61 protein-coding genes (2 of these 61 running past the window's edge) are annotated in these 57,671 nt (G+C 33.0%); 57 read left to right on the top strand and 4 right to left on the bottom strand.

The window, feature by feature from the left end:
• The 24 genes from rplV to carA form a co-directional block, all read left to right on the top strand.
• Window positions 1-70, top strand: the 3' portion of a protein-coding gene (rplV, locus tag FNW38_RS01370; protein ID WP_035668120.1) for a 50S ribosomal protein L22. Its footprint begins 344 nt before the window's first position; only the last 70 of its 414 coding nucleotides appear in the window; its start codon lies off the left edge, out of view; its stop codon occupies window positions 68-70.
• 5 nt (window positions 71-75) lie between these two features.
• Window positions 76-837 carry a 30S ribosomal protein S3 gene (gene rpsC / locus FNW38_RS01365; RefSeq protein WP_039110223.1) on the top strand — a complete coding sequence of 254 codons (762 nt, stop codon included), beginning with the start codon at window positions 76-78 and terminating at the stop codon, window positions 835-837.
• A gap of 19 nt (window positions 838-856) precedes the next feature.
• The gene (gene rplP / locus FNW38_RS01360; protein ID WP_007803637.1) at window positions 857-1,282 is read left to right on the top strand and encodes a 50S ribosomal protein L16; all 426 of its coding nucleotides are present in this window, start codon (window positions 857-859) and stop codon (window positions 1,280-1,282) included.
• A gap of 13 nt (window positions 1,283-1,295) precedes the next feature.
• Window positions 1,296-1,487, top strand: coding sequence for a 50S ribosomal protein L29 (rpmC, locus tag FNW38_RS01355; protein ID WP_035668115.1), 192 nt, complete (start codon window positions 1,296-1,298; stop codon window positions 1,485-1,487).
• A gap of 17 nt (window positions 1,488-1,504) precedes the next feature.
• Complete coding sequence (gene rpsQ / locus FNW38_RS01350) at window positions 1,505-1,765, top strand: 30S ribosomal protein S17 (RefSeq protein ID WP_039110222.1); 261 nt, start codon at window positions 1,505-1,507, stop codon at window positions 1,763-1,765.
• A gap of 2 nt (window positions 1,766-1,767) precedes the next feature.
• Complete coding sequence (gene rplN, locus FNW38_RS01345; RefSeq protein WP_026717863.1) at window positions 1,768-2,136, top strand: 50S ribosomal protein L14; 369 nt, start codon at window positions 1,768-1,770, stop codon at window positions 2,134-2,136.
• Between the two features lie 12 nt (window positions 2,137-2,148).
• The gene (gene rplX / locus FNW38_RS01340) at window positions 2,149-2,463 is read left to right on the top strand and encodes a 50S ribosomal protein L24 (protein ID WP_035668111.1); all 315 of its coding nucleotides are present in this window, start codon (window positions 2,149-2,151) and stop codon (window positions 2,461-2,463) included.
• Window positions 2,464-2,465: 2 nt separating this feature from the next.
• Window positions 2,466-3,017, top strand: coding sequence for a 50S ribosomal protein L5 (rplE, locus tag FNW38_RS01335; RefSeq protein WP_091173704.1), 552 nt, complete (start codon window positions 2,466-2,468; stop codon window positions 3,015-3,017).
• A 3-nt stretch (window positions 3,018-3,020) separates the two neighbouring features.
• A complete protein-coding gene (gene rpsN, locus FNW38_RS01330; protein WP_007136553.1) occupies window positions 3,021-3,290 on the top strand; it encodes a 30S ribosomal protein S14 in 270 nt (89 codons plus the stop codon).
• Window positions 3,291-3,413: 123 nt separating this feature from the next.
• Window positions 3,414-3,812 carry a 30S ribosomal protein S8 gene (rpsH, locus tag FNW38_RS01325; RefSeq protein WP_039110221.1) on the top strand — a complete coding sequence of 133 codons (399 nt, stop codon included), beginning with the start codon at window positions 3,414-3,416 and terminating at the stop codon, window positions 3,810-3,812.
• 18 nt (window positions 3,813-3,830) lie between these two features.
• A complete protein-coding gene (gene rplF, locus FNW38_RS01320) occupies window positions 3,831-4,373 on the top strand; it encodes a 50S ribosomal protein L6 (protein ID WP_144064344.1) in 543 nt (180 codons plus the stop codon).
• A gap of 11 nt (window positions 4,374-4,384) precedes the next feature.
• Window positions 4,385-4,735 (top strand): 50S ribosomal protein L18, encoded by a 351-nt coding sequence (rplR, locus tag FNW38_RS01315; RefSeq protein ID WP_113636694.1) that lies wholly within the window; start codon window positions 4,385-4,387, stop codon window positions 4,733-4,735.
• Window positions 4,736-4,741: 6 nt separating this feature from the next.
• Window positions 4,742-5,269, top strand: coding sequence for a 30S ribosomal protein S5 (gene rpsE, locus FNW38_RS01310; RefSeq protein ID WP_035668102.1), 528 nt, complete (start codon window positions 4,742-4,744; stop codon window positions 5,267-5,269).
• Window positions 5,270-5,281: 12 nt separating this feature from the next.
• The gene (rpmD, locus tag FNW38_RS01305) at window positions 5,282-5,464 is read left to right on the top strand and encodes a 50S ribosomal protein L30 (protein WP_035668100.1); all 183 of its coding nucleotides are present in this window, start codon (window positions 5,282-5,284) and stop codon (window positions 5,462-5,464) included.
• A gap of 11 nt (window positions 5,465-5,475) precedes the next feature.
• Window positions 5,476-5,928 carry a 50S ribosomal protein L15 gene (gene rplO / locus FNW38_RS01300; protein WP_143387619.1) on the top strand — a complete coding sequence of 151 codons (453 nt, stop codon included), beginning with the start codon at window positions 5,476-5,478 and terminating at the stop codon, window positions 5,926-5,928.
• A 13-nt stretch (window positions 5,929-5,941) separates the two neighbouring features.
• Window positions 5,942-7,288, top strand: a complete 1,347-nt coding sequence (gene secY / locus FNW38_RS01295) for a preprotein translocase subunit SecY (protein ID WP_143387618.1) — start codon at window positions 5,942-5,944, stop codon at window positions 7,286-7,288.
• Window positions 7,289-7,291: 3 nt separating this feature from the next.
• The gene (gene infA / locus FNW38_RS01290; RefSeq protein WP_007136545.1) at window positions 7,292-7,507 is read left to right on the top strand and encodes a translation initiation factor IF-1; all 216 of its coding nucleotides are present in this window, start codon (window positions 7,292-7,294) and stop codon (window positions 7,505-7,507) included.
• A gap of 12 nt (window positions 7,508-7,519) precedes the next feature.
• Window positions 7,520-7,636: a type B 50S ribosomal protein L36 gene (ykgO, locus tag FNW38_RS01285; RefSeq protein WP_008992256.1), complete on the top strand. Its 117-nt coding sequence runs from the start codon at window positions 7,520-7,522 to the stop codon at window positions 7,634-7,636.
• Between the two features lie 2 nt (window positions 7,637-7,638).
• The gene (gene rpsM, locus FNW38_RS01280; protein WP_143387617.1) at window positions 7,639-8,013 is read left to right on the top strand and encodes a 30S ribosomal protein S13; all 375 of its coding nucleotides are present in this window, start codon (window positions 7,639-7,641) and stop codon (window positions 8,011-8,013) included.
• Window positions 8,014-8,021: 8 nt separating this feature from the next.
• Window positions 8,022-8,405, top strand: a complete 384-nt coding sequence (rpsK, locus tag FNW38_RS01275) for a 30S ribosomal protein S11 (protein ID WP_024981527.1) — start codon at window positions 8,022-8,024, stop codon at window positions 8,403-8,405.
• Between the two features lie 92 nt (window positions 8,406-8,497).
• Window positions 8,498-9,103, top strand: a complete 606-nt coding sequence (gene rpsD / locus FNW38_RS01270; protein WP_143387616.1) for a 30S ribosomal protein S4 — start codon at window positions 8,498-8,500, stop codon at window positions 9,101-9,103.
• A gap of 21 nt (window positions 9,104-9,124) precedes the next feature.
• Complete coding sequence (locus FNW38_RS01265; protein WP_039110214.1) at window positions 9,125-10,117, top strand: DNA-directed RNA polymerase subunit alpha; 993 nt, start codon at window positions 9,125-9,127, stop codon at window positions 10,115-10,117.
• Between the two features lie 36 nt (window positions 10,118-10,153).
• On the top strand, window positions 10,154-10,666 hold the full coding sequence (gene rplQ / locus FNW38_RS01260) for a 50S ribosomal protein L17 (RefSeq protein ID WP_143387615.1): 513 nt from the start codon (window positions 10,154-10,156) through the stop codon (window positions 10,664-10,666).
• A gap of 462 nt (window positions 10,667-11,128) precedes the next feature.
• The gene (gene carA, locus FNW38_RS01255; protein ID WP_144064345.1) at window positions 11,129-12,229 is read left to right on the top strand and encodes a glutamine-hydrolyzing carbamoyl-phosphate synthase small subunit; all 1,101 of its coding nucleotides are present in this window, start codon (window positions 11,129-11,131) and stop codon (window positions 12,227-12,229) included.
• A gap of 99 nt (window positions 12,230-12,328) precedes the next feature.
• On the opposite strand, the gene FNW38_RS01250 is transcribed toward carA, so the two are convergent.
• Window positions 12,329-13,666: an erythromycin esterase family protein gene (locus FNW38_RS01250; protein WP_144064346.1), complete on the bottom strand. Its 1,338-nt coding sequence runs from the start codon at window positions 13,664-13,666 to the stop codon at window positions 12,329-12,331.
• A 400-nt stretch (window positions 13,667-14,066) separates the two neighbouring features.
• On the opposite strand from FNW38_RS01250, the gene eno reads away from it, so the two are divergent.
• The 4 genes from eno to ctlX all read left to right on the top strand — a co-directional run bounded on the left by eno (window position 14,067) and on the right by ctlX (window position 18,767).
• Window positions 14,067-15,359, top strand: a complete 1,293-nt coding sequence (eno, locus tag FNW38_RS01245; protein ID WP_143387612.1) for a phosphopyruvate hydratase — start codon at window positions 14,067-14,069, stop codon at window positions 15,357-15,359.
• 156 nt (window positions 15,360-15,515) lie between these two features.
• Window positions 15,516-16,799 carry a citrate synthase gene (locus FNW38_RS01240; RefSeq protein ID WP_143387611.1) on the top strand — a complete coding sequence of 428 codons (1,284 nt, stop codon included), beginning with the start codon at window positions 15,516-15,518 and terminating at the stop codon, window positions 16,797-16,799.
• A 65-nt stretch (window positions 16,800-16,864) separates the two neighbouring features.
• Window positions 16,865-17,779, top strand: coding sequence for a dimethylarginine dimethylaminohydrolase family protein (locus FNW38_RS01235; protein ID WP_144064347.1), 915 nt, complete (start codon window positions 16,865-16,867; stop codon window positions 17,777-17,779).
• Between the two features lie 52 nt (window positions 17,780-17,831).
• The gene (gene ctlX, locus FNW38_RS01230; RefSeq protein WP_144064348.1) at window positions 17,832-18,767 is read left to right on the top strand and encodes a citrulline utilization hydrolase CtlX; all 936 of its coding nucleotides are present in this window, start codon (window positions 17,832-17,834) and stop codon (window positions 18,765-18,767) included.
• 54 nt (window positions 18,768-18,821) lie between these two features.
• On the opposite strand, the gene FNW38_RS01225 is transcribed toward ctlX, so the two are convergent.
• Window positions 18,822-19,451, bottom strand: coding sequence for a MarC family NAAT transporter (locus FNW38_RS01225; protein WP_143387712.1), 630 nt, complete (start codon window positions 19,449-19,451; stop codon window positions 18,822-18,824).
• 159 nt (window positions 19,452-19,610) lie between these two features.
• Here FNW38_RS01225 and FNW38_RS01220 point away from each other — a divergent pair, with 159 nt between their 5' ends.
• Complete coding sequence (locus tag FNW38_RS01220) at window positions 19,611-19,976, top strand: CoA-binding protein (RefSeq protein WP_143387710.1); 366 nt, start codon at window positions 19,611-19,613, stop codon at window positions 19,974-19,976.
• Between the two features lie 366 nt (window positions 19,977-20,342).
• Here the strand turns inward: FNW38_RS01220 and FNW38_RS01215 are convergent, their stop codons facing one another.
• Complete coding sequence (locus tag FNW38_RS01215) at window positions 20,343-21,851, bottom strand: sodium:solute symporter (protein WP_144064349.1); 1,509 nt, start codon at window positions 21,849-21,851, stop codon at window positions 20,343-20,345.
• Window positions 21,852-21,972: 121 nt separating this feature from the next.
• Here FNW38_RS01215 and recR point away from each other — a divergent pair, with 121 nt between their 5' ends.
• The 6 genes from recR to FNW38_RS01185 all read left to right on the top strand — a co-directional run bounded on the left by recR (window position 21,973) and on the right by FNW38_RS01185 (window position 29,302).
• On the top strand, window positions 21,973-22,593 hold the full coding sequence (recR, locus tag FNW38_RS01210; RefSeq protein ID WP_143387607.1) for a recombination mediator RecR: 621 nt from the start codon (window positions 21,973-21,975) through the stop codon (window positions 22,591-22,593).
• A 71-nt stretch (window positions 22,594-22,664) separates the two neighbouring features.
• A complete protein-coding gene (locus FNW38_RS01205) occupies window positions 22,665-23,456 on the top strand; it encodes a polysaccharide biosynthesis/export family protein (protein ID WP_144064350.1) in 792 nt (263 codons plus the stop codon).
• Window positions 23,457-23,471: 15 nt separating this feature from the next.
• The gene (locus tag FNW38_RS01200; RefSeq protein WP_144064351.1) at window positions 23,472-25,940 is read left to right on the top strand and encodes a polysaccharide biosynthesis tyrosine autokinase; all 2,469 of its coding nucleotides are present in this window, start codon (window positions 23,472-23,474) and stop codon (window positions 25,938-25,940) included.
• A gap of 25 nt (window positions 25,941-25,965) precedes the next feature.
• Window positions 25,966-26,949 (top strand): SDR family oxidoreductase, encoded by a 984-nt coding sequence (locus tag FNW38_RS01195; protein ID WP_185963061.1) that lies wholly within the window; start codon window positions 25,966-25,968, stop codon window positions 26,947-26,949.
• A 65-nt stretch (window positions 26,950-27,014) separates the two neighbouring features.
• On the top strand, window positions 27,015-28,406 hold the full coding sequence (locus FNW38_RS01190; protein WP_144064352.1) for a UDP-glucose 6-dehydrogenase: 1,392 nt from the start codon (window positions 27,015-27,017) through the stop codon (window positions 28,404-28,406).
• A gap of 431 nt (window positions 28,407-28,837) precedes the next feature.
• Window positions 28,838-29,302, top strand: a complete 465-nt coding sequence (locus FNW38_RS01185; protein WP_143387603.1) for a UpxY family transcription antiterminator — start codon at window positions 28,838-28,840, stop codon at window positions 29,300-29,302.
• Between the two features lie 406 nt (window positions 29,303-29,708).
• Here FNW38_RS01185 and FNW38_RS01180 read toward each other — a convergent pair whose 3' ends face one another.
• Window positions 29,709-30,110, bottom strand: coding sequence for an endonuclease domain-containing protein (locus tag FNW38_RS01180; protein WP_143387602.1), 402 nt, complete (start codon window positions 30,108-30,110; stop codon window positions 29,709-29,711).
• A gap of 1,254 nt (window positions 30,111-31,364) precedes the next feature.
• Here FNW38_RS01180 and FNW38_RS01175 point away from each other — a divergent pair.
• From FNW38_RS01175 to FNW38_RS01065, 22 genes are all read left to right on the top strand, one after another.
• Entirely contained in the window at window positions 31,365-32,648 is a 1,284-nt protein-coding gene (locus FNW38_RS01175; RefSeq protein ID WP_185963060.1) for a nucleotide sugar dehydrogenase, read from the top strand.
• 40 nt (window positions 32,649-32,688) lie between these two features.
• Complete coding sequence (locus FNW38_RS01170) at window positions 32,689-33,123, top strand: adenylyltransferase/cytidyltransferase family protein (RefSeq protein ID WP_144064353.1); 435 nt, start codon at window positions 32,689-32,691, stop codon at window positions 33,121-33,123.
• A 233-nt stretch (window positions 33,124-33,356) separates the two neighbouring features.
• Window positions 33,357-34,364: a mannose-1-phosphate guanylyltransferase gene (locus tag FNW38_RS01165; protein ID WP_144064354.1), complete on the top strand. Its 1,008-nt coding sequence runs from the start codon at window positions 33,357-33,359 to the stop codon at window positions 34,362-34,364.
• Between the two features lie 237 nt (window positions 34,365-34,601).
• A complete protein-coding gene (locus FNW38_RS01160; RefSeq protein WP_144064355.1) occupies window positions 34,602-37,013 on the top strand; it encodes an SLBB domain-containing protein in 2,412 nt (803 codons plus the stop codon).
• Window positions 37,014-37,125: 112 nt separating this feature from the next.
• Window positions 37,126-38,187, top strand: a complete 1,062-nt coding sequence (locus tag FNW38_RS01155; RefSeq protein WP_144064356.1) for a Wzz/FepE/Etk N-terminal domain-containing protein — start codon at window positions 37,126-37,128, stop codon at window positions 38,185-38,187.
• A 549-nt stretch (window positions 38,188-38,736) separates the two neighbouring features.
• Window positions 38,737-39,711, top strand: a complete 975-nt coding sequence (locus tag FNW38_RS01145; RefSeq protein WP_144064357.1) for a UDP-glucuronic acid decarboxylase family protein — start codon at window positions 38,737-38,739, stop codon at window positions 39,709-39,711.
• A 6-nt stretch (window positions 39,712-39,717) separates the two neighbouring features.
• Window positions 39,718-40,995: a flippase gene (locus FNW38_RS01140; protein WP_144064358.1), complete on the top strand. Its 1,278-nt coding sequence runs from the start codon at window positions 39,718-39,720 to the stop codon at window positions 40,993-40,995.
• A gap of 2 nt (window positions 40,996-40,997) precedes the next feature.
• Window positions 40,998-41,948, top strand: a complete 951-nt coding sequence (locus FNW38_RS01135) for a nucleotide-diphospho-sugar transferase (RefSeq protein ID WP_144064359.1) — start codon at window positions 40,998-41,000, stop codon at window positions 41,946-41,948.
• 258 nt (window positions 41,949-42,206) lie between these two features.
• Window positions 42,207-43,310: a glycosyltransferase family 4 protein gene (locus FNW38_RS01130; protein ID WP_144064360.1), complete on the top strand. Its 1,104-nt coding sequence runs from the start codon at window positions 42,207-42,209 to the stop codon at window positions 43,308-43,310.
• A gap of 58 nt (window positions 43,311-43,368) precedes the next feature.
• Complete coding sequence (locus tag FNW38_RS01125) at window positions 43,369-44,349, top strand: GDP-mannose 4,6-dehydratase (RefSeq protein WP_144064361.1); 981 nt, start codon at window positions 43,369-43,371, stop codon at window positions 44,347-44,349.
• 54 nt (window positions 44,350-44,403) lie between these two features.
• Window positions 44,404-45,138 (top strand): glycosyltransferase family 2 protein, encoded by a 735-nt coding sequence (locus FNW38_RS01120; RefSeq protein ID WP_144064362.1) that lies wholly within the window; start codon window positions 44,404-44,406, stop codon window positions 45,136-45,138.
• Complete coding sequence (locus FNW38_RS01115) at window positions 45,135-46,472, top strand: O-antigen polymerase (protein ID WP_144064363.1); 1,338 nt, start codon at window positions 45,135-45,137, stop codon at window positions 46,470-46,472. Before FNW38_RS01120 ends, FNW38_RS01115 begins: the two co-directional genes overlap by 4 nt.
• Window positions 46,456-47,364, top strand: a complete 909-nt coding sequence (locus FNW38_RS01110) for a glycosyltransferase family 2 protein (protein WP_144064364.1) — start codon at window positions 46,456-46,458, stop codon at window positions 47,362-47,364. Before FNW38_RS01115 ends, FNW38_RS01110 begins: the two co-directional genes overlap by 17 nt.
• Before the next feature lie 347 nt (window positions 47,365-47,711).
• Window positions 47,712-48,833: a glycosyltransferase family 4 protein gene (locus FNW38_RS01105; RefSeq protein ID WP_144064365.1), complete on the top strand. Its 1,122-nt coding sequence runs from the start codon at window positions 47,712-47,714 to the stop codon at window positions 48,831-48,833.
• Between the two features lie 57 nt (window positions 48,834-48,890).
• Complete coding sequence (locus FNW38_RS01100) at window positions 48,891-49,730, top strand: glycosyltransferase (RefSeq protein ID WP_144064366.1); 840 nt, start codon at window positions 48,891-48,893, stop codon at window positions 49,728-49,730.
• A gap of 15 nt (window positions 49,731-49,745) precedes the next feature.
• On the top strand, window positions 49,746-50,645 hold the full coding sequence (locus FNW38_RS01095) for an NAD-dependent epimerase/dehydratase family protein (protein WP_144064367.1): 900 nt from the start codon (window positions 49,746-49,748) through the stop codon (window positions 50,643-50,645).
• A gap of 532 nt (window positions 50,646-51,177) precedes the next feature.
• Window positions 51,178-53,178 carry a uridine kinase gene (locus FNW38_RS01090; RefSeq protein WP_144064368.1) on the top strand — a complete coding sequence of 667 codons (2,001 nt, stop codon included), beginning with the start codon at window positions 51,178-51,180 and terminating at the stop codon, window positions 53,176-53,178.
• Window positions 53,175-53,855, top strand: a complete 681-nt coding sequence (locus tag FNW38_RS01085) for an HAD family hydrolase (protein ID WP_144064369.1) — start codon at window positions 53,175-53,177, stop codon at window positions 53,853-53,855. The genes FNW38_RS01090 and FNW38_RS01085 overlap by 4 nt, the downstream gene beginning before the upstream one ends.
• Window positions 53,852-54,922, top strand: a complete 1,071-nt coding sequence (locus FNW38_RS01080) for a class II aldolase/adducin family protein (RefSeq protein WP_144064370.1) — start codon at window positions 53,852-53,854, stop codon at window positions 54,920-54,922. The genes FNW38_RS01085 and FNW38_RS01080 overlap by 4 nt, the downstream gene beginning before the upstream one ends.
• A 3-nt stretch (window positions 54,923-54,925) precedes the next feature.
• The gene (locus FNW38_RS01075) at window positions 54,926-56,572 is read left to right on the top strand and encodes an NTP transferase domain-containing protein (protein ID WP_235890122.1); all 1,647 of its coding nucleotides are present in this window, start codon (window positions 54,926-54,928) and stop codon (window positions 56,570-56,572) included.
• Window positions 56,569-56,937 (top strand): GtrA family protein, encoded by a 369-nt coding sequence (locus FNW38_RS01070; protein ID WP_144064371.1) that lies wholly within the window; start codon window positions 56,569-56,571, stop codon window positions 56,935-56,937. The genes FNW38_RS01075 and FNW38_RS01070 overlap by 4 nt, the downstream gene beginning before the upstream one ends.
• Window positions 56,934-57,671 carry the 5' portion of an acyltransferase family protein gene (locus FNW38_RS01065; RefSeq protein WP_144064372.1) on the top strand. The gene runs 249 nt beyond the window's last position, so the window shows 738 of its 987 coding nt (coding positions 1-738); its start codon is at window positions 56,934-56,936; its stop codon lies off the right edge, out of view. The genes FNW38_RS01070 and FNW38_RS01065 overlap by 4 nt, the downstream gene beginning before the upstream one ends.

Here is a 57,671-nt window from a genome sequence, read left to right as displayed (position 1 = left end):
AATTAGAAAACGTTCTAACCACGTAACAATCGTGCTTGGAGCTATCAATAACACACAAAGCAATTCTTAAGCAGCATGGGACAAAAGACAAATCCAATTGGAAATAGACTTGGTATCATCAGAGGATGGGACTCGAACTGGTATGGTGGAAATGATTACGGTGATAAACTTGCCGAAGATCACAAAATCAGAAAGTATATCCATGCTCGTTTATCAAAAGCTAGTGTATCGAAAGTAATCATCGAGAGAACTTTGAAACTTGTAACCGTTACTATCACTACTGCCAGACCTGGTATCATTATCGGAAAAGGTGGACAAGAGGTAGACAAGTTGAAAGAAGAACTTAAGAAAATTACTGACAAAGAGGTTCAAATTAACATCTTTGAAATCAAAAGACCTGAGCTTGACGCTTATCTAGTTGCGACTAGCATCTGTCGTCAAATCGAAAGCAGAATTTCTTACAGACGTGCTATTAAAATGGCAATCGCAGCCTCTATGCGTATGAACGCTGAAGGAATTAAAGTTCTGATTTCTGGTCGTTTGAATGGTGCTGAAATGGCACGTTCAGAAGGTTTCAAAGAAGGTAGAATTCCTCTATCAACTTTCAGAGCTGACATTGATTATGCTTTGGCTGAAGCTCATACTACTTATGGTAGAATGGGAATCAAAGTATGGATCATGAAAGGTGAAGTTTATGGAAAGAGAGATCTTTCCCCGCTTGCAGGAATGGATAAAAAACAATCCGGAACTGGTGGTGGTAAAGGTGGCGATTCTCCTAGAGGAGATAGAAAGCCTTTTAATAAAGGTGGAAAACCAGACGCTCGTAAAAGAAAGTAAATTTTTAAACTAAAGAAAAATGTTACAGCCTAAAAGAACAAAATACCGTAAGGTACAAAAGGGTAAAATGAAAGGAAATTCTCAAAGAGGACATGAACTTTCTAATGGAATGTTTGGTATTAAATCTGTACATGAAGATGGAATGTTCTTAACTTCTCGTCAAATTGAAGCTGCGCGTATTGCTGCAACTCGTTTTATGAAGAGAGAAGGACAATTATGGATCAAAATATTTCCAGACAAACCAATTACTAAGAAACCTCTTGAGGTACGTATGGGTAAAGGTAAAGGTGCAGTTGAGTATTGGGCTGCCGTTGTTAAACCCGGAAGAATTATGTTTGAAGTTGGAGGAGTACCTTTGTCAGTTGCAAAAGAGGCGTTACGTCTTGCAGCTCAAAAGCTTCCAGTAAAAACTAAATTCGTTGTTGCTAGAGATTTCGAAGCATAATTAATTATATATTATGAAACAATCAGAAATAAAAGATCTTTCTGCAGCGGAGTTGCAAGAAAAACTTAGCCAGACTAAGAAGGCATATGCCGACCTAAAAATGGCTCACGCTATTTCTCCAATTGAGAACCCACTTCAAATTAGAAGTGTAAGAAGAACAGTTGCAAGATTAGCTACAGAACTTACTAAAAGAGAGTTACAATAACTGTATTCTGCTGAAAGATGGAAGAAAAAAGAAATTTAAGAAAAGAAAGAGTTGGTGTTGTTACTTCAGACAAAATGGATAAATCTATTGTTGTTGCTGAAGTGCGTAAAGTTAAACACCCGTTATACGGTAAGTTCGTGTTGAAAACTAAAAAGTATCACGCACACGACGAAAAGAACGACTGCAACATTGGAGATACTGTAAGGATTAGCGAAACGCGTCCTATGAGTAAAACAAAATGTTGGAGGTTAGTTGAAATCCTAGAAAGAGCTAAATAATTATGGTACAACAAGAATCAAGACTAAAAGTAGCAGATAACACTGGAGCAAAGGAAGTTTTAACTATCCGTGTTTTAGGAGGTACCAAAAGAAGGTATGCCTCTGTTGGTGACAAGATTGTAGTTTCTATCAAAGATACTGCTCCTAACGGAAGCGTTAAAAAAGGAGCTGTTTCAACTGCAGTTGTTGTACGTACCAAAAAAGAAGTAAGAAGAGCCGATGGTTCATACATTAGATTTGATGACAACGCATGTGTGTTATTGAATGCTGCTGGTGAAATGAGAGGAACTCGTGTTTTTGGTCCGGTAGCAAGAGAACTTCGTGAAAAACAATTCATGAAAATTGTATCATTAGCACCAGAAGTGCTTTAATTCGTTTTTAAGATGATAAAGCTAAAAATAAAATCAGGTGACATCGTAAGAGTAATTGCTGGAGACCATAAAGGTGCTGAAGGTAAAGTTTTACGTGTGTACCGTGAGAAAAACAAAGCGATTGTTGAAGGTGTAAACATGGTTTCAAAACATACGAAACCTAGTGCAAAAAGCCCTCAAGGTGGTATCGTAAAGAAAGAAGCTTCTATACAAATATCTAATATTTCTTTAATTGATCCTAAAACTAAGGAAACAACTAGAGTTGGTATTAGAGTAGAAGGAGATAAGAAAGTAAGATTTTCAAAAAAATCTAATCAAGTACTATAGTAATGGCGTATATACCTAGACTAAAAGAAGAATATAAGAGCAGAGTAATTGCTGCTCTTAAAGAGGAATTCGGATACGTAAACGTAATGCAAGTTCCAAAATTGGAAAAAATCGTTTTAAGTAAAGGAGTTGGTGCAGCTGTATCTGATAAAAAACTAATCGACTATGCGGTTGATGAGTTGACAAAGATCACTGGACAGAAAGCAGTATCTACAATTTCAAAGAAAGACGTTGCGTCATTCAAATTGAGAAAAGGGATGCCGATTGGAGCAAAAGTTACTTTGCGTGGAGAAAGAATGTATGAGTTTTTAGATAGACTTATTACTTCAGCTTTGCCACGTGTAAGAGATTTCAGTGGTATTAAAGCTACTGGATTTGACGGAAGAGGAAATTACAACCTTGGAGTTTTGGAACAAATCATTTTCCCAGAAATTGATATTGATAAAGTAAACAAAATTTCAGGAATGGATATCTCTTTTGTAACTAGTGCAAAAACAGATAAAGAAGCAAAGTCTCTATTGACAGAATTAGGATTACCTTTTAAAAAGAATTAAGACATGGCTAAAGAATCAATGAAAGCCCGCGAGGTTAAGAGAGAAAAAACAGTAGCTAAGTATGCTGAGAAAAGAAAAGCTTTGTTAGAAGCTGGAGATTTCGTAGGTTTGCAAAAGTTACCAAAAAATGCTTCGCCAGTTCGTTTGCACAATCGTTGTAAATTAACAGGTAGACCAAGAGGGTATATGCGTCAATTCGGTCTTTCACGTGTTACATTTCGTGAAATGGCTAATAATGGATTGATACCTGGTGTTAAAAAGGCATCTTGGTAAGACGTAATTTATTGCGTCCTGATACAGACTTAACATAAGTTTCGTCTGTATCATAAACATTTATAAATTGGTTTCAGGTTCGGCAAATAGTTTGCTGAAAACCAAAACCGCAAATTAATACACATGTATACAGATCCTATTGCAGATTATTTGACAAGAGTTCGTAACGCTGTGGCTGCAAACCACAAAGTTGTTGAAATTCCTGCATCTAATCTAAAAAAAGAAATAACTAAGATCTTATTTGATCAAGGTTATATCTTGAGTTACAAATTTGAAGACAACGCTGTTCAGGGTTCAATCAAAATCGCTTTGAAGTATGATAAAGATACTAAAGAGTCAGTAATTAAAGATATCCAAAGAATTAGTAAACCAGGTTTACGTAAGTATTCAGGTTCTTCATCTATTCCAAGAATCCTTAACGGATTAGGAATTGCTATTGTTTCTACATCAAAAGGTTTGATGACAGGAAAGAAAGCCAGACAGTTAAATGTTGGTGGTGAAGTAATTTGTTACGTTTACTAATCATTAAAATAGTAGAAGATGTCAAGAATAGGTAAAAATCCGGTTGTAATCCCTGCTGGTGTAACTGTTGAAGTTGCAAATGGTATTATTACAGTAAAAGGAAAAAATGGTCAACTAACTCAGGAGTTTTCGGACGTTACTGTTACAGTTGAAGACGGTCAGGTTCAAGTAGACAGATCGTCTGATCACAAAGACCAAAGAGCAAAACACGGTTTATATAGATCTTTAATCAATAACATGATTATTGGTGTAAATGAAGGTTTTACTAAATCATTAGAATTGGTAGGAGTTGGTTATAGAGCTTCAAATCAAGGACAAAAATTAGATTTAGCTCTTGGATATTCTCACAATATAGTTTTAGAAATTGCTCCAGAAGTAGCTTTGGAGACGATATCTGAAAAAGGTAAAAACCCTATCGTGAAATTAACATCATTTGACAAACAACTTTTAGGACAGGTAGCTGCGAAAATCAGAGGTTTTCGTAAGCCTGAGCCGTATAAAGGAAAAGGTGTTAAATTTGTAGGTGAAGTATTAAGAAGAAAAGCAGGTAAATCAGCTTAAAAAATAAGATTATGTCATTAACAAAACCTGAAAGAAGACAACGAATTAGATTCAGAATTAGAAAAACAATTAGTGGTACTGCTACTAATCCAAGACTATCTGTATTTAGAAGTAACAAAGAAATTTACGCTCAACTTATTGATGACGTAAACGGAGTTACTATATTGGCGGCTTCTTCAAGAGAAAAAGAAATAGGTAACGGTACGAACATTGAAGTGGCTACAGCAGTTGGAAAACTAGTTGCTGAAAAAGCTTTAAAAGCTGGGATAGACGTGGTAACTTTCGATAGAGGAGGTTATTTATATCACGGTCGTATTAAATCATTAGCGGAAGGCGCAAGAGCGGCTGGACTTAAATTCTAATATAGTATGTCTAATAGTAAATACAAGAATGTAGAGTTAGTAAAACCAAGTGGTCTTGAATTAAAAGATCGTTTGGTAAGTGTGAATCGTGTTACTAAGGTTACAAAGGGTGGTAGAGCTTTTGGTTTTTCTGCTATTGTAGTTGTAGGTGATGAAAATGGAGTGGTTGGACACGGATTAGGAAAATCTAAAGACGTTTCTGAAGCAATTGCGAAAGCAGTAGAAGATGCTAAGAAAAATTTAGTAAAAATTCCTTTGAATGGTCAATCGGTTCCTCACGAACAAAAAGGTAAATTTGGTGGTGCACGTGTTTTCTTAATTCCTGCGTCTCATGGTACAGGAGTTATTGCTGGTGGAGCTGTTCGTTCAGTTCTTGAATCAGTAGGAATTCATGATGTATTATCTAAATCACAAGGATCATCAAATCCTCACAACGTAGTTAAGGCAACTTTTGATGCTTTATTGCAAATGAGAAGTGCTTATACTGTTGCGAAACAAAGAGGCGTTTCTTTAGAAAAAGTTTTTAAAGGTTAATTCAAGGAAATTATGGCTAAATTATTAGTAAAACAAGTTAGAAGCAAAATCAACTGTCCTCTTACTCAAAAGAGAGGATTAGAAGCTTTAGGTCTACGTAAAATGGGACAAGTTGTAGAGCATGATTCAAACCCTACAATCCTTGGGATGATAAATAAAGTTAAACACTTAGTTTCTGTTGAAGAAACTAAATAACAAATACTGTTATGAATTTAAGTAACTTACAACCTGCTGAAGGTTCTACACACAATCAAAATAAAAGATTAGGTAGAGGAGAAGGTTCTGGAAAAGGTGGTACTTCTGCAAGAGGTCACAAAGGAGCAAAATCTCGTTCTGGTTATTCTAAAAAGATTGGTTTTGAAGGTGGTCAAATGCCACTTCAAAGACGTGTGCCTAAGTTTGGTTTTACAAACATCAATCGTAAAGAATACGAAGGTGTAAACCTTGATACGCTTCAATTGTTGGTAGACAATGGTGTGGTAACTGATGCTGTTGATATGACAGTATACGTTGCTAACCGTTTGGCTACTAAAAACGAAATCGTTAAGATTTTAGGAAGAGGAGAGTTGACAGCAAAATTAAAGGTAACCGCTCACAAATTTACTGCTACTGCAAAAGCTGCTATTGAAGCTGCTGGTGGAGAAGCTGTAACAATATAATTTTTCTATTAAGATGAAGAAATTTATTGAATCATTAAGTAATGTTTGGAAAATTGAGGAACTGAAAAATAGAATTCTAATCACTTTAGGGTTGCTTTTAGTATATCGTTTTGGAGCTCAAGTAACTCTTCCTGGTATTGATGCAACACAATTAGGGAATTTAGCCGGCCAGACTAAGGATGGAATCGGTTCTATTCTTGACATGTTTACCGGAGGTGCATTTTCTCAAGCTTCAGTTTTTGCTTTGGGTATTATGCCTTACATTTCTGCATCAATCGTTGTTCAGTTAATGGGAATTGCAATACCTTATTTGCAGAAACTTCAAAGTGATGGAGAAAGTGGTAGAAAAAAGATTAATCAAATTACTCGTTGGTTAACAATAGGTATTACTTTAGTTCAAGGACCAACTTATATCTATAATCTTTATAGAACATTACCTAGTAATGCGTTTTTATTGGGATTTAATTCTTTTGAATTCTTATTTTCTTCAGTAATTATTTTGGTTACAGGTACAATTTTTGCCATGTGGTTAGGAGAAAAAATCACTGACAAAGGAATCGGAAACGGTATTTCATTGTTGATTATGGTTGGTATTTTAGCTCGATTTCCACAAGCTTTTATTCAAGAATTTACTACCCGTGTGACTAATAATAATGGTGGGCCGATGTTATTGGTTATCGAAGTTATTATCTGGTTATTGGTTATTATAGCTTGTGTATTATTAGTAATGGCAGTCCGCAAAATACCTGTTCAGTATGCTCGTCGTACATCTTCAGGTGATTATGAACAAGATGTTATGGGTGGTAATAGACAATGGATTCCATTAAAGCTTAACGCTTCAGGGGTTATGCCTATTATATTTGCTCAGGCAATTATGTTTATACCTGCTGCTGTGGCAGGGTTGTCAAAATCAGATGCATCACAATCAATTGTTGGCGCTTTTAGTAATATGTTCGGTTTTTGGTATAATTTAGTTTTCGCAACTTTAATAATTGTGTTTACTTTCTTTTATACCGCCATTACCGTTCCTACAAACAAAATGTCTGATGATTTAAAAAGAAGCGGTGGTTTTATTCCTGGTGTTAGACCTGGAGTTGAAACTTCTGATTATCTTGACAAAGTGATGTCTTTGATAACTTTCCCAGGATCTTTATTTCTTGCTTTAATCGCTGTGTTCCCAGCAATTGTTGTAAGCGTTATGGATGTTCAACAATCTTGGGCAATGTTTTTTGGAGGTACCTCATTAATTATTATGGTTGGAGTTGCCATAGACACGATGCAGCAAATCAATTCATATTTGTTAAACAGACATTATGATGGTTTAATGAAGACTGGTAAAAATAGAAAAGCAGTAGCTTAATTTATGGCAAAACAATCAGCAATAGAACAAGACGGTTCGATCATTGAAGCATTATCAAATGCAATGTTTCGTGTAGAGTTAGAAAATGGACATATTGTAATCGCACATATATCTGGAAAAATGCGTATGCATTACATCAAATTATTACCTGGTGATAAAGTGAAACTAGAAATGAGCCCTTACGATTTGTCAAAAGCAAGAATTACTTATAGATATTAAAGGATATTCAAAATGAAAGTTAGAGCTTCAGTAAAAAAGAGAAGTCCCGAGTGCAAAATTGTGCGAAGAAAAGGGAGATTGTACGTAATAAACAAAAAGAATCCTAGATTTAAACAAAGACAAGGATAGTTATGGCAAGAATAGCAGGGGTAGATATCCCAAAAAATAAGAGAGGTGTTATAGCACTTACCTATATCTTCGGATTAGGAAGAAGTAGAGCTATTGAGATTTTAGAAAAAGCTCAAGTTAGCCAAGATAAAAAAGTTCAAGACTGGAATGATGATGAGATCGGAGCAATTCGTGAAGCAGTATCAACTTTCAAAATTGAAGGAGAATTGCGTTCTGAAGTTTCTTTAAACATCAAACGTTTAATGGATATTGGATGTTATAGAGGTATCCGTCATAGATCTGGTCTTCCATTAAGAGGACAAAGAACTAAAAACAACTCTAGAACAAGAAAAGGTAAGAGAAAAACTGTTGCCAACAAGAAAAAAGCAACTAAATAATAAGTAATATGGCTAAAGCAACTGCAAAAAAACGTAAAGTTATCGTTGAATCAACGGGAGAAGCTCATATTTCTGCTACTTTTAACAATATCATCATTTCTTTGACAAACAAAAAAGGTGAAGTTATTTCTTGGTCTTCAGCTGGTAAAATGGGTTTTAGAGGTTCTAAAAAGAACACTCCATACGCAGCCCAAATGGCAGCAGAAGATTGTAGTAAAGTAGCTCTTGAAGCTGGACTTAAAAAAGTAAAGGTTTATGTTAAAGGACCAGGAAACGGACGTGAGTCTGCGATCCGTTCTTTGCATAACGGTGGAATTGAAGTGACTGAGATTATCGATGTTACTCCAATGCCTCACAATGGATGTCGTCCTCCTAAAAGACGTAGAGTTTAATACTCAAAATATTATATAGTATAACATAGGTAGAATATAGATTATCGGAGGATACGACCTGAATTCATAATCTCTACCTTAAATTTTTTAAAATGGCAAGATATACTGGTCCAAAAACCAAAATCGCTCGTAAATTTGGCGAAGCAATTTTCGGAGACGATAAAGCTTTCGAAAAAAGAAATTACCCACCTGGACAACACGGGATGGCTAAAAAAAGAGGAAAAAAATCTGAATATGCTGTCCAGTTAATGGAAAAGCAAAAAGCTAAATATTCTTACGGAATATTAGAAAAACAATTCAGAAATTTATTCGAAAAAGCATCAGCTACTAAAGGAGTTACTGGTGAAGTATTATTACAATTGTGTGAAGCAAGATTAGATAACGTTGTTTTTAGAATGGGTATTGCTCCTTCTAGAAGAGGTGCGCGTCAAATCGTTTCTCACAGACATGTAACCGTAAACGGTGAAGTGGTTAATATTCCTTCTTACCACCTTAAACCTGGTGATAAAGTTGCTGTTCGTGAAAAATCTAAATCTTTAGAAGCTATCGAACGTTCTTTATCTAATTCAAGTCATGTTTATGAATGGATTACTTGGAATAATGATATCAAAGAAGGTACTTTCGTTTCTGTACCAGCTAGACTTCAAATTCCAGAAAACATTAAAGAACAATTAATCGTAGAGTTGTACAACAAATAATAATTGACTTAGTCGAAATTTATGGCAATATTTAATTTTCAGAAGCCCGATAAAGTTATCATGATCGATTCAACCGATTTTGAAGGTAAATTTGAATTTAGACCTTTAGAACCAGGATACGGATTGACCGTTGGTAATGCACTTAGAAGAGTTTTGCTTTCAGCATTAGAAGGTTATGCAATTACATCTGTTCGCATTGAAGGTGTAGATCATGAGTTTTCTACTATTTCAGGAGTTGTTGAAGACGTTACCGAAATTATTCTTAATCTTAAACAAGTACGTTTCAAACGTCAAATTGAAGATATAGATAATGAATCAGTTACTATTTCTGTTTCAGGTAAAGATCAATTAACAGCTGGTGATTTTCAAAAATTTATTTCAGGTTTCCAAGTTTTGAATCCAGAACTGGTTATTTGTAATTTAGACAGTAAGATCAAACTTAATTTCGATTTAACAATCGAAAAAGGTAGAGGATATGTTCCTGCTGAAGAGAACAAAAAACAGAATGCTGCAATTGGAACTATTTTTACAGATTCAATTTTTACTCCGGTAAAAAATGTAAAATATGCGATTGAAAACTTCCGTGTAGAGCAAAAAACAGATTATGAAAAATTAGTTTTTGAAATAAAAACTGATGGTTCTATCAATCCAAAAGATGCCCTTACTGAAGCTGCAAAAGTTTTAATTCACCATTTCATGTTATTCTCTGACGAAAGAATTACACTCGAGGCTGACGAAATTGCACAAACAGAATCGTATGATGAAGAGTCATTACATATGAGACAATTGCTTAAAACTAAGCTTGTTGATATGGATCTTTCTGTAAGAGCATTAAATTGTTTGAAAGCGGCTGAAGTTGATACACTTGGTGACTTAGTATCGTTCAATAAAAATGACCTAATGAAATTCCGTAATTTTGGTAAAAAATCTTTAACTGAACTTGATGAGCTTGTTGCAGTTAAAAATTTAAACTTCGGTATGGATTTAGCAAAATACAAACTAGATAAAGAATAATCTAATCCGCCTTGGCGGATTACATTTCATAAAGCAATGAGACACGGAAAAAAATTCAATCACTTAAGCAGACAGACTGCACATAGAAAATCTATGTTAGCTAATATGGCTTGTTCTCTTATTGAGCACAAACGTATTAACACTACTGTTGCTAAAGCAAAAGCGCTTAAACAATTCGTTGAGCCTTTAATAACAAAATCTAAAGCTGATACAACTCACAATCGTCGTATCGTTTTTGGATACTTACGTAGCAAATATGCGGTAACTGACTTGTTCAGAGACGTAGCTGCTAAAGTAGGAGACCGTCCAGGTGGATACACTCGTATCATTAAAGTTGGAAATCGTTTAGGAGATAATGCTGATATGGCAATGATCGAATTAGTAGATTTCAATGAACTTTACAATGGTGGTAAAAAAGAAGTTAAAAAAGCAAAAAGCCGTCGTGGTGGTAAAGCTAAGAAAGATGAAGCTACTGAAGCTCCAGCTGCTGACTCGAGCGCTAGCGAACAGGCGAAGCAAACTGAAACAACTACAGAGACTGCTGAATAGTTATGAAAATAATCATTCAATAAAATCAAGGATAAGCTAGTACTAGTTTATCCTTTTTTTTTGATTTTTTTTAATTTGAGGAGCACAACATTATACATTTAAAGGAACTTTTCACCTGCTTTTCGCTATATCTTTTCATGCCATTCTTCCTTCGTCAGAAGGACAAGAAAAGGATACCGCTTCAAACGAAGTTCACTGAACTCCTATGAAAAATAGAGGCTAAGTGAAGTAATCAGGGCTACTTAGAACGATTGTTTTTCATAAGAAGTCTTTCGAAAATAGAATCCAGGATTTAGACTCCTATTTCTTTTGATATTTGTAGGAGGATTGTTTTAAAATATAAATTTTAAAAAGATTGCATCCATTACTTTAAAGAATTAAATTTGCACAATATTTAACTACACATGAAACGAGTTTATTCGAGTTACATGAGACCATTAAAAAAATAATAGAAATCAACGAATGAAATATACAACACGACAAAAAGCAATTCTTCTATTAAGTGACGGAACTATATTCCATGGTAAATCTATTGGAATCAGTGGAACCACTTTTGGGGAAGTTTGTTTTAACACAGGAATGACAGGGTATCAGGAAATATTCACGGATCCATCTTATTTTGGACAGTTAATGGTAGCCACCAATGCTCATATTGGAAATTATGGGGTAAATGAGAAAGAAATTGAATCGGATAGCATTAAAATTTCAGGTTTGGTTTGTAAAAACTTTAGCTTCAATTACTCTCGCGAAGATGCTTCAGAAAGTTTGGAAGACTATTTTATTAAACAAAATCTTATCTGCATTTCAGATGTAGATACGCGTGCTTTGGTGAGCTATATACGTGACAACGGTGCTATGAATGCTGTAATTTGTACAGATGAAACACCAATTGAAGAACTGAAAGCTTTACTGGAAAAAGTGCCGGATATGAAAGGACTAGAGTTAGCTTCTAAGGTTTCTACTGCTGAACCTTACTTTTTTGGTGATGAGAATGCAACGTATAAGATTTCCGCTCTTGACTTAGGAATTAAAATGAATATTCTTCGTAACCTTGCCAAAAGAGATTGCTATATCAAAGTGTTTCCTTTTGATTCTTCTTACCAAGATTTAGCGGCATTTAATCCAGATGGGTATTTTTTATCTAATGGACCTGGTGATCCTGAGCCTCTTTCCGGTGCTATTCAAGTAGCAAAAGAAATTCTTGAAAACAACAATCCATTATTCGGAATCTGTCTTGGACACCAAGTAATTGGTTTGGCTAACGGAATTTCGACTTATAAAATGTTTAACGGTCACAGAGGAATAAACCATCCTGTAAAAAACATCATTACTGGAAAAGGAGAAATCACTTCTCAAAATCACGGTTTTGCTGTAAATAAAGAAGAGTTGGAAAATCATCCTGATTTAGAAATTACACATCTTCATCTTAATGATGGTACTGTTGCAGGAATGCGAATGAAAAACAAAAATTGTTTCTCAGTGCAATACCATCCTGAGGCAAGTCCGGGACCACATGATGCTTCCTATTTATTTGATCAGTTTATAGAAAATATAAAAAGTTAAGAATGCTGCTAGATATCATCTAATATGGCACGAAAATTTAAAATAGTAGGGTTTGACTTTTAATTAAGTCAAGCCCTTTTTTTATAAAGCAATACAAACTTACATACCAAAAGGATAAGTTTCAGGGATTTGGTTCCCATCCGGTTGGATGTGTATGGGATGTAATGCGTTTGTTTCGTCAAGAAATATGAAAGCATCATATCTTTTTGGTAGTAGTGTAGGAACGTAATTTCCGAATCTTTCATGCTCTGGATTATAAACTACCCCAATGGCCCGATGTCCTATATAGGTAGAAAGACATTTTTCGTCCTTTATTTTATTCATTAATACTAATTTATTTTTTCCGTTACCTGCAAGATGAAAAGCATGTTCCCAACTTCCCACGACTGCTTCCGGAACTTTTATTTTTCGCATGGAATCGCCCCATTCTCTTCCGGCAACCACACTTCCTTTGTATGAACCAAATCCTACCGCAACTACTCCATCACTCAAATGTTGCTCTCTTACTAACTGCCCCACATTTACCATACCCTCGGACGCCATTTCTGTAGCACGTGCGTCGCCAATGTGCGTATTGTGTTCCCAGACTATTATTTTCGCTTCCTTTCCGTGGAATTTCATAAGCCGCTCTATAGTGGAAACCATGTGCTCGTCCCGAATATTCCAGGAGGCTGAACCTCTTTTTATCATGGCGCGATAATATTTTTCAGCATTTCTGGCAATGAATGCATTTTGTTCGGTACTCAAAACATTTTCTGGATCATGATTGTAGTTGGGAATATTTTTTATTATTTCCGTCAGCATGTGCAGGATTTCTTTTTCACATAGTTCCGGTACGTATGAAGAGGCTCTGGCGTACGTTTGGCCTTCGTCTTTGCCGTAAGGCTCGAAGCATTTCATGGCTGTTTTTGCAACTGCCAGTGCTTTGGGATCATTTTTTTCTAAATATTGAATAATGGAATTCATTGATTCTCTGAAGCTGTATACATCTAAACCATAAAATCCTATTCTCTTATCAGGGGATAAATCTTCGTTATAAACCTTCAGCCAATCGATGAATGCTGCAGTTTCCCAATTAGCCCACATCCACGTTGGCCATCTTTTAAATTCATTCATGACACTAAAGATGTCTTTTCCGGAATTTAAATATCCTTTTGCATACCGATTCAAACGGTAGCAATCTGGCCAGTCGCCTTCGACTCCTACAAAAGAGAAGCCTTTTTCCTTTATCAGTCGTTGTGTAATTTTAGCTCTCCAAGTATAATATTCATGTGTTCCATGTGAGGCTTCGCCCAAAAGGACATATTTTGCGTCTCCGATATAATCGATTAATGGATCTAAATCTGCTGTATTTTCCAATGGAGAAGACGTTTTGTTCAATAATGCTACAATTTCACTAGAATTATTTAAATTGTTACGGTTTTTTAAAGGGTCCATCGCGTTTTTATTTTTTTTTATTTATAGCTTGAATAGTAAAAATTTTCAATTAAGAAAGATACGAAATAAAGGGTGTTTTTATGATTAAAAAAATGAATATAAAGTTACTTTATATTATTGATAATGAGGTTGTTTTTGATTGATTTGTTAGTCTTAATTAATTGGTTTTAGTTTAAAATTAGCAGGATTAAGTTTAGGATAAAATGCTGCCAATTGGTTTGTTTTGATGGTAAGGGAATCGTAAAAAATAACAAATAATGTAAAAATAAATTCTTAAAATAGCTTAAATGTTTTGTTTGTGAAAAAATTATAACGTTTTCGTTAATAACATTCATTATTTTCATTAAATGATTACAAAAGATAGAATATATTTGTATTTTAAAATTTAAATTTTAGTATTATGAGTATAATTATCAAAATTCACGCAAGACAAATTTTCGATTCAAGAGGAAATCCTACAATTGAAGTAGATGTAATTACAGACAATGGTGTTTTAGGAAGAGCGGCTGTACCATCTGGTGCTTCAACTGGAGAACATGAAGCAGTTGAATTACGTGATGGAGGAAAAGCATTTCTTGGAAAAGGAGTTTTGAATGCTGTGAAAAATGTTAATACCATTATTTCTGAAGAACTTGTTGGAGTTTCAGTTTTCGAACAAAATCTTATTGATCAAATGATGATTGATTTAGATGGTACTCCAAATAAATCTAACTTAGGAGCAAATGCAATATTAGGCGTTTCTCTAGCGGTTGCAAAAGCTGCTGCGAATGAACTAGGTTTACCTTTATATAGATACATAGGTGGTGTTTCTGCGAATACATTGCCAGTTCCAATGATGAATATCATCAATGGAGGTTCTCATTCTGATGCGCCTATCGCATTTCAGGAATTTATGATTTTCCCTGTGAAAGCAACATCATTTTCACATGCAATGCAAATGGGAACGGAAATTTTTCATAGTTTGAAAAAAGTGTTACACGACAGAGGGCTTTCAACTGCAGTGGGTGATGAAGGTGGTTTTGCACCAAATCTTCCTGGAGGAACTGAAGATGCTTTGGATACGATCAAAAAAGCGGTTGAAACTGCAGGATATACTTTTGGAGATGAAATCATGATTGCTTTAGACTGTGCTTCTGCAGAGTTTTATGTAAATGGAAAATACGACTATACTAAATTTGAAGGCGAAACGGGTAAGATCAGATCTTCTGCAGAGCAAGTAGATTATTTAGCAGAATTAGTGGCTAAATATCCAATCATTTCTATCGAAGATGGAATGGATGAGAATGACTGGGACGGATGGAAATTGCTTACGGAAAAAATTGGCGATAAAGTACAATTAGTTGGAGATGATTTATTCGTTACCAATGTGACGCGTTTGGCTACAGGTATTGAAAAAGGAATCGCTAATTCAATCCTTGTAAAAGTAAACCAAATTGGAACGTTGACAGAAACTATTGCAGCGGTTAACATGGCTAAGAATGCAGGGTATACTTCAGTGATGTCACACCGTTCAGGAGAGACAGAAGATAACACCATTGCAGATTTAGCAGTAGCTTTGAATTGTGGTCAAATTAAAACAGGTTCGGCTTCTCGTTCAGATCGTATGGCTAAATACAACCAATTATTAAGAATTGAGGAAGAACTAGGAAATACAGCTTATTTTCCAGGTAAAAACGCTTTCAAAATAAAATAATTTCATAATAATTTTTAAAAAAAAGCCATTCACGTAAAGTGAGTGGCTTTTTTTGTGAGTTTTAACAATTTCATTGTGTTATTCATTTTTTAATTAATTTGAAATTCCCTAGATTTGGTAAATTATTATTTTAAAAGTTTTATTTCCAATTATATTATGTCAAAAACAGCAACATTAGAAATAGATGGCGAAAAATTTGAACTTCCTATCATTGTAGGAACTGAAAATGAAGTTGCTATCGATATTAACAAATTACGTGATTTGTCGGGTGCAATTACTATTGATCCGGGCTACAAAAATTCAGGTTCTTGTAAAAGCGAAATTACTTTCCTTGATGGAGAACTTGGGATTTTGCGTTATAGAGGGTATTCAATAGAAGATTTAGCTGAAAAGGCAGATTTTTTAGAAGTTTCTTATCTTTTAATTTTTGGAGAATTGCCAACTAAAGTTCAGTTAGAGCAATTTGAAAATGATATTAGAAAATATACTTTGGTCAACGAGGAAATGAAAAACATCATTGACGGTTTTCCAAAAACAGCTCATCCAATGGGTGTTTTAGCTGCTTTGACAAGTGCTTTGACAGCATTTAATCCAAAGTCGGTGAATGTTGAAAATGATAAAGAGATGTATGAAGCAGTTTGCAAAACCATGGGTAAATTCTTGGTAATTGCAACTTGGACGTACAGAAAAAGTATGGGTTATCCTTTAAATTATTATGATAATACAAAGGGATATGTAGAGAATTTCATGCGTTTAATGTTTGAATTGCCAACGGAGCCTTATAAAGCAAGTCCTGTTGTAATTGATGCATTAGATAGATTGTTTATTCTTCATGCGGATCATGAGCAAAATTGTTCCACTTCGACAGTTAGAATGGTGGGTTCTTCTCATGCTGGATTATTTGCTTCAATATCTGCAGGAGTTTCTGCACTTTGGGGGCCTTTACATGGCGGTGCTAATCAAGCAGTACTTGAAATGCTGGAAGAAATCCACAAAAATGGTGGTGACGCTGAGAAATATATAGCTAAAGCAAAAGATAAAAATGATCCTTTCCGATTGATGGGATTTGGTCACAGAGTTTATAAAAATTTCGATCCAAGAGCGAAAATCATTAAAAAAGCGGCTAACGAAGTTTTGGCAACTTTAGGAGTGGAAGATCCAATTCTTGCTATCGCTAAGAAACTGGAAGAATCAGCTTTAGAAGATGAATATTTCAAATCAAGAAACTTATATCCAAATGTAGATTTCTATTCTGGAATTATTTACAGAGCATTAGGAATTCCTACAGATATGTTTACCGTAATGTTCGCCATTGGTCGTTTGCCTGGCTGGATTGCACAGTGGAAAGAAATGCGAGAAAATAAAGAACCTATCGGAAGACCAAGACAGATCTATACTGGTAGTCCTTTGAGAGACTTTGTCTCCTCTGACAAAAGATAAATTTCAATTCAAAAAGCTTCACTAATCTGTGAAGCTTTTTTTATATTTGCCAAAAGTGAAAATACATGCTAGCGTTACATATAAAGAATGAAACTTCAAGATTAAGGGTCGTAGTTTTAGGTTCGGCAATCAATAATGGGCCAACACCAAAGGCTGATGAAGCGTATGATCCAAAATCCTTAGAGCATATTTTAGCGGGTACTTATCCCAAAGAAGCGGATATGGTTGCTGAGATGGACGCCTTTAATAAAGTGCTGAAGAGATACAATGTGACTGTTTTTCGTCCGGAAATGATTGCCAATTACAATCAGATATTTACAAGGGACATTGGTTTTGTTATAGATGATATTTTTATTAAATCCAATATATTGCCCGACAGAGAACGGGAGTTAGATGCGATACAATATATTATTGATCAAGTTGATCCCAAAAAAGTCGTTCGCCCTCCAGAAGAAGTGCATATTGAAGGCGGAGACGTGATTTTGTGGAATGACTACATATTTCTTGGAACTTACAAAGGGAGCGATTACAAAGATTATATTACGGCAAGAACGAATGTGCAAGGAGTTCAATACATCAAAGATTTATTTCCAAATAAAATTGTTAAAGAATTCGATTTAGTGAAATCAAAAATTGAAGCCCGTGACAATGCTTTGCATTTGGATTGTTGTTTTCAGCCTGTTGGTAATGATAAAGGAATTATTTACAAAAGTGGATTCCGCGAAGAAGCAGATTACATGTTTCTTGTGAATCTTTTTGGAAAAGAAAACTTGTTTCACATTACAAGAAACGAAATGTATCATATGAATTCTAATGTTTTTTCCATAGATACGAATGTTGTTGTTTCCGAAAAAAACTTTACCAGATTAAACAATTGGTTGCGAGCCAATGATTTTGTAGTGGAAGAAATACCCTATGCGGAAATTGCAAAACAAGAAGGATTATTGCGATGTTCTACCTTACCTTTAATTAGAGATTAAATTTACTTTAGAGACGCACTGCTATGCGTCTCTACAAAAAAATAAATAAAAAATGAAACAGACAACAAATTCCATATTGATGATTCGCCCGGTGGCGTTTCGAATGAACGAACAAACGGCAGTAAACAATTATTACCAAAAAGTATTAGACGGGCTTTTGCCGGCAACCGTAAATGCCAAAGCGCAACAAGAATTTGATGCTTTTGTTGAAAAATTAAGAGCAGTTGGTGTTGACGTTACAGTTGTTGACGACACTTCAAATCCAGATACACCGGATAGCATTTTTCCAAACAATTGGGTTTCTTTTCACGAAAACGGGGATGTAGCATTGTATCCTATGTTTGCCGAAAACCGTCGTCAGGAACGTCGTGAAGATATTTTGGATATTCTGGAAGACAACCGTTTTGTAATCAATAATATAATGGATTACACATCGGCTGAGGAAGATGGTTTTTTCTTGGAAGGAACAGGAAGTTTAGTTCTGGACAGAGCCAATGCGAAAGCGTATTGTGCTTTATCTCCCAGAGCTGATGAAGAATTGTTTATCGAATTCTGTGAAGATTTTGATTATGCACCCGTAATTTTTGAAGCTTTTCAAACAGTCGATTCGGAGCGAAAACTGATTTATCACACGAATGTAATGATGTGCGTGGGAGAAACTTTTGCGGTGATTTGTGCGGATTGCATCGATGATAAAAAAGAACGCAAAATGGTTTTGGAGAATCTAAAAGAAAACGGAAAAGAAATCATTTTGATTACCGAAGCCCAAATGAACAATTTTGCAGGAAATATGCTTGAAGTTCGTGGTGCCAATGATAAAAGATATTTGGTTATGAGTGCAGCTGCACATCAAAGTCTAACGCCAAAACAGATTGAACAACTGGAAAAACACGCTGAAATTTTAAGCTCCAGTTTGGATACTATCGAGGCTTGTGGCGGTGGAAGTGCCAGATGTATGATGGCAGAAATTTTCTTGCCTAAAAATTAATTTTTTAACTCTGACAAGGTTCTCAGCCTTGTCAGAGTTAAAAAAATGTTGTATTTATATTAAATTGCCTTTAATAATATTGATAATAGCACTAACAATATATTGAATTCCAATTGCAATTACGATAAAACCAACGATTCTCGATATTGCAACTATTCCGGATGCTCCAAGTATTTTTGCTAAATAATGGGCGCTTCTAAGAATAATAAAAATAGCAATAGCGATAGCAAGAATGGCCAGTGAAGATATGATAATATCGCTGGTTGCGTTGTGTTCCTGATAAAATGCGATAAGTAAAGAAATGGACCCGGGACCCGCAAGCATAGGAATCGCGAGAGGTGTCAAGGCAATATCATTTCTTTTTTGGGCATCGGTTTCCACTTTTTTATTAATGCCTCTTTTTTTATTGAACTTCCCTGAAAGCAATGAAAATCCGGAACTCACAATGATTATTCCCCCTGCAATTCGAAGTGCGTCAATGCTGATGCCAAAAAATATCAAAACATATTGTCCTATAAAAAAGGAGATTATCAGTATCGCAAAAACATTTATCGCAGTCCATAAAGAAATTCTGGAACGCTCCAGTTTAGTGTCGTCTTGCGTGAGACCAACAAATATAGGAACCGTTCCAATAGGGTTTAATACTGAAAAAAGGGCAACAAACAGGTAAATAAAAAGATCCATGTTATTCTGATTTAATGCTGCAAAAATACTCTTTTTTTTTGCGCTATGAAAGGTGCAAATGTTAGGATATTGTTTTGATTGCTTTTGTAACTAAACCTAATAATTGCTAAACTCATGAACCTTTTTGATTACTTTTGCAAAATATAATTACATAAAATGATAAAAAATAAAAAAACGCTGGTTCTTGGAGCTTCAACAAAACCGAGCAGATATTCTTTTTTAGCAATTGAAAAATTGGTTAATAAAGGGCATTCGGTTCTTGCCATAGGTCAAAATGCAGGTGAAGTGGCAGGAATAAAAATCCAAACTAAAGCTATTCCATTAAAAAATATCGATACAGTTACTCTTTATTTAAATCCTTTACGTCAGCGTGATTACTACAATTATATCGTTGAGGCACAACCAAAACGTGTTATTTTTAATCCGGGTACTGAGAATCCGGAGTTCTTTCAATTGTTGAAATTAAATGATATCAAAGTCGAGATAGGGTGTACGCTGGTTATGTTGGCAACCAATCAATATTAGTTTTTCGAGTTACTTACTTAAAGACTAATATTAAGTCTAATGAACTCAAACTTTATTGTTGTTTTTAACGACTGTAAATACTTTAGAGCATATTAACAAAATGAAATATTTGCATTTTAAAGAAAAACACACCCCTAACCCCTCTCAAGAGGGGAATTCGCCTCTGCTAACATTTAACCTTTAGTTGTTTGTTAAGTAAATAAGTCGATTAGTTTTTTTTGGAGCTATTTACTTCGTCAGTTCGCTTCGCTCGTGTCAGCTGTTCGCTATATCTTTCCCGTCCTGAACTTGTTTCAGGATCCTGAAACAAGTTCAGGACGGGAAAGGATGCCACTGCCTCCCGAAACTTCGGGATGGGCTAAAAATCTAAAACCGCGTTGTTGAAGTGGCGTTCTTGCTAATCAATAGCAATCCAAGAAAAGTAATCAGTCCGTTTACGATAATCAGTTCGTTATCGAATACATATCCAAAAAACAATGCTTTTGAATTTTCGCTAATAAGGAAAGTTACAGCAGGAGATAAGAAACAAATTATAGGAACAAATTTGTCTTTAACAGTCTTTGACTTTAAAAACAATCCAAAACAATACAACCCTAAAAGCGGACCATACGTATAGGAAGCAACCCTAAAAATCATTCCTACTACGGAGCTGTCATTGATCGCATTAAAGAAAACAATTACTAGAAACATCAAAAACGAAAAGGCAATGTGAACAAAATGTCTGGTTCGTACTACATTTGGTTTGTTTACATTTTCTGCTTTATCCATTCCTAAAAAATCAACACAAAACGAAGTCGTAAGTGCCGTTAAGGCGGAATCTGTTGTGGCAAAGGTAGCCGCTGTCAATCCCAACAAGAAAATAACCGAAGGGATTAATGCCAAATGATGAAAAGCAATTTCTGGGAAAAGTAAATCGGTTCTGGGTTTTCCGGTAACTAAATCGGTTGGCACTTCAATTCCGTTTTTATTGGCATAAATATAAAGTAAAGCACCCACGCTAAGGAAAAAGATATTGATAAGTACAAATATTCCAGTGAAAGTAAACATGTTTTTTTGGGCTTCGCCAATGTTCTTACAACTCAGGTTTTTCTGCATTAAATCCTGATCCAGACCTACCATGGCAATGGTTACAAAAATTCCTCCAAGAATCTGTTTCACAAAATGAAATTTACTCGATACAAAATCGTCAAAGAAGAATACTTTAGAATAATTGCTGTTTTTTACTTCCTCAAAAGCTTCAAAAATATTCAGATTTAAACTGCTGCAAATAAAGAAAATCGTTAAAAAGACAGAAGAAACTAAGAAAAAGGTTTGTAAAGTATCTGTAATAATAATGGTTTTTAATCCACCTCGATACGTGTAAGCAAATATTAAAGCCAGCGAAATCAAAACCGTAAAAGCAAACGGGATTCCATAAAAATCAAAAACATAACGCTGCAAAACGATCACAACCAGATACAATCTAAAGGAAGAACCAATCGTTCTGCTGATTAGAAAAATAGTCGCTGCTGTTTTGTAGGAATAAATTCCCAACCGCTGTTCGATATAACCATAAATCGAAGTCAAATTCATTCGATAATACAATGGCAACAGCACTTTTGCAATAATGACAAAACCAATAGCATTTCCTAAGACAAACTGGAAATACTTAAATTGTTCGCCGCTTGGTGCGCCCACTTCTCCCGGAACCGAAATAAAAGTCACTCCGGAAAGTGCCGTTCCAATCATCCCAAAGGCTACCAAATACCATCTTGAGTTTTTATTGGCTTTAAAAAACGCATCATTTCCACTGTCTTTTTTGCTTACAGCATGAGAGATGTAAAATAAAATTCCAAAATAAAAGATTATAAGTAGTAGAATGGTGCTGGGAGTCATTTTTCGAGTTTAAAGTGTCTAAAATACGATTTTTTGTTTAATCGTTTTATTTGATTAACTGTTTTATTCGTTTAACCATTTAACCGAATAAACAAATAAACAAATTACTACATTTGCATTTATGGAATTTTCTTCGAAATTAATAGAAAAAGCAGTTAACGAAATGTCTCAGTTGCCGGGAATTGGTAAACGAACGGCGCTGCGATTGGTGTTGCATTTATTGAAACAGCCCAAAGAACAAACGGGTTTTTTATCACAGGCTTTGGTCGCTATGCGGGAAGATATTAAGTATTGTAATAGTTGTCATAATATTTCGGATAGTGTGCTGTGTGAAATTTGTGCCAACAAAAGCAGAAATCACCAAATCATTTGTATCGTAGAAGATATTCGCGACGTAATGGCTATTGAAAATACAGGTCAATTTAGAGGAATTTATCATGTTTTGGGAGGTAAAATTTCGCCTATTGACGGCGTTGGACCCAGTCAGTTAAATATTACTACATTGGTCGAAAAAGTAAAATCAGGAAGCGTAAACGAAATCATTTTTGCTTTAAGCTCCACCATGGAAGGCGACACCACTAATTTTTATATCTACAAACAAATCGCCGATTGCGAAATAATTATATCGACAATTGCGAGAGGAATTTCGGTGGGTGATGAACTGGAATATGCTGATGAAGTTACCTTGGGAAGAAGTATATTGCAAAGAGTTCCTTTTGAAAAGTCTTTTAAAAATAATTAATCCATTTAATGAATAGCGATGCTTTTTAAATCGTAAATGAAAAGCTATATTTGTCTTTAAAAATATTGAAAATGAGCAAATCTGTACTCTATTTGTTGCTAATTATTAGTGTGATGGTTTCTTCTTGTATTCCAACCCAGGATTTAATTTATCTTCAGAAAAAGAATAACTCACAAGAAGGAACTTCTATTTCTGCAGTGGAATCAAAGCCTTACAGATTGCAAACTAATGATGTTTTGAGTATCACCATAAAAGCAATAGATCCAAAATTAGCAGCTATTTTTAGTCCTACAAATGAAGGTGTTTCTGGGGGTAAATCAGAGTCAGGATTGTATTTTGATGGTTTTACGGTTGATGATCATGGGAATGTCAGAGTTCCGGTTTTGGGAGAGTTAAATGTTATTGGTTACACCCTGGATGAAATAAGAGTCAGAATTGAGAAGCAATTATTAGCGGAATATTTCAATACCGAAGCTAATATTTTTGTGACCGTAAAATTAGCGGGTTTCCGATATACTATCAATGGAGAAGTGGGGAGTACAGGAACTAAAACTTTATTTCAAGAACATGTAACTATCATGGAAGCTGTTGCAAATTCGGGAGATATTACTATAACCGGAAACAGAAAAGCGGTTACTGTCATGAGAAAAACGCCAACTGGAGTTCAAATGCAGGATTTAGACCTTACAGACATAAATGTGATGCAATCGCCTTATTATTATTTGCAACCAAATGATTATATCTATGTAAAACCACTCAAACAAAAAACTTGGGGAACCGGAAAAACAGGAATAGAATCGCTGGGAACCATTATTACACTGTTATCATTGGCAACAACTACCTATTTACTATTAAAAAACTAAAACAGAATTCAAAAAATGTTAGATATAAAAGATTTTTCGATTTTTGAAAACCAAGTAAGTTTTGACTTTAAAGGATTTTTAATAAAAATCGGAAGTTATTGGAAATGGTTTTTGCTGAGCTTATTAATCACTTTCACGATTGCCTATCAAGTAAATATTCGTAAAGCAAAAATTTACGGTATGGAAACGCTTATTTCTGTAAAGGAAGAAAGTAATCCTCTTTTTACCTCTAATACCAGTTTGGTTTTTAATTGGGGTGGAACTTCAGATCAGGTTCAAACCATTTCAACTACGTTGCAATCCAGATCTCATAATGAGTTGGTTGTTGATAAGCTGCAATATTATATTAACTATTTAGTTCAGGGAAAATACACTCTTGAAGATGCCTATGGTGCTGTTCCTTTCTATGTAACTATTGATAAATCAAAAGGTCAATTAGCAGGAAACCTGATTAGGATTAAATTTTTGAGTGAAAATGTATATGAAATCAGAATTCCTTTTGAAAATCAAAAGGCGCCATTAATAACGTATTCTAATAATTCATACAGTAACACCGCTGTTGAAACGGGTGATTTTGTAAAAAGATATACCGTAGGAGAGCAAGTAGCATTGCCTTTTTTAAATTGGAAATTACAAATAAAAGACAATCCTGGTTTTTATAAAGGGAATGAATATTTTGTACGGTTTAATGATTTTGACGGGACAGTATCTTCATACAAAGGGATAAATGTTAAATCAGATGATAAAGGGGGTTCTATAATTACCTTGGGAATGCAAGGAACCAATAAGGCGAGAATGGTTGAATATTTAAATTCGACTGTTAAAATGCTTATAAAAAGACAATTGGACAGCAAGAATCAATTTGCAACTAATACCATTGCGTTTATAGACAGCACATTGGTTACAATGGAATCCCAACTAAAGGAAACAGGAAATGAACTGAAATCATTTAGAAAAGATAAAAACATCTATGATATAGAAGAGGGAGGAGCTAAGTTTTCGGATAAGATTCTGGAGTTTGATGTCAAGAAAGACGAAGTTACGCGTAAACTGGCCTATTATAATTCATTAAAAGCATACTTAAAGAATAGTGTTGACTATTCTAAACTTCCAGCGCCATCAGTGGCGGGAATTGAAGATCCGAATATTGTTGTAAGTGTTTCGAAACTGATTGCCTTGTCTACTCAAAGATCTGAAATGGCTTATGCGGTAAAAAGTGACAAGATATTCAAGGATTTTGACAATCAAATGGAAGCTGTTAAAAAAGTGCTGTTAGAAAACATAGCAACGGCCAAAGCCTCTTTGCAGTATGATTTAGCAATGGTTAGCAGTAAAATTAATGAAACGGAAAGCACTATAAAACAACTTCCGGAAGACCAGCAAGAGTTAATAAAAATTAAAAGAAAATATGATTTAAGCGACAATATTTATAGCACATTTCTTCAAAAAAGAAGTGAAGCCGATATTGTTAAAGCAGCAAATTTGTCAGATATTCATTTTATCGACCCGGCAAAGGATGTTGGTGGTGGGCTTATTGGACCAAAAACATCCGTAAATTATGTGTTGGCATTGTTTCTGGGGATATTGTTTCCGTTACTTTTTGTATTTGCCATTTTCTTTGTCAATAATTCGATTCAAAATACGGAGGATATCAGTAAGCTGACACAAATCCCTTTGATAGGGGTTGTGGGGATGAGTAAAGAGAATACTAATTTAGCTGTATATGACAAACCTAAATCTGCGTTGTCTGAATCCTTTAGAGCCATTCGCTCTTCACTTCAGTTTTTATATAAACAGCAAAATGTGGGCGGAGCCAAGACACTAATGATAACGTCATCGGTGAGTGGTGAAGGGAAAACATTTTGTTCTGTAAATATTGCAACAGTATTTGCGTTAAGCGAGAAAAAGACAGTAGTAATTGGTCTTGATTTAAGAAAACCTAAGCTGTTCACTGAATTTAATTTGTCCAATGAAGTTGGAGTTGTAAATTATCTGATTAAGCATAAAACAGTTGATGAAATCATAAATCACACTCACATTCCTTTTCTGGATGTTATTCTCTCCGGGCCAGTTCCGCCAAATCCGGCTGAGATGATTATGAGCGAGGGAATGAAAGAGTTAATTGATGAATTAAAGAAGAAATACGATTACATTATCTTAGATACACCACCAGTTGGTTTGGTATCCGATGCATTGGAATTAGCCCAGTATTGTGATGTTACTTTATATATTGTGAGACAGAATTTTACTAAAAAAGAAATGATTACGCTGCTGAACAATAGAGTGAAGCGCGGAGAATTAAATAACACCAGTATTATTTTGAACGGGTTTGAGAATAAAGCTAAATACGGTGCAGGTTACGGGTACGGATATGGTTATGGTTACGGATACGGAACCTATTCCAGTGGGTATCATGAAGAGGATAGACCCAAAAATATTTTTGAAAAAGTAATGGATAAATTTCGCAAAAAACAAGCGAAGTAATTGATTGTTCTAAATTAAAAAAAAGATGATAGAGGAAATAAAAAGTACTATATTAATTACTGGAGGTGCAGGATTCATAGGTTCGAATCTTTGTGAATATTTTTTGTCCAAAGGACATGAAGTGGTTTGCTTGGATAATTTTGCAACAGGATATAGACATAATTTAAAAGACATTGTCAATAATCCGAATTTTCGTGTAATCGAAGGAGACATTCGTAATGCCACTGATTGTCAAAATGCGGTAAAGGGAGTAGATTATGTGCTGCATCAGGCAGCATTAGGTTCCGTACCACGTTCTATAATAGATCCGGTTACTACCAATGATGTCAATGTTTCCGGTTTTTTAAATATGCTCGTGGCTTCTCGTGATGCCAAAGTAAAACGATTCATTTATGCAGCCAGTTCCTCGACTTATGGGGATTCCGTTGGCTTGCCAAAAGTAGAAGAAGTTATTGGGAAACCGCTCTCTCCTTATGCCATAACAAAGTATGTAAACGAATTGTATGCAGAAAATTTTAGCAGAACCTATGGTCTGGAAACCATCGGGCTGCGCTATTTTAATGTTTTTGGACGAAAGCAGGATCCCAATGGGGCCTATGCGGCAGTTATTCCAAAATTTGTAATGCAGTTAATGCAATTGGAAAGTCCAAAAATAAATGGTGACGGAAACTATTCCCGTGATTTTACCTATATTGATAATGTGATTCAAATGAACGAGCTGGCGATGCAGACAAAAAATCCAACCGCCGTAAACACCGTTTATAATACCGCCTATGGCGATAGAAATACGTTAAACAATCTGGTTGATTATTTGAAAGAATTTTTGTCGAAATATGATCCGAGGATCGCGAATGTTGCAGTCGAATATGGACCCAACAGGGCAGGAGATATTCCACATTCTCTGGCCAGTATTGATAAAGCCAAAGAATTATTAGGATATAATCCACACTACTCCATGCAGGCAGGATTAAAAGAAGCCGTGAATTGGTATTGGGATAATCTTAAATAAAAAACCTTTTTTAAGGAAAAGGTGGATAATAAAATAAAGTATATTTGAAAATTGAAAATTATAAAATGAAAATCACAAAAATTTGTTGTATAGGCGCTGGATATGTTGGTGGTCCTACAATGGCAGTTATTGCCCAAAAATGTCCGCAAATAGAAGTTACTGTAGTCGACCTGAATGAAGAACGCATCGCAGCCTGGAACGATGAGAATATTGATAATATTCCCATCTATGAACCGGGATTAGGCAAAATTGTTGCAGAAGGCAGAGGAAGAAACCTGTTTTTTTCCACCGATGTGGAAAAAGCGATAGATGAAGCACAAATCATTTTTATATCGGTAAATACACCTACAAAAACCTATGGTAAAGGAAAAGGGATGGCTGCTGATTTGAAGTATATTGAACTGTGTGCCAGACAAATTGCCAGTGTGGCAAAAGATAATAAAATAGTGGTGGAGAAATCGACACTTCCGGTACGAACTGCTGAAGCAATTAAAAGTATTCTGGACCATACCGGTAATGGGGTTCAATTTCAAATTCTTTCTAACCCGGAGTTTCTGGCAGAAGGAACTGCAGTTCAGGATTTATTAAATCCGGATCGAATACTAATCGGTGGGGATCCTTCGGAAGAAGGACAAAAAGCGATACAAGCACTTGTTGGCGTTTATTCGAATTGGGTTACTGCAGATAAAATATTGACTACTAATGTATGGTCATCAGAATTATCAAAATTGACTGCCAATGCCTTTTTAGCGCAACGGATTTCTTCGATAAATGCGATGTCAGAGCTGTGTGAAAAAACAGGGGCTGACGTAAATGAAGTAGCCAAAGCCATAGGAATGGATAGCAGAATAGGGCCAAAGTTCCTGAAAGCATCGGTTGGATTTGGAGGTTCTTGTTTCCAAAAAGACATATTGAATTTGGTTTACATTGCAAAATCGTATGGATTGAACGAAGTGGCCGATTACTGGGAACAGGTCATTATAATGAATGATCATCAAAAGAGACGTTTCTCCAATAATATTGTTCAAACACTTTACAATACCGTTTCTGATAAAAAAATATGCTTTCTGGGTTGGGCTTTTAAAAAAGATACTAATGATACCAGAGAATCAGCAGCCATTTATGTTGCCGATGATTTGATCAACGAGCATGCTAAAATTGCGGTATACGATCCCAAAGTGTCCAGAAAGAAAGTTCTCGCTGATTTGGATTGTTTAGAAACAAGAACTGTTTCAGCTAATGCAGCTAGTGTGGTGTCGTTTGATGATCCTTATGAAGCCTGTGCAAATGCCCATGCAGTGGCAGTTCTAACGGAATGGGATGAATTTATTCAGTACGACTGGCAAAAAATTTATGACGCTATGCAAAAACCAGCTTTTGTCTTTGATGGAAGAAACATACTTGATGGACCAACTTTAGAAGCGATTGGGTTTGTTTATCAGGGGATAGGTTCATAAGTAAGGATACATTTATAGTATAATAACCCGTTGGGTGTAATTAGTTTTTGATGATAATTTTTCGTCAGTTCGAGTGATTTTCGATAAAAAATCGTATCGAGAACAAGAAAAATTTCATTAAAAACGATTCTCGATACATTTTTTGTTCCGTTTTACTGCACAAAAAACACTACCATTGACGTTTTTGTTTAATGTATTGAAAATCAATAATTTAACAAAATTAACATGCAAGAATAATACGTCATTTTATATTGCTTTTTTTGTAAAAAAATTAAGCCTCGAATTGACGTTTTTAATAATTACACCTCAACGGGTTATAATAATAATTGATTTAAGAATCTACATGTACATTATTGTTTTTTATAAACAATACTCAAAAGAAAGTACAAATAAATAAAGGGTCATCTTTTTATTTTAATACAACACGTAAGATGAATTGGTATGTCGTTTATACAAAGCCTAAATGGGAGAAAAAAGTAGCGGAACAATTAAAAAAGTTTGGAATAGAATGCTACTGTCCTTTGATTACTGTAGTACGTCAATGGTCTGATCGAAAAAAAAAGGTGGAAGTGCCACTTTTTAATTCTTATGTTTTTGTTCAATTACCAGACACTGACCGAAATTTAGTGTTTCAGTCAGTTGGTGTAGTGCGTTATTTATTTTGGCTGGGGAAACCTGCAATTGTGAGGGATGAGGAAATTAATATCATTAAGAAAGGACTGGATGGACCCGATAGTTGCGAAGTTTCAGTAGTTCCGTTTCAGGTTGGTGACAAGATAGCATTGGATTCAGGGCCGTTTTCCACGCAGACGGCCATTGTTCAAGAAGTAAATAACACCCATTATGTTCTTGTTTTGGAATCATTGGGATGTGTCTTGAAAATGAAATACAAATAAATACACACCCTATCCCGAAGCCTCGGGACTCTCAAGAGAGGAACACATTAGGGTGAATTATAGGTTTATATTCTAGCTTTCAAAACTGTTACTGAAAAACTATAATTTATAAAATCAGAACACACCCCTAGCCCCTCTCAAGAGGGGAATCGTGCTGGAAAAACTATTCGTTTCAGCTTTCAAAACGGGTTATCTTGTATTGTGAAAAGTTTTTAAAAACAGAAAACGATGTAATTTAATTCCTGAACTCCCCTATCTCCTGAGAAAAATAAGAAGCGAAATTAAAAGTTTAATTCCTTTTTAGACTTTCAAAATAACTACTGAAAAATAATACAATAAATTTCCTTGAACGATTCCCACCTATACTCATTCCCCTCTTGAGAGTCCCGAGGCTTCGGATAGGAGGTTAATCTTCGTTTGTATTCCCTGTCTTTTTCTCATACTCCCAAATATAAAATTCAATCGCACGCAACACATTTTCCATATCTTTTAATACCTGTTCATCACTGAAACGCAAAATAGTAATACCTAATTCGTTTATTCGATTTTCTTTCAAAATATCTTTATTATACACTTCCAGAAACTCATGGGAATACCCATCCACTTCTATGGCTAACATCAATTCATAACAAAAAAAATCCAAAATATAATTATCAATCGGTTTTTGGCGGTGAAAATCATAGCCATATAGCTGTTTTCCTTTCAATTTTAACCAAAGAAAGATTTCTGTTTCAGTGGAATCGTTTCTAAGTCGCCTTGCCAATTCTGTGAGCTTTGGATTGTAGGGTATGATTTTTCTTTTTGCCATACTAATCTTTTTTTTAATAAAGATAAAACATTTTAATACTATCTTTTTGTACGAATATAAAAACACACCCCTAGCCCCTCTCAAGAGGGGAATGCGTATAGGTAAATTGAATGATTTTGTCTTTATATAGGATGTTCTAAAGTTCTAAAGGTGTTATGATAAAACACACCTCTATCCCGAAGCCTCGGGACTCTCAAGAGCTACCGTCTGGACACAAGTTTAAAATAGGACACAGATTAAAAAGATTTGCAGAGATTTTATGATATTATAAAAAAGACAGCCACGAATTTCACTAATTTACTCTAATTAATTCGTGAAAATTAGTGAAATTCGTGGCTAAAATTTCGTCTGAATATTTGTGTCCAGACGGTAGCTCTCAAGAGGGGAATGCGTATAGGTAAATTGAATGATTTTGTCTTTATATAGGATGTTCTAAAGTTCTAAAGGTGTTATGATAAAACACAGCTCTATCCCGAAGCCTCGGGACTCTCAAGAGGGGAATGCGTTCCTGTAATACCATTTTAAGTTTGTTTTTACTGGAATAAATAAGCCGTCTGTTTGTCATTGCTTCGCCAGTTCGCTATCGCTCGTGCAATGTCATTAAGTTAAGCTGTTTCAACCGTCACTTCGAGGCTTAATTTTTTTACAAAAAAAGCAATATAAAATGACGTATTATTCTTGCATGTTAATTTTGTTAAATTATTGATTTTCAATACATTAAACAAAAACGTCAATGGTAGTAATTTTGAACATTAATGCGATAGCTTTAATGTTTAAAATTGTATCGAGAAGCCTTCAAAACGTAAGGGTTCTCGATACTTCGTAAAAATTTTCTATCGCAAATTATTACTCAACTCGAACTGACGAATCCTTAACTTAATGACATTGATCGCTCGTGTCCGACGAAGCAATGACAAATTTATAGAAATATACTCCAGTAAATTCTAAACGTAAATGGTATTATTGCTTAGAATACCTCTTTTTTAGCATTTTTGGCATCACTAAATTAGGTGATTTTTTAAAGAAAACAGGCCGTTCATTTCCTTTTTTTAATTGACTATTAGTTGATTACCTGTTTTTTATTCTTGTTATTCGTATTTTGAGATTCCAGATGGCTTAAAATTTTAGAAAGAATAGTTTATTGTGACTATATTTGCACACAAAAATTATCCCGATTTCGACTCCTTTCTGTGAGTGGGGATCGCGAAGCGGTGGATTGAAATTAACAATAGTTAATTTAAATTGGTTTAAAAAATGAGTTCAACTATAAAAATAGCGGTTGTTGGTCTGGGTTATGTGGGTTTACCATTGGCGCGGTTATTTGCAACCAAATATGCTGTTGTAGGATTTGATATCAATCAGTCCAGAGTTGCTTCCCTGCAATCAGGCATTGACACGACATTTGAAGTAACCGACGAAGTATTACAAAACGTATTGCTGGAGAAACCCGGTGATGCCATTGGGTTGTATTGTACTTCAGTTTTAGCGGATATAGCGGACTGTAACTATTACATCGTAACCGTTCCCACTCCGGTGGATAAAAATAATCGTCCTGATTTGACTCCTTTATACAAGTCGAGCGAAACGATAGGAAGTGTTTTGAAAAAAGGAGATATTGTTATTTATGAATCTACTGTCTATCCCGGTGTAACCGAAGAGGAATGCGTGCCGGTATTGGAAAAGGTCTCCGGCTTACAATTCAATGTTGATTTTTTTGCAGGTTATTCACCTGAAAGAATTAATCCGGGAGACAAGGAACATACCGTAGAGAAGATTTTAAAAGTGACTTCAGGCTCTATACCGGAAATTGGACAAAAAGTAAATGAGTTGTATCAATCAGTCATTACTGCAGGAACACATTTAGCTCCTTCTATAAAAGTGGCAGAAGCGGCGAAAGTAATTGAAAACTCACAACGCGATATCAATATTGCTTTTGTAAACGAATTGGCTAAAATATTCAATTTGATGAATATTGATACCCACGCCGTTTTGGAGGCAGCACGAACCAAATGGAATTTTTTGCCTTTTAAACCCGGATTGGTTGGAGGCCATTGCATCGGAGTTGATCCTTATTATCTGGCCCAACGTGCCCAAGAATTTGGTTATCATCCTGAAATTATTTTGGCAGGAAGACGATTGAACGACAGCATGGGTGACTATGTGGCATCCCAAGTGGTAAAGGGGATGATTAAAAAAGGCATTTCTGTTAATGGAGCTACGCTTCTAATGCTTGGAATCACTTTCAAAGAGAATTGTCCTGATGTGCGGAATACAAAAATTGTGGATGTCATTGCTGCCTTAACGGATTATGGAATTACAGTAACTACATACGATCCCTTGGCTAATCCAGCTGAGGTGGAACAAGAATACGGTTTAATAACCACCGATGTATTACCTTATCAAAAATTTGATGCGGTAGTTTTAGGAGTAGCGCACAATCAATTTCTGACTATCGATATCGCGATATTGCAAAATGAAATCAGTTTGCTGTACGATGTTAAAGGAGTTTTGGGTGATGCAGTTGATGGGAGATTATAAAATAATTAATGTTTTCGCATAAACTTATATTTATAGACTTATGAAAGTAGGAATAACTTTTAGTGCTTTCGATTTGCTTCACGCTGGGCATATTACGATGTTGGAAGAAGCGAAGCGACAATGTGACTATCTAATAACAGCATTGCAAACTGACCCAACTATCGACCGTCCTGAAAAGAATAGACCTACACAGTCTGTAGTAGAACGTTATATACAACTCAAAGGATGTAGATTTGTTGATGAAATAGTACCTTATGCAACAGAACAAGATTTAGAAGATATTTTACGTTCGTTCAAAATTGATGTGCGTATTATTGGAGATGAATACAAAGACAAGAATTTTACAGGTCGGGCGTATTGCGAAGAGAAAGGGATTGAACTTTATTTTAATGTTAGGGATCACCGATTTTCCAGCAGCAGTTTGCGTAAGGAAGTAAAGGAGAAGGAATTGCTGAAAGATAATAAAGTTCTGTAACATTTTTGATTCTTTTCAGGTACTGTTTCTAAGTGCAATTTTTAAAGCTTATTAGGGCTGTTTCTTGAATAAAAGCATCTTAAAACTTTAAAAATCCCTTGAACTGGCCGATAATTTGTAAAATTTAACTTCATATTGTCCGCACTTGAGGTTACGGATAACCAATAACGAAAAACCAACTTGCTGATACGCCAAGGCTACTCACAGTTATGTATAAAAAAATACAGAATACGATGGAAAAGGAACATTCAATCACACATGTCATTCTCACGGGAGGAATGGGTAGCCGATTATGGCCATTATCACGAAAAAGCCAACCTAAACAGTATCTTGATTTATTTGAAGGTAAGTCATTATTTGAAATGACGGTGGAACGCAATCGTGCTGTGGCGAATAAAATTATGGTAGTTGGTAATATTGATAATTGCCACCTCAGTAGACAAGTGATGGAAAAATCAAGTGCTACATATATAGATATAATTGAATCAACGCCACGAAATACAGCAGCTGCAATCGCTTTTGCTGCTTTTGCTTCAGATCCAAATGATATTTTAATCGTTACGCCATCGGATCATATTATTGATGCAATGGAGCAATATGAAGAAGCTATCAAGGAAGCAATCGATAAAGCTTCGAAAGGATACATAGTTACTTTTGGAATTGTCCCAACCAAGCCAGAAACCGGATATGGTTATATTGAACGAAAAGGAGATGATGTACTTTCTTTTCGGGAAAAACCAAACCAAGTTACGGCAAAGGATTTTATTTCGAGAGGCAACTTTTTATGGAATAGTGGCATGTTTTGTTTTAAAGCAGGAGTGTTTCTAGATGAGTTAAAATCTTTCACACCTGAGGTTTATGAAAAATCTAAAATTGCTTGGAAAAATAATATTAATGGTGTTTTAGATTTAACTCTTTCGCTTGAAATTCCTTCTATCAGCATTGATTATGCAGTGATGGAACGAAGTAAAAAAATTAAGGTTGTATCTTCAAGATTTACATGGTCAGATTTAGGTTCTTTTGAATCCGTTTATGATTATTTAGTTTCTAAAGGCCACCATGTTGATAAAGATGGGAATATGGTCATTGGAACCAGCAATTATACTGCTTTTGTTGGATTAAAAAATACTATTTTCGTTTATACAGATACCGCTAATTTGATTTTACAAAAAGAAAGATCTCAGGACGTTAAGAATATATACAGTGAGTTGGAAAGAAAAAATTCAGAATTATTGAATTGAAAATAAAATAACACACGTGATTTAGAGTATAATAGATTGAGAATCAAATCTTTTGACAGAGTTTTGTGGTCGATAATCAAATACGAGAAGTCAACGGAATTTGCCACGACGAAACCATAAGATAGTTCTTTGTTTTTTTGTCTTTTTAAATAAAAAGAACTATTATATTCTTGAAAAAAGAGTAATTAAAAGGACATTCAGATTATAAAATTCAATATACATTATTATAAATTACTTATGAGAAAAATAATTACTACTCTTTTATTGTTGTTTATTCTTTTTCAATCTTCCAATACATTGGCGCAGGACTTGTTAAAAAGCAATGATTTGAGTACACTAAAAGTAGATAATTTGACTGATGGTGATATCGTAAAAATAAAAACACAGCTTCAAACGAATAATATGACGATTGAACAAGCAGAGCCTATGGTTTTAGCCAAAGGGATGTCTGCAATAGAGTTTGCTAAATTACGAACCCGAATAGGAAGTCAGGCTGTGAACACGGGAGCTTCAAATAATACGGATACAGGTGAAGAGAGCGTCAGAAGACAAGAGAAAATTGTCAACACTAAAGTAAAAGATACTTTAAATGCTTTGATTTTTGGATCAGAACTATTCGATAATCCTACGTTAAATTTTGAACCCAATTTAAAATTGGCTACGCCCATAAATTATGTCTTAGGACCAGGTGATGAATTACAAGTTAGTGTGTATGGGGTGCAAGAATTTAATGCCAGTATTCCGGTATCGACGGAAGGTAAAGTGACCATTCAATATGTAGGTCAGATTCCGGTTTCCGGAATGACGATTGAAGCCGCTACCCAAAAAATAAAAGGTGCTATTGCAAAGGTATATAGTACGGTGGGATCTGGGCAATCTCAAGTTGCGGTAAGTTTGAGCCGTATCAGAACCATTAGGGTGACTATAATAGGAAGTAAGCAACCGGGGAATTATTCGATATCTTCTTTGGCAACGGTTTACAATGCCTTGTTTTTAGGTGGAGGTCCAGGAAAGAATGGTAGTTATAGAAATATAGAATTGTTGAGAGATAATAAAGTATACAGAAAAATTGATATTTATCACTTCCTTGTAAATGGAGATCAATCTGACAATGTGGGTTTAAAGGATAATGATGTTATTCGAATTCCAGCTTACAATCAAAGAGTCACTCTTGAAGGACAGGTAAAACGTCCAGGGATTTTTGAGATGAAGAAGGGGGAAACATTTTCTGATTTATTAGCTTTTGCGTCAGGGTTCAATGAATTTGCTTACACTGCATCGGTTAATGTATTGCAAAAAACAAACAAAGAATTTAAAGTAAAAGATATCAATGCAGCGGAATTCAATAGTTATAAGCCGCTGTCAGGGGATGTGTTTCGAGTGTCTAAAATATTAAATCGATTTGAAAACCGTATTAAGATAGACGGAGCCGTTTTTAGACCGGATACTTATTCTTTTTATGAAGGCATGCGCATTTCAGATCTAATTGCAAAAGCGGATGGGTTAAAAGAAGATGCGTATAGCAATAGAGCGAGAATTATACGATTGAAACCTGATTTGACTACGGAAATCGTCAATGTGAATTTGGCTAAAGCCTTAGAAGGGGATCTAGAAGCTGATATTGCGTTGCATAAAGAAGATGTCGTAACGGTGTACTCGATTTTAGATTTCGTAGAAGAATATAAAATAACCATTGATGGGGAAATTAAAAAGCCTGGAGTTTATGAGTATCATGAGAATCTTACTTTGAATGATTTATTGGTTCAGGCAGGCGGATTAACTGGTTCGGCTTCCAAACGAGTGGAGGTTGCCCGAATGATAAAATCGGAAGAAATAGACGATGCAAATCCAAATAAAGCGCAACTATTTAATATCGAAATTACGGCAAATAACAATGAGCAGTTAAAAAACTTTGAATTGCAGCCTTTTGATGTAGTTAATATCCGTAAGATGGCTGTCTATGATAAGCCTGAAATGGTAGCAATAAGCGGAGCAGTTCATTATGTGGGAAAATATGTTTTGGCTAACAAGAAAGATAGAGTCTATGATATTGTTCAAAGAGCAGGTGGTTTAACATCAGTTGCCAATATCGATGGAATGAAAATCAAGAGACCTATTCAAGCGAAGCAAATTGAAGCATTGGAAAATGTGAATTTGAATTTGGGTAAAAAAGACAGTATTCAAAACAAATTAACTAAAAAATTAAAAGAGGATTTAAAATTTGCCACGATACCAGTAGATTGGAAGGCCATTGTTAAAAATCCGGAGAGTAATACCAATGTTACTTTATTTCCAGGAGATGAAATTGAAGTGGCTACTTATAATGAAGGCGTAAAAGTAGCGGGTAATGTATTGTTAACATCAGAGATTCCTTACGCTAAAGGTAAAGGATTTAAATATTATTTGGATGCTGTTGGTGGGGTTGATGCCAAAGGCTGGAAGAAAAAAGCCTATATTATTTATCCAAATGGTAAAGCGGATGTAGCGGGTTCTTTCTTATTTATAAGAACGTATCCTAAAGTAACCCCAGGATCCCAAATTATAGTACCAGAAAAACCAGAAACTAAAAAGATGAGTACAGGAGAGTTTGTTAGTATTGCGGGTGTCTTGGCAAGTTTAGCGGGAATTGTAATCGCTTTAATCAGATAAAATAGTAAAAGGCAAATAGTGATTGAGAAGGATTTCGAATCGTGATGATTTAAATATCAATAGATAATGCCAACCGAAAACTGATATCAGCTAACGGAAAACTTAAAAAGAAATGAACGAACAAAATATACCCAACGACGAAATATCTTTAAAAGAGTTAATAGATAAAGCCAAAGATTGGGCTGCTTATTTGCTCTCACGATGGAAAATAATTGTATTGGCAGGAATTCTAGGGGCCGCTTTAGGGTTGACTTATTCATTAAGTAAAAAGCCAGTTTATACTGCTACCTTATCTTTTGCTTTAGAAGACGAAAAATCAGGAGGTGGCGGTTTAGGTAGCTTGGCTAGTTCGTTTGGTTTTGATTTAGGTTCTGGCGGCGGTGGAATGTTTACAGGTTCCAATTTGACAGAGTTGTTCAAGTCCCGTTCTATGGTGGAACAAACTTTATTGACACCCATAACTTCAAACGGAAAAGTGATTTCATTGGCAGAGATGTACATTCAAAATAACGAATGGAGAAAAAAATGGGAAAATAAAAAGGAGCTGAAAGGTATTCAATTTTTACCCAGCACGAAGAGAAAATACTTCACTCGAGTGCATGACAGTATTTTGGGTATGATATATGAAGATTTGTCAAAAAACGGATTATCAGTTGCACAAAAAGATAAAAAAATTTCCATAATTAATATTGATGCGTCTTCAACCAATGAATTATTTGCTAAATATTTTACCGAAGCTTTGGCTAAACAAGTGTCTGATTTTTATGTTGATACTAAAAGTAAAAAAGCACGTATGAACATGGATATACTCGAAAGACAAACTGACTCTATTCGTAGAGAACTCAATGGTGCAATTATTGGCGTGGCAGTGGCTAATGACAATACTTTTAATTTGAACCCAGCACTCAATGTGCGTCGTACGCCTTCGGCACGGCGACAGGTAGATGTGCAAGCTAATACCGTTATATTGACCGAGCTGGTAAAGCAAACGGAATTGGCTAAAGTAACCTTACGTAAAGAGACACCGTTAATTCAAGTGATTGACAGACCAATTTTACCTTTGCATAAAGAAAAATATAGTAGAGCTAAGGGGATTGTATTAGGAGGATTTTTAGCTGCTCTTGTAACGATAGTAGTTTTTACTTTACGACGAATTTTAAAGGAAATTAAATAAAGGTTTTAAGTTATCCTCTTGAGTAGAGCATTTAGGGGATATTATCAAAAAGCATTTTAGTAAAATATGAAAAAAGTTGCAGTTGGGGCAGGTTATATGGGACCGGTGACTAGTATTTTTTTTTTCGGAAGTTGGTGTTGATGTTATTTGTACTGATATTGATGGAAAAAAAATAAGCAGTTTACACAATAGTATTATACCCGTTCTTGAACGGGGTATGCCCAATATTGGTGAAACTTCATCTCTAGTAATTATAAATATCATCTTAAATGTAGGAGAGGTTGTAAAAGCATTTGATCCAGTCGCTATACCAGAACTAGGTCCGTCTTCCCGGATTTTATAACCTACTGTGAAACTGAACATCAAACTTTACAGGGTTCTGATGCTTTATTACTGATTACTGACAGGACGGATTTCAGATGTCCTTTGGATAAAATAAGAAAATTGATAAAGAATCTAGTAGTTTTAGACGGTAGAAATATTTTTGATAGCAAAGAAATGAATAGTTTGGGATTTGAACATTATGGTATAGAAACTAATTAAATATTTATGAGTAAAAGAATATTAATAACTGGAGCAGCAGGTTTTTTAGGGTCTCATTTGTGTGACAGATTTATTGCGGAAGGATACCACGTAGTTGGTATGGATAATTTAATTACTGGAGATTTAAAAAATATAGAGCATCTTTTTCCATTAGAAAAATTTGAATTTTATAATCATGATGTATCAAATTATGTACATGTAAGTGGAAATTTAGACTATATTCTACATTTTGCTTCACCAGCCAGTCCTATAGATTATTTGAAAATTCCCATTCAAACGTTGAAAGTTGGTTCTTTAGGTACTCATAATTTATTGGGTTTGGCTAAAGAAAAAAAAGCCAGATTTCTTATTGCATCAACTTCTGAAGTTTACGGGGATCCTACGGTGCATCCACAACCAGAGGAGTATTGGGGTAATGTAAATCCCGTTGGTCCTAGAAGTGTTTATGATGAGGCTAAAAGATTCCAGGAAGCGATAACTATGGCATATCATAGATTTCACGGGCTAGAGACAAGAATAGTTAGGATTTTTAATACTTATGGGCCAAGGATGAGATTGAATGACGGGAGGGTTTTACCTGCATTTATAGGGCAGGCATTAAGAGGAGAGAATTTGACAATTTTTGGTGACGGATCGCAAACAAGAGCATTTTGTTATGTAGGTGATTTAGTTGAAGGTATATATAGACTTTTAATGTCTGATTATGCCTATCCGGTAAATATCGGTAATCCAAATGAAATTACAATGAATGATTTTGCACAAGAAATTATAAAACTAACAGGAACATCTCAAAAAATAGTGTATCATCCACTACCACAAGATGATCCGAAACAAAGACAGCCAGATATTACAAAAGCTAAAGCTCTTTTAAATTGGGAACCAAGAATTTCTCGTAGAGAGGGATTAAAGATAACTTATGACTATTTTAAAAAATTTAACAACGAACAATTAGAGGCTACAAAATTTAATAAGGAGTTTTAAGTATTTATGAAGGAAAAAATTTCGTATTACTTAAAACAAGAGTCTTCTAAAAATGCAATTTGGTTGATTCTTGATAAGATTCTTCGACTTGGAGTCGGTTTAATTGTTGGGGTTTTAGTTGCCAGATATTTAGGTCCCGTGCTTTTTGGAAAATGGAACTATGCAATAGCATTTATAAGTTTGGTAAGTGCACTTGCTACATTAGGGCTAGATCAGATTGTAGTTAAGCATCTTTTAGACAAAAATGAAGAGGAATACGTATTGTTAGGTACGGCTTTTTATTTAAGGTTAATAGGCTGTTTTATTTGTACGCTAATAGTTCTTGGTTATTTTTTATTTTTCAAGAATGATATTCAATTATTGTTGGTGGCTATTTTCACAGCATTAAATTTGTGGTTTCAAACTTTTGATGTGATTGATTTAAAAAATCAATCGTTATTGCAGTCAAGAAAGACGGTCGTTGTTAAGAATTCTGTTTTTGTGCTTATATCGGTCTTAAGATTGTTTTTTGTATATTTTGAATGTTCTTTATTGTCTTTTGTGATTTTAGGATTGGTTGAATGTATACTAGGGGCCTTAGGACTTATTTTGTATTATGGAATCAATAATTTTAAAAAATGGAAATTTAACATTGATTACTGTGTAGTTTTATTAAAGCAAGCTTGGCCATTGATTCTGTCAGGTATAGTAATTATGATGTATATGCGATTAGATCAAATTATGATAGGAGAGATTATTGGGGAGAGAGCTGTAGGTCTTTACTCAGTGTCCACTCGCTTTACCGAATTATGGTATTTCATTCCCTCTGTATTTGCTACTTCTTTCTTTCCTAAATTGGTTGAAAAATTTAATACAAATACAAAGAATTATTACGATGTATGTCTGAAATTATTGAAATTATTGTTTCTCGTCAGTTTCTCAATAGGAGTATTTTTTACTTTTTCTTCTGATTTTATTATTAATTTTCTTTATGGAAGAGAATATAAAATGTCGGTTTTTGCTTTGCAAATAAGTATATGGACAGGTGTTTTTGTTTTTTGGGGAGTTGCAGCAGGCAACATGCTTGTAATTGAGCATTTGAATAAACATAATTTGATTAAATCAGTACAAGGATTATTATTAAATGTTATATTAAATTTAGTATTGATTCCAAAATATGGAATTAATGGGGCAGCTGTAGCAACTTTAATTTCTCAATTTTACGCATCATACCTTTATTATGTTTTTTTTAAGAAAACGAGGCATATCTTTCTTTTGCAAACCAAATCAATTTTATTTATTTAATTATGTATCAGGTAAAATCACCAATTCTTTTTTTAATATTCAATAGGCCGAAAGAAACTCAATTTCTTTTTAATGCTATAAAACTTGCAAAACCCAAAAAACTCTATGTTGCTGCTGATGGGCCGCGAAATAATGGTAAAGACGAATTGGTATGTAAAGAAACAAAGAGTATTTTAGATCAGGTTGATTGGGAATGCGAGTTAATTACATTATTTAGAAAGGAAAATTTAGGTTGTAAAAAGGCTGTAAGTGAGGCTGTTACTTGGTTTTTTGAAAATGAAGAAGAAGGAATCATTTTAGAAGACGATTGTTTACCTAGTCCTGATTTCTTTAGATTTTGTGATATACAATTAGAACGTTATCGGGATGATGAGAGAGTGGGACATTTATGTGGCTGTAATTTTCAGGACGGGATAAAAAGAGGTGAAGGAGATTATTATTATTCAAAATTGACGCACGTTTGGGGATGGGCGAGTTGGAGAAGAGTATGGGGGAAATATGACCTAAACATGAATGGTTTAGAGAAAGCTAAAGAAAATGATATTTTATCTAGCTTGACCGATAATGAGTTTAATAAAAAATCCATTTATGAAGCATTTTTAAGAACCAAGCGGGGGGAGATTAATACTTGGGATTATCAATATTTCTTTTCTAATATGGTAAATGGTCGTTTGTCCATAATACCGAATTACAATTTGATTAGTAATATCGGTTTTAATGAAGATGGGACGCATACTTTTGATTCTAATAGTCCTATGTCGAATGTTGCATTTAGCGAATTACCCATCGAGTTGGTTCATCCAAAATTTACTTATCAAAACCGTATAGCTGATAAATATACACTAGAAAAAGAAATGCCCTCTCTTACCGAAATAAGAAAGAACAAGGTTCGTAAATTGATAAAGGATATATTAATTAATCTGAAATTATATCAGCAAAAAAATAAAAATTAGATCCTGATTTAGCGTAGGAAAAAAACACTTCAGTTCAAGGTTTTATTATGCAGTGTAAAGTTACAATGTTAAAGATTTTGGGGAGTATATAAAACATTTTTTTATTTTAATACTAATCCGGGGCTAATTTTCGATAGAAGCCATCAAAGAGAAAGGGCAAGAATATATCATTAAAACTAGTTGTGGTCAACCGCTTTATAATTTATTTAATTTTTAACTAGCTGAGGTATAAAAAGTCAGCACGAGCATTAACAAAAAATGAAAATATTATACGATCATCAGATATTCACAGCTCAACAATATGGTGGTATTTCACGCTATTTCTTTGAATTGATAAAAAGATTTGAAGGTGTCGAAAAGAGTTGCGAAGTAGCAACACTTTTTTCTGATAACGCCTATTATAACAAGGAAGTTAATCCTAAAGTAAAACCTTTTTTTTTAGACAAAAACTTTAGAGGAAAAGGCAGGATAGTGAAACAAGTGAATGAGAAAATTAGTAATTATAAAATTACAAAAGGAGATTTCGATGTTTTTCATCCCACTTATTATGACGATTATTTCCTCAAAAGAATAAAAGGGAAGCCTTTTGTGGTTACTTTTTATGATATGATACACGAAAAATTTTCGAGTCAATTTGATATTTTAAAGTCGGACACCACGATTTTTGACAATAAGAGACGTTTACTTGAACATTCGAGTAAAATAATAGCAATATCCGAAACTACAAAGAATGATATTGTAGAACTTTTTGATGTTGACAAGTCAAAAATTGATGTCGTTTATTTGGGAAACTCTCTTGAGAATTTTAACATTGGAAACAGACGATTTGTTGAAGATGATTATATTTTGTTTGTCGGGAATAGAGGAACATATAAAAATTTCGATTTTTTTGTATCTGCTGTGGCAGACTTGTTGATAAAGAATGATTTGAAATTAATTTGTGCTGGTGGTGGTGATTTTTCTATTCAGGAACAAACTTTGTTAAAGTCATTAAATTTAGAGAATTATGTTGTTTTTAAAAAAATAATAAATGATGATGTATTATCAAATTATTATACTCACGCATTGTTTTTTGTATTCCCTAGTTTGTATGAGGGCTTCGGAATCCCCGTATTAGAAGCATTTGCCTGTGGCTGCCCGGCTTTATTGAGCAATGGTGGTTCACTACCCGAAGTAGGAGGAGATGCAGCTGTTTATTTTGATCCAACTGATATTGAATCTTTGAAAAGAACAACAAACGAATTGATAAATAATCAATCTTTGAGACACAAACTTAAAGAAAAAGGCAGTGTGAGATTAAATGAATTTTCATGGGATAAGACTTTTCAAGAGACCTTTGAGGTATATAAAACTGTAATATAGAAAAAATTTAAAAAATACACACAGAATTAATATGTTTTGTTTTGTGGGATCAAGAAATATGAATAAAATAAATTTAAAAACGGCGTTTATTACTGGCATCAGTGGACAAGATGGGGCCTACCTTTCTAAATTATTATTAGAGAAAGGATATAAAATAATTGGGATTACCAGAAATAATCATTCAGATAGTTTTGAGAAATTGAAGTCTCTCAAAATTGATGAGCGTATAGTGATGGAAGAATGTGATTTGCTTGATATTTCCAGTGTAATCGCTTTGATAGATAAATACTTACCTGATGAAATTTATAATTTGGCAGCACAAAGTTCGGTTGGTCAGTCCTTTAAGCAGCCTATAGGAACCATTAATTTTAATATTATTTCGGTGTTGAACTTATTAGAAGCTATACGGTTGATGAAACCAGATGTTAGATTTTATCAGGCATCAAGTAGTGAGATGTACGGAAAAGTATCAAATTTACCTGTAAGCATAAATACTCCGATGCATCCATTAAGTCCTTATGCGATTTCTAAAGCTTCGGCACACTGGACTGTGGTCAATTATCGTGAGTCTTACGGTCTATATGCTTGTAATGGAGTTTTATTCAATCATGAGTCTTATTTGAGGTCATCCGGTTTTTTTGTTAAAAAAGTCCTGCACGAAAGTGTTAGAAACAAATACAATCCTAATTGGATTTTGAAAGTTGGTAATATTGATATTAAAAGGGATTTTGGTTATTCCCCAAATTATGTAGAAGCCATGTGGTTAATGCTTCAATGCGAAAATGCAGATGATTTTATTATCTGTTCTGGAACAAGCATAACTCTTAGGTCTATAATTGAGTATATATTCGGCAGATTGAATATTTCATTAGATAGGCTATTGATTGATACGGATTTGATGAGACCTACGGAAATTGAAGATATATACGGCGATAATACTCCAGCAAAAACAAAATTGGGTTGGAAGTACGAGCTCGACTTTTATGCAGTATTAGATATATTGATTGCAGAAGAGTTGAAGGAATTTGAACTAAAATAATTCATCTTTGCAATAATTAAAAAAAATTATAATTTATTAAGAATATATTTTAGAATGAATAATATAAAGTCTCCACTTATCTCAATTATTACTGTGTCTTATAATGCTGCGTGGACTATAGAAGAAACCATTTTGAGCGTCATCAATCAAAATTTTGTTAATTACGAATATATCATTGTGGATGGTGGCAGTACCGATGGTACTGTAGATATTATAAAAAAGTATCAACACAAAATCACACTTTGGATTTCGGAACCAGATAAAGGAATTTATGACGCGATGAATAAAGGCGTTAAAATGGTAAAAGGGAGGTTTGTATATTTTTTGGGGGGAGATGATGTATTTATAAACAATTTTGTTTTGGGGAAAACTAGTGATTTTTTGATTGATGTGAATAAAGTCTATTATGGAAATGTAATTTTTAAAAAGCGGAATGTGCTCTATGATGGTAAATTTAATTCAATAAAGATTGTTACAAGAAACATTAGTCATCAAAGCATATTTTATCCAAGAAATGTTTTTAATGAGTTAAACTATAATACTAAATACAAAATTTATGCAGATTATGATTTGAATTTGAAATTATTTAATCATGTTTTTTTTAGGTTTAATTATATTCCTGTTACTGTTGCATTGTTTAACGATGAAGGTGGTGCTTCTGGATCCAATGCGTTGGACATAAATTTTGAGGCTGATAGATTAAATATTATAAAGGATAATTTCTCGTATTTAGTTTTTCTGTATAGATTTTTTAGAACAAAATTTGCAAATTTTTTGAAAAAAAGATGAATAATTATGAATTTTATGAAGAAGTTTTGGATAATATTAATTTGTTTTTTGGCATTTTAATTTGTTCTTTTATCCTACATTATTTACTATTTCGTAAACAAGTAAAATCCTTCTTTGATCCCTATTTTTTAGCCGTCATTTCTTCAGTGTTTTGTTTTACAGATGTTTTGTTTTTGTTTATTGTTAATAAAATTTCAACGTATCTGCTATCTAGTTATGTTTTAACACAGGTTGGCTTTGTTTTAGGTTTTTATACTTTTAAGATTAAAAAGAAAATTCTTTCCGGGGACGATAAAAAAAATTATATTGAAAAAGTTAATTCCAGAAATGTAATTGCATTTTATTTTTTTTCTTTCATCTATTTATTTAACCAATGTTTAATTTATAAATTAAAAGGGATTCCACTATTTATGGAATCATATTTGGAAACATTTGCTAGTGGAGGTGGTTCTGGCGTCTTAGGAAGAGTTTCAGATGTGACATCAATAATTGGTTTGTATAGTTTTTTTTTAGTGATTAAAATCGACAAATTTAGAATTAGTGAAATCCCTAAATATATAATCCTTGTGTTGTATTTTGTTACTTTCTTTTTGAGTGGGAGTAAAAGTGTATTTTTTCTCGTTTTTACTGTTTTTTGGTGTCATATTGCTTTTTTAAAGACTAAAAAGGGGAACTATGAAATGTATTCAATGTTATTGAAAAATAATATGAAATTTATTTTAGGATTCACTTTAGTTTTTTTACTAATCATTATTTATACTCAAACCTCAATTCATACTGAAAACATTGAGGACAGGGCTAATCCACTCTTTGGATTATTATTAAGATTTGTTCACAGTGGAGATATCTATTGGTATGCATATCCGAATAATGTCTATCTGCAAATACCAAATAATCAATGGTTTGCAGCATTATTTAATGATACTTTAGGTTTTTTAAGAATTATGGATTGGAAAGATTTACCGCAAGTAATAGGAATTACTTTTAAGAATATTCATCATCCTAGTGATATACCTTCTGGACCAAATGGTCGTCATAATGTTTTTGGATTGATTTATTTTGGTTTTTTTGGGAGCATACTTTTTTCTTATTGTATAGGTTTAATCTTAAGCTTTATCCGAAATAAATTATCTCTCTTTCTTAGTAATAATTTTTTTGGAGGTGCAGTATTTACTTATTTGATAACTAAGTCGGCCGCTTTAGACTCAGATCCGATGTTGACAATAACTTATTTTAACAATGTAATTTTTATTTTTTCAATCTTGTATTTTTTATATTTAATATTAATTGAGTTTTTAAAAATAAATCCTAATAATTATGAAAAAAAAATTTAGTATTATTATCCCTTTCTATAAAGGGGAATGTTTTTATCCGTTATTAATTGAATCCATTAAAAAGGCAATATTAGTTTGTCAACAAGATTTAATTTCGCTTGAAGTTATAACTATTATAGACTCCATGGAATCAAGTTTTGATACGGTCAATAAGTTAGCATTGGATTGTTTTATTGGGATGGAAAATGTTAATATTGTGACATTGAAAAACGAAAAAAATATTGGGGTTGCGAGAACTAGAAATAAAGCAATTACTATTTCTACAGGTGATTATCTTCATATTATTGATCAAGATGATTCTGTTTTTGAGAAGTTTTATCTAGATTTAATTCCGTTGTTAGATTATTATAACTTTGTCTTAAGTAATGGAATAGTTTGCTACACAAATAAAAAATATAATTCTCATAAGCTTTATTATTTAACGCCAAGAATTTCTGTTACAGGTTTGTTGAAAAGAGATTTTATACATTCTCCAGGGCAGATTGTATTTCTTAAAAAATTATTAAAAAACAATCTTTTTCCTGAACCAAAGGACTATAAAGGTGCAGACGATAGGTTTTTTTGGCTAAGACTATTTATGGAGAATATGAAAAGTATAAAACCAGTTTACATTGCAAATCCAAATTTTATTTCTAACATGCATGATAATAATTATAGTAATGATCAGATTAATCTTAGAAAGAGTTCTCTAGAGATTTGGAATTTTTTTAAAAAAGAAGTTGATGGTTTTAACTATAATAAATTAATAGACAATGATATTATTAGAATTAAATTTATGTTAAAAGAACAATTGTCATTTTATAATTATATAAAAGGTGGGCGGCTTAATCTAATTTATTTTTTAGGATTAAATAAGGTTTTGAGATATGCAAAAAAGAGAAAAATATGGTAGCAAAAATAAACTGATAAAAAGAACTTTCTTTTTTACATTAACCTAAAAAATAAAACAGAATTATATGTTTAATATCTTAGATAATTAGAAAGGGTTTTAAGTATTTTGAATATGATAAGTATTTGCTGGCCTGGCCGCCTTGAAATTTGATCTGGATTTTAAGGACTTAATATAGAGATTGTATTTTAATAATAATTTGGTCAATTCTTAAAAGGCGAAAGAAAAAAGAAAAAGCGTTTCTACTAAACATGAAGAATTATAATTATTCAATTAATCTCTCGTGGAGAAGCTAAAAAAAACATTTTTGAGATTTAATGATAATACTTGATATAAAAATCTAAATAGAGATGAAATTATATGTTAATTTGATAAATTTTAATTCAGATAAACTTGCTGGAGTTGGTTATTTTTTTAAAAGAATAATTAGTAATATTGATTTTGAAGAAGAGAAATGGAAGATTTTTGACGAAATAATTCTTTTATCGAATTGTAAAATTGATCTTTTAAACTTGTTTAGCGTAAAAAATTCTGACAAAATACGAGTAGTTAAATTGCCTTTTGTGCATAATATTCTATTTAGAATTTTATTTGAACAATTAATTCTCCCTTTCTGTTTAATTAAGAATAGAAATGTTTTTTATTCGCCAACACCGTCAGTTCCGCTTTTCGCAAAAATTGTTAGTAAGAATATTTTTTTAATTTCAACTATTCATGATATGATCCCGTTTAAGATAGAAAATAAATATTCTTTTTTAAGGAGTGTTTATATAAAAATATTATCAAAAAAATCGGCTCAAATTAGCGACAGAGTAATTACCGTTTCTGAATTTTCTAAGCAAGACATTGCTGTAATTGCGAATATAGAACCATCTAAAATTGATGTTGTTTATAATTTTATTCCAGAATTTAAACACACAATTGATCATAATTCGTTACCTTATTTTATAACTGTTTGTACCATTGAACCAGGGAAAAATATCGAAAACATGATTATTGGTTTTAGTAAATTTATAAAAGAAAATAGAGATCATGATTTTTACAAGTATAAAATAGTAGGACAATTTGGATGGAATTATAATTCGATAATCTCATTGGCGAAAAGTTTAGGGATAGAAGATAAAGTCGAATTTACAGGATATCTAAGTGATAGCGAAAAGAATAAACTACTCGAAAATTGTACAGGTATGATTTATTTAAGCATGTATGAAGGGTTTGGGATTCCTCCTTTGGAAGCAATGTATTTTGATAAAATTTCTATTGTTTCAAATACTTCATCTTTACCTGAAGTTGTAGGTGATGCAGGGATTATTCAAGATCCTAATGATACAGACCTTTTAGCAAACAATCTTAAAAGGTTAATAGATAATTCAGAGGATTTTAAAATTAATATTAAAAGGCAATTAAGTAAGTTTAAACCTGAAGACCAAATTTTAAAGTTTAGCAATATTATTATTTCTTCATCATTTTAGACTCGTATTTTGTTGAGAGATTTCTGTATTGTGGTCAGTTTTAAAGTATAAATAAATATGTTAATAAAAGCCAAAAAATTTTCAGTGTTAATGTCTATTTATTTCAGAGAAAGCCCAGTCAATTTTAGACAATCTTTGGAATCGATAGTTAACCAAACTTTAGTTCCAAATGAAATAGTCTTAATTAAAGATGGTCTTTTAACCGAAAGCCTCGAGGAGGTGCTGAATGAATATATTTTGAATTTTCCAAATCTTTTTAAAATCATATCTCTTCCAGTAAATAAAGGATTAGGAAACGCATTATCAATAGGTGTTAAAGAATGTTCTTATGAGCTAGTAGCAAGGATGGATACGGATGATATCTGTGTTTTAAATCGTTTTGAAAAGCAAGTAGAATTTTTTAATAATAATCCAAATATTGATTTAGTTGGCACTAATGTTGAGGAATTTAATGTTGAGCCTGGTGATTTAAAAAGATTTAGAAAAATGCCTGAATCGGGTGAGCCGCTTTTAAAATATTCTAAATTTAGAAACCCTGTAAATCATCCAACGGTTATGTTTCGTATTGCTAAAGTATTGGAAGCGGGTAATTATAATGGAGAAATATTGCTGTTTGAAGATTTTTCATTATTTATTAGAATGCTGCAAAAAGGTGCGTCTTTTCATAATATTCAGGAAAATCTCTTACATTTTAGAACTGGTTTAGGAATAGATGTTATTAAAAGACGAAGTGGCTTGTTTTATGTTAAAAATGAATGGAAATTTGCATTATTATCATTAAAAATAGGAAATTTAAATTTTTTCGAATGGTTGTTTTATGTATCTACAAAATTGCCACTCCGTTTATTGCCATCAAAAGTTATTTTATTTGTTTATAATCAGTTTTTAAGACATTAGTTTGTAATTTATAACATGGAAAAATTATTAACAGGGGCAAATGGCTTTTTGGGAAAAGTAATTTTTAAGGAGCTAGGAAATAATCATAAAATTAAAAGTTTGTCAAGAACTTCTGGAGATTACCAAGTTTTATTAGAAAATGAAATTCCTAATTTTAAGCAAAAATTTGATGTCGTAATCCATTCAGCAGGAAAGGCACATAGTATTCCAAGAACAGTAGAAGAAAAAAAGGAATTTCATGATGTTAATGTTTTAGGGACACTAAACTTATTGCAAGGATTAGAAAAAGTTGGAATTCCTGAACAATTCGTTTTTATAAGTTCGGTTTCGGTATATGGTCAAGAAAGTGGTGTTAATATTAATGAAGATCATCCACTTGAAGCCAAAGACCCTTATGGATTAAGTAAAATTGAAGCGGAAGAAATATTAAAAAAATGGTGCAAACAACATAATGTGATTTATACTATTTTGCGTTTACCATTATTGGTCGGAGAAAATCCACCCGGAAATCTTGGAGCAATGTTAAAAGCAATAAATAAAGGGTACTATTTTAATATTGGAGGAGGTAAAACCCGAAAAAGTATGGTGTTGGCTAAGGATGTGGCTATATTCCTTCCAGTTGTTTCTTCTGTAGGTGGTATTTATAATCTTACGGATGGTTTTCATCCTAATTTTTATGAATTGAGTACAGCAATTTCTTTAACTAAAAATAAAAAGATGCTTTTTAATTTGCCTTTGCTCCTTGCTAAAATAATCGGTTATTTTGGTGACCTAGTAGGTGAAAAAGCACTTGTAAATTCTTTGAAAATAAAAAAAATCACTTCAGCCTTGACATTTGATGATTCAAAAGCGAGAGAGTTATTAGGATGGAATCCGGAACCTGTTTTGGACTTTTTAAAGAAGAACGCTATTTGATGATGTGCTAATGTTACCTAGGCCAAATTAATAGCCCAAGTCGGAGAATATTTCCATTTATCTTAAAATTTAGAAGTTGCAAAGCATGCGGAGGATTTGCGATGAGTAATAAAAAATAATGAAGGTATTGAAATAGGTTGCATGTTTCTTTAAAGAAAAAGGTTAATGAGAATTTTGGGTCGTTTGGGAAATAATTGCTGTTTTTTCAATGTATTTTTGTAGAATAGACATCAGAAATTTATAATAATACTCGAAACATGCTTGCTTAAAAGGTTGTTAATTTGCTGGTTTTGGGTCATTATTTATATGATAAAATAGTAAGTTTTTATCAATATTATTTGGTGATTTTTATTTATAATCAATTAGCCAACAATTGCTTATTTTGTGGTTTTAACGAAAATATTTTTTTTATAAAAACATAGCTGTTTGTTAAATTTCTAATCTTAGGGTCTTATAATGTGGTATAAATAGAATGTTTGCAAGCTTTATTGAGGAATAAGTGTTTGTAAAGTATTACAAAAATTAATGTTAAATGATTTCAATGAAATATAAGTTTAAAGTTATTTTATCAATAAAAGTTATTATACTATTTGTGTTTTCTTCGGAGTACAGTAGTTTACTGTTTCACCCTTTTGTAAATTCTTTTATAGATAATGGTTTGAAAAATCCGTGGCAGTTTTATTTTGAACATAATTTGAATTTGGATTCATTTCCATATCACCCATTAATGCTATTTATTTTATGTCCATTTGCAGCTTTGAGCAGCTTACTACATTTTGAAACTTTATTTAAGCTACCACTACTGTTTGCAGACTTAGGAATTTTATATGTATTGCTCAAATCTTTTCCAAATAAAGAAAAAAGTGTTTACCTGTTTTATTTTTTAAATCCAATTATTATATATGCAATCTATATCCACTCTCAACTTGATATAATACCTACTGCAATATTGTTATATGCAATTTATTTGCTCATGGTTAATAAGTTCAACTATTCTTCTTTAGTGTTTGGATTGGCTTTAGCAACAAAAATTCATATTATTATTGCATTACCATTAATATTTTTTTATTTATATAAAATTAAAAACATTAGAGTTGCGCTTAAATATATAGCAGTTGCATTAACTATATTTTTATTATTTGATCTTCCATTTTTATTTTCTGATGGATTTATTCAAATGGTGCTTTTAAATCCAAAACAGTCCTTGCTGTTTGATTCATTTTATAATATTGGATCAGTGAATATTTTACTCCCAATAGCTGCTATTTTAATGATTTATCTTCACTTTTTCAATCAAGAGAAAGTGAATCATGATTTACTTTATTTTTATTTTGGAATTCTATTTACTGCCACTATATTTTTTATATATTCTGGTTCTGCATGGTATGTATGGATGATTCCTTTTGTTTCGATGTATTTTATTCAAAACAATAATAAGAAAAGTAGATTGCTTTACATTAGCTTTTCAGTTGTATATTTGGTGTTTTTTATTTTCTTTTATAAAAGTGAGTACAGAGACATTTTATTTTTAGGTAATAAAATAAATATAAAAATACATAATGAGAGATTAGCTGATATTTCGTTTACATTATTGGAAGTAACTCTTGTTGCCATAATGTATGCGTTTTATAAGTATGGAATCAAAAGCAATTCTATTTATAAAAAACAATTAAACTTAATAATTGGTATCGGTGGCGATAGCGGAGTTGGGAAAACGACACTTTTGAATAATTTGCAAAATTTATTAGGGGATAAACTACTTCAAATTGAAGGAGACGGAGAACATAAATGGGAAAGAGGAGATGAAAATTGGAACAAATTTACACATCTTGATCCCAAAGCAAATCATATACACAAACAATCAGAAGCAATATTTAGCTTAAAACATAATGAAACCATATTTCGAAGTGAATACGAACATAGTGATGGTAAATTTTCAAAACCAAAAAAAGTTAAACCAAAAGAATTCATAGTTATAGCCGGCTTACATCCTTTTTATTTACCCAAACTGAGAAAAAATATAGATTTTAAAATTTATATTGATACAGACGAAACTTTAAGAAGACATTGGAAAATCATAAGGGACACTAAAAAAAGAGGCTATAGCACTCAGAGGATATTAGAGCAAATTGAAACAAGAATGGAAGATGCGGGAAAATATATTTATCCTCAAAAAGAGTTTGCTGATATGATTATTAAATATTATCCAGTCAATAGGTTTAATTTAGGAGAAGAAAAAGAAAAAGTAATTTTAGGTCTAAAAATTACTTTTGATGCGAATATACATATTGAAGATATTTTGAATAAATTAAATTGTCCACTTACATGGGATTATAATGATGATTTAAAGTCTCAATATATTGAAATTGAAAACAGGCCTCACGTAAATTTTGAAGGTATAGCGTTGAATTCTATTGAAAACATAAAGGAGATAATAGCTTCAGATATTAAATGGGAAAGTGGTTATGAAGGTTTGATTCAATTAATATCGTTAAAAATGATAAGTGAAAAATTAAAAGAGAACAATAAATGAGATATAAAGGAATACTATTAGATATTGATAACACTCTCTATGATTACAATATTACTCACACTATTGCAAAAAATAATGTACTAAAATATTGTGTAGAAGAATTTAGTTTATCAAAAACTGAGATTAATATCGCTTACGAAAAAGCAAGAAAAAAAGTTCATGTAGAACTCGCTGAAACTGCAGCCTCACATAATAGACTCTTGTATTTTCAAAAAATGTTAGAAATCCTCAAATTAAATTCTTTAAAGTACAGTTTTGAAATTTACAACATTTATTGGGACAGTTTCCTGGAAGCTTTAATTCCATTTGATGGAATATATGATTTACTTGAGAAGTATGAAAATAAAATTTGTTTAGTTACTGACCTTACAGCTCATATACAATTCCGTAAAATAAAAAAAATAGAGATTGAGAAATATTGTAATAATATAGTTACAAGTGAAGAGGTGGGGCGAGAAAAACCTCATCCTTATATGTTTATGTTAGCGCTTCAAAAACTAGATTTAAGACCCAATGAAGTTTGCATGATAGGAGACAACTTTAAAAAAGATATTATAGGTGCAACAAGTTTAGGAATAGAATCTATTTGGTATAATCATGAAGATAAAATCGAGAATTATGATAGTGTACTTATAAAAGAAGTGAGGAATTTTAAAGATATTATAGAATTACTATGAGTGAAATAAAAGATTTTGTTGAAATATCAAAGTATGCTGGAGAGAGGCTTGATTTAGTTCAAGCTGCCGGTGGAAATAGTTCTGTTAAATTTGATAATGGTGAGATGCTTATTAAGGCATCCGGATTTTTACTGAGTGATGTAAATCAAAAGACCGGGTATTCAAGAGTTCTGACATCTCCAGTCGCTGCTATTGTCAAGAATAAAGACATTATTAGCACTTCAGATAAACGCCAAAGGGAATCTTTAACAGCACAACTTTTAAAAGAGTCAACTATAGATAAACAAAACCGTCCTTCAATTGAAACATTGCTTCATTCACTACTACTGAAATACACACTTCATACTCATTCAATAGTAGTAAATATGGTGGTTGCACAGAATAATTGGAAAAATATATTAAAATTGATCTTTGAAGAAGAGAAAATAGCTTATGTTGGATATGAAACTCCGGGTATTGAACTAGCGATTTCTTTAGATAAAGAATTGCAAAGGTTTGATAAAATTCCTAATATAATAATTTTGCAAAACCACGGTTTGATTGTGACATCTGATAAAAAGGATGATATTAAAATTTTCACAGAATATGTTTTAGAAAAGATAGAAAAGTACCTCAATATCGATATGAGAAGATACAAATTCACAAATGATATCAGTCGTTTATTTGATAACCTCTCTGACGAATCAAATATATCATACTTGTGTGAGGACATGTTTTTAAATGAACAATTGCAAAAAAACGAAAAGTTATTTTCTAATACTCCTTTTTGTCCTGATACTTTTGTTTATTGTAGTTTTTCTCCAGTTAAAATAATAAACCTATCAGATACCAAAAGTTTAGAGGATTATAAAATAAAGAATCATGAATTACCAAAGGTAGTTCTCTATGACGGTAATCTGTTTTTTAGAGGTTCAACTTTAAAGAAAGCAAAAGAAATAGAAGAAGTTTTTAAATTCCACATTATGGTTTTGGCGCAAAACGATAATAAAAATTTAAATTTTTTAGAGATAGACGAATTGGCTTACCTTTCAAATTGGGAAGCAGAGAAATATAGACAAAAATTATAAACTATGCACATAATAATACCAATGTCAGGAATTGGCAACAGATTTATAGAAGCTGGATACAATGATCCAAAACCATTAATTGTAATTGATGGGAAGCCAATTATTGAGCATGTTTGTGATCTCTTTTCAGGGGAGACAAAGTTTACATTTATTTGCAATTCTAAACATTTGGCTGAGACAAATATTAGGGAAATTTTATTAAAAATTAAACCAAATGCAAATATAGTTGAAATAGCAAATCATAAAAAGGGTCCAGTTTATGCTGTTAGCCTAGTTGAAGATTTAATAGAAGATGAAGAAGAAGTTATAGTCAATTATTGTGATTTTGGTACCTATTGGGATTATGATGATTTTTTGAAACATACAAGAAATAGAGATGCAGATGGCGCAATTCCATCCTATAAAAGATTTCATCCTCATATGTTAGGCAAGACTAACTATGCTTTTATGAGAGATGATAAACAATGGATGCTAGAAATAAAAGAGAAAGAACCATTTACAAATAATAGAATGAACGAGTATGCTTCAAACGGTACTTATTATTTTAAAAAAGGGAAATATGTAAAAAAATATTTCAGCGATCTTATGCAAAAGGATATAAATTTAAATGGAGAATACTATGTCTCACTTATTTATAATCTTATGTTTCTAGATGGATTAAAAGTATCTATTTATGAAGTTCAACATATGCTTCAATGGGGAACTCCACAAGATGTTGAGGAGTATAATAGTTGGTCAAAATATTTTAGAAACGCTTGCAATGAAACATTAAAAGTCAAAGCAAAAGATAATAGTATTACATTAATTCCTTTGGCAGGTCGTGGAAGTAGATTTTCAATAGCGGGTTATGATGACCCAAAACCTCTCATCCAAGTTAGTGGTAAACCTATGATTGTGCAAGCTGCAAATTCAATTCCAAGGAGTCAAAATCATATATTCGTAACACTAAAGGAACACTTGGATAGTTATCCATTAGAAGAAGTTTTAGAAAATGAATTTCCAAGTTCTAAAATAATAGCAATTAATGAAGTAACAGAAGGTCAGGCGATTACTTGTGGTTTGGGTTTGGAAGGTGTAGATACAGATTCCTCACTGCTTATAGCTGCTACTGATAATGGTATGATTTATAACAAAGAAAAATATCAAAATTTAATTGAAGTTGAAAATGTAGATGCAATTATTTTTACATTTAGACATCACGTATCCAGTAAAATTAATCCTCAAATGTATGGTTGGGTAAAAACGGATGATAACGACAATGCAACTGCAGTCTCAGTTAAGGTTCCTATTTCTGACAATCCTTACAATGATCATGCAATTGTTGGAGCATTTTATTTTAAAAAAGCAGCATACTTCAATAGAGCGTTACAGAATCTTTTAGATAAAAATATAAGAATAAACGGGGAGTATTATGTTGATAGCTTGATGGGAGAGCTAATTGAACTTGGCTTTAAGGTGAAAGTTTTTGAGATAGACGATTACATTTGTTGGGGCACTCCAAATGATTATGAAACATTTGTTTATTGGCAAAGTTTTTTTCACAAAGCATCTTGGCATCCCTATAGTTTAGAAAAAGATATAACGGTAGGAAAAGATAAAGTAGAAAAACTAGATAAGAAATATTGCACTTTTGAACAAGAGTACAGATGAGTAAAACACAAAAAGAATTAAAAAGATTTTTGGTAGCTGGATTAAGCGCAGTAAGCACTGATTTTGGGATATACTATATTCTGCTAAATTTTTTCTCGACTGGAGTATCAAAAGCAATATCTTTTCTATTAGGTACAATTGTGGCTTATGTAATAAATAAATATTGGACTTTTGAAAAACATGAAAAATCGTATAAAGAAATTATTAGGTTCGGAATACTATACAGCCTCACTCTTGGAGTAAATGTTATTACAAATAAGATAGTTTTAGAGAATGTAAATATAATTTTTTTAGCTTTTTTTGTAGCTACGGGAGTAAGTACAGTGCTAAATTTTATAGGTCAGAAATTTTGGGTGTTTAAATGAAAAGAGATTTTAACTTAGATTTTTTAAAAGGGTTTTTAATAATTCTGGTTGTTTATGGGCATATTCCGTTTGAATTTTTTTCAATCGAGAAATCATCACTCTTGTCAAATATAGGTTCACTTATCTATTTTTTTCATATGCCGCTTTTTTTTACAGTGTCAGCTTTATTTATAAAGAGTAGTTATGATTGGCTCATAAAAAGAGCTTCTTTGATTTTGGCACCTTATCTATTCTGGTTTTTTTATGGAAACAGAAGAATATTTATAGAAAATACAGATGTTTTTTTTGGAAAATTATTTATGGGTAATTGGCATTCTATAGAATCCGTTCTTTGGTTTTTACCAGCACTCTTTTCTTTAAATGTATTGGTTTTCTTGTTTTATAAAGGAACGGGTTTATTTAAAAGTATTTTGTTTATGGGTTCGCTATTAACATTTGTTTTTGCAAATAAAATTATAGTAGTACATAATTTGATACCATTTGGATTGGATGTCGCTTTATATATTTTCTTATTGACATATTTTATAAGATTCACATATGAAAATAAAAATTTGATAGAAAAGTTTAATATACCATTGCTAATGATAATGACTATAATATCTTTTTTGCTTTTATTTCAATTAGAGCCAATTAAAACACACACCCAGTGGCATTCTAGGGTTGATTTGGCACAATTTTCTGTGCCGACTACAATCGTTGGATACATTTCTTTTATGATTTTAAATATCTCAATT

The sequence above is a fragment of the Flavobacterium gawalongense genome (assembly GCF_007097265.1).
In the GTDB taxonomy this organism is placed as follows: Bacteria; Bacteroidota; Bacteroidia; order Flavobacteriales; family Flavobacteriaceae; genus Flavobacterium; species Flavobacterium gawalongense.
The sequence above is the reverse complement of the archived record's forward strand: the minus strand, read 5'-3'. Positions and strand labels throughout refer to the sequence as shown.

What these genes read in the sequence shown, in the direction of transcription:
- rpsC (WP_039110223.1), top strand. Translation starts at nt 76, where the DNA reads ATGGGACAAAAGACAAATCCAATTGGAAATAGACTTGGTATCATCAGA.
- rplP (WP_007803637.1), top strand. Translation starts at nt 857, where the DNA reads ATGTTACAGCCTAAAAGAACAAAATACCGTAAGGTACAAAAGGGTAAA.
- rpmC (WP_035668115.1), top strand. Translation starts at nt 1,296, where the DNA reads ATGAAACAATCAGAAATAAAAGATCTTTCTGCAGCGGAGTTGCAAGAA.
- rpsQ (WP_039110222.1), top strand. Translation starts at nt 1,505, where the DNA reads ATGGAAGAAAAAAGAAATTTAAGAAAAGAAAGAGTTGGTGTTGTTACT.
- rplN (WP_026717863.1), top strand. Translation starts at nt 1,768, where the DNA reads ATGGTACAACAAGAATCAAGACTAAAAGTAGCAGATAACACTGGAGCA.
- rplX (WP_035668111.1), top strand. Translation starts at nt 2,149, where the DNA reads ATGATAAAGCTAAAAATAAAATCAGGTGACATCGTAAGAGTAATTGCT.
- rplE (WP_091173704.1), top strand. Translation starts at nt 2,466, where the DNA reads ATGGCGTATATACCTAGACTAAAAGAAGAATATAAGAGCAGAGTAATT.
- rpsN (WP_007136553.1), top strand. Translation starts at nt 3,021, where the DNA reads ATGGCTAAAGAATCAATGAAAGCCCGCGAGGTTAAGAGAGAAAAAACA.
- rpsH (WP_039110221.1), top strand. Translation starts at nt 3,414, where the DNA reads ATGTATACAGATCCTATTGCAGATTATTTGACAAGAGTTCGTAACGCT.
- rplF (WP_144064344.1), top strand. Translation starts at nt 3,831, where the DNA reads ATGTCAAGAATAGGTAAAAATCCGGTTGTAATCCCTGCTGGTGTAACT.
- rplR (WP_113636694.1), top strand. Translation starts at nt 4,385, where the DNA reads ATGTCATTAACAAAACCTGAAAGAAGACAACGAATTAGATTCAGAATT.
- rpsE (WP_035668102.1), top strand. Translation starts at nt 4,742, where the DNA reads ATGTCTAATAGTAAATACAAGAATGTAGAGTTAGTAAAACCAAGTGGT.
- rpmD (WP_035668100.1), top strand. Translation starts at nt 5,282, where the DNA reads ATGGCTAAATTATTAGTAAAACAAGTTAGAAGCAAAATCAACTGTCCT.
- rplO (WP_143387619.1), top strand. Translation starts at nt 5,476, where the DNA reads ATGAATTTAAGTAACTTACAACCTGCTGAAGGTTCTACACACAATCAA.
- secY (WP_143387618.1), top strand. Translation starts at nt 5,942, where the DNA reads ATGAAGAAATTTATTGAATCATTAAGTAATGTTTGGAAAATTGAGGAA.
- infA (WP_007136545.1), top strand. Translation starts at nt 7,292, where the DNA reads ATGGCAAAACAATCAGCAATAGAACAAGACGGTTCGATCATTGAAGCA.
- ykgO (WP_008992256.1), top strand. Translation starts at nt 7,520, where the DNA reads ATGAAAGTTAGAGCTTCAGTAAAAAAGAGAAGTCCCGAGTGCAAAATT.
- rpsM (WP_143387617.1), top strand. Translation starts at nt 7,639, where the DNA reads ATGGCAAGAATAGCAGGGGTAGATATCCCAAAAAATAAGAGAGGTGTT.
- rpsK (WP_024981527.1), top strand. Translation starts at nt 8,022, where the DNA reads ATGGCTAAAGCAACTGCAAAAAAACGTAAAGTTATCGTTGAATCAACG.
- rpsD (WP_143387616.1), top strand. Translation starts at nt 8,498, where the DNA reads ATGGCAAGATATACTGGTCCAAAAACCAAAATCGCTCGTAAATTTGGC.
- FNW38_RS01265 (WP_039110214.1), top strand. Translation starts at nt 9,125, where the DNA reads ATGGCAATATTTAATTTTCAGAAGCCCGATAAAGTTATCATGATCGAT.
- rplQ (WP_143387615.1), top strand. Translation starts at nt 10,154, where the DNA reads ATGAGACACGGAAAAAAATTCAATCACTTAAGCAGACAGACTGCACAT.
- carA (WP_144064345.1), top strand. Translation starts at nt 11,129, where the DNA reads ATGAAATATACAACACGACAAAAAGCAATTCTTCTATTAAGTGACGGA.
- FNW38_RS01250 (WP_144064346.1), bottom strand. Translation starts at nt 13,666, where the DNA reads ATGGACCCTTTAAAAAACCGTAACAATTTAAATAATTCTAGTGAAATT.
- eno (WP_143387612.1), top strand. Translation starts at nt 14,067, where the DNA reads ATGAGTATAATTATCAAAATTCACGCAAGACAAATTTTCGATTCAAGA.
- FNW38_RS01240 (WP_143387611.1), top strand. Translation starts at nt 15,516, where the DNA reads ATGTCAAAAACAGCAACATTAGAAATAGATGGCGAAAAATTTGAACTT.
- FNW38_RS01235 (WP_144064347.1), top strand. Translation starts at nt 16,865, where the DNA reads ATGCTAGCGTTACATATAAAGAATGAAACTTCAAGATTAAGGGTCGTA.
- ctlX (WP_144064348.1), top strand. Translation starts at nt 17,832, where the DNA reads ATGAAACAGACAACAAATTCCATATTGATGATTCGCCCGGTGGCGTTT.
- FNW38_RS01225 (WP_143387712.1), bottom strand. Translation starts at nt 19,451, where the DNA reads ATGGATCTTTTTATTTACCTGTTTGTTGCCCTTTTTTCAGTATTAAAC.
- FNW38_RS01215 (WP_144064349.1), bottom strand. Translation starts at nt 21,851, where the DNA reads ATGACTCCCAGCACCATTCTACTACTTATAATCTTTTATTTTGGAATT.
- recR (WP_143387607.1), top strand. Translation starts at nt 21,973, where the DNA reads ATGGAATTTTCTTCGAAATTAATAGAAAAAGCAGTTAACGAAATGTCT.
- FNW38_RS01205 (WP_144064350.1), top strand. Translation starts at nt 22,665, where the DNA reads ATGAGCAAATCTGTACTCTATTTGTTGCTAATTATTAGTGTGATGGTT.
- FNW38_RS01200 (WP_144064351.1), top strand. Translation starts at nt 23,472, where the DNA reads ATGTTAGATATAAAAGATTTTTCGATTTTTGAAAACCAAGTAAGTTTT.
- FNW38_RS01195 (WP_185963061.1), top strand. Translation starts at nt 25,966, where the DNA reads ATGATAGAGGAAATAAAAAGTACTATATTAATTACTGGAGGTGCAGGA.
- FNW38_RS01190 (WP_144064352.1), top strand. Translation starts at nt 27,015, where the DNA reads ATGAAAATCACAAAAATTTGTTGTATAGGCGCTGGATATGTTGGTGGT.
- FNW38_RS01185 (WP_143387603.1), top strand. Translation starts at nt 28,838, where the DNA reads ATGAATTGGTATGTCGTTTATACAAAGCCTAAATGGGAGAAAAAAGTA.
- FNW38_RS01180 (WP_143387602.1), bottom strand. Translation starts at nt 30,110, where the DNA reads ATGGCAAAAAGAAAAATCATACCCTACAATCCAAAGCTCACAGAATTG.
- FNW38_RS01175 (WP_185963060.1), top strand. Translation starts at nt 31,365, where the DNA reads ATGAGTTCAACTATAAAAATAGCGGTTGTTGGTCTGGGTTATGTGGGT.
- FNW38_RS01170 (WP_144064353.1), top strand. Translation starts at nt 32,689, where the DNA reads ATGAAAGTAGGAATAACTTTTAGTGCTTTCGATTTGCTTCACGCTGGG.
- FNW38_RS01165 (WP_144064354.1), top strand. Translation starts at nt 33,357, where the DNA reads ATGGAAAAGGAACATTCAATCACACATGTCATTCTCACGGGAGGAATG.
- FNW38_RS01160 (WP_144064355.1), top strand. Translation starts at nt 34,602, where the DNA reads ATGAGAAAAATAATTACTACTCTTTTATTGTTGTTTATTCTTTTTCAA.
- FNW38_RS01155 (WP_144064356.1), top strand. Translation starts at nt 37,126, where the DNA reads ATGAACGAACAAAATATACCCAACGACGAAATATCTTTAAAAGAGTTA.
- FNW38_RS01145 (WP_144064357.1), top strand. Translation starts at nt 38,737, where the DNA reads ATGAGTAAAAGAATATTAATAACTGGAGCAGCAGGTTTTTTAGGGTCT.
- FNW38_RS01140 (WP_144064358.1), top strand. Translation starts at nt 39,718, where the DNA reads ATGAAGGAAAAAATTTCGTATTACTTAAAACAAGAGTCTTCTAAAAAT.
- FNW38_RS01135 (WP_144064359.1), top strand. Translation starts at nt 40,998, where the DNA reads ATGTATCAGGTAAAATCACCAATTCTTTTTTTAATATTCAATAGGCCG.
- FNW38_RS01130 (WP_144064360.1), top strand. Translation starts at nt 42,207, where the DNA reads ATGAAAATATTATACGATCATCAGATATTCACAGCTCAACAATATGGT.
- FNW38_RS01125 (WP_144064361.1), top strand. Translation starts at nt 43,369, where the DNA reads ATGAATAAAATAAATTTAAAAACGGCGTTTATTACTGGCATCAGTGGA.
- FNW38_RS01120 (WP_144064362.1), top strand. Translation starts at nt 44,404, where the DNA reads ATGAATAATATAAAGTCTCCACTTATCTCAATTATTACTGTGTCTTAT.
- FNW38_RS01115 (WP_144064363.1), top strand. Translation starts at nt 45,135, where the DNA reads ATGAATAATTATGAATTTTATGAAGAAGTTTTGGATAATATTAATTTG.
- FNW38_RS01110 (WP_144064364.1), top strand. Translation starts at nt 46,456, where the DNA reads ATGAAAAAAAAATTTAGTATTATTATCCCTTTCTATAAAGGGGAATGT.
- FNW38_RS01105 (WP_144064365.1), top strand. Translation starts at nt 47,712, where the DNA reads ATGAAATTATATGTTAATTTGATAAATTTTAATTCAGATAAACTTGCT.
- FNW38_RS01100 (WP_144064366.1), top strand. Translation starts at nt 48,891, where the DNA reads ATGTTAATAAAAGCCAAAAAATTTTCAGTGTTAATGTCTATTTATTTC.
- FNW38_RS01095 (WP_144064367.1), top strand. Translation starts at nt 49,746, where the DNA reads ATGGAAAAATTATTAACAGGGGCAAATGGCTTTTTGGGAAAAGTAATT.
- FNW38_RS01090 (WP_144064368.1), top strand. Translation starts at nt 51,178, where the DNA reads ATGATTTCAATGAAATATAAGTTTAAAGTTATTTTATCAATAAAAGTT.
- FNW38_RS01085 (WP_144064369.1), top strand. Translation starts at nt 53,175, where the DNA reads ATGAGATATAAAGGAATACTATTAGATATTGATAACACTCTCTATGAT.
- FNW38_RS01080 (WP_144064370.1), top strand. Translation starts at nt 53,852, where the DNA reads ATGAGTGAAATAAAAGATTTTGTTGAAATATCAAAGTATGCTGGAGAG.
- FNW38_RS01075 (WP_235890122.1), top strand. Translation starts at nt 54,926, where the DNA reads ATGCACATAATAATACCAATGTCAGGAATTGGCAACAGATTTATAGAA.
- FNW38_RS01070 (WP_144064371.1), top strand. Translation starts at nt 56,569, where the DNA reads ATGAGTAAAACACAAAAAGAATTAAAAAGATTTTTGGTAGCTGGATTA.